Origin of the sequence: Microbacterium sp. NPDC080220 (assembly GCF_040686395.1) — a bacterium.
Taxonomy (GTDB): Bacteria; Actinomycetota; Actinomycetes; order Actinomycetales; family Microbacteriaceae; genus Microbacterium; species Microbacterium gawkjiense.
The window spans coordinates 57,672-113,437 of sequence record NZ_JBFBOP010000001.1; the positions used below are offsets into that span (position 1 = coordinate 57,672).

Consider the following 55,766-nt stretch of genomic DNA (forward strand, 5'->3'; position numbering starts at 1 on the left):
TCCATGCGCGCACGCTCGGACCGGTTCGACTCACCCCGCCCACGCTACTCTCCGGCGGGCGTACGCTGGCTCCACCCCACCCGGGCGAACGGAGGACGACATGAAGGCCACCATCGGCGACACCGTCATCGCGGAGGCGGACGACGACCAGATCATCCGCATCGAGGGGAACGCCTACTTCCCGCCCTCTTCGGTGAAGGACGGCGTGCTCGTCGAGAGTCCGACGCCGTACACGTGTCCGTGGAAGGGCGAGTGCCAGTACTTCCACATCGAAGCGGGTTCCGAGCGCCTCGCGGACGGCGCCTGGTCGTACCCGAACCCGTACCCGTCGGCGTTCGACCGCGTCGGTGCGGACTTCTCGGGTTACGTCGCCTTCTCGCCGGGGGTCACGGTCGGCGCCTGACGCCGCATCCGCTCACTCGTGCAGCGGGCCGAGCTCGGCGGCGCGGACGAACCGGGCGGTGACGGGGAGCGGCTGCTCGAGCTCGATCACCGTCCGCAGCGCACTCGGTCGAGGAGAGCGGGGCCGAGCGCTCGCATCATTGAGTTGACATAATGTGCATTATCGGCTGTTTTCGATCGCTCATGAGTGCTGGTGCCATCTCTATCCCCGCGAAACTGCAGGCGCGCGCCCAGACGGCGGGGTGAGGCCACGGTCTCGGAGCGCACGTGTAGTCTCGCGGACGTGCCGGCGAGCGCAGACGTTCAGGACTCGTCCTGGATCGATGCCTCCGGTTTCCAGCGCAGGAGGTCGCCGGGCTGGCACTCCAGCACCTCGCACAGCGCATCCAGGGTGGTGAAGCGCACCGCCTTCGCGCGACCGTTCTTCAGGACGGCGAGGTTGGCCGGCGTGATGCCGATGCGTGCGGCGAGGTCCCCGACGGCCATCTTCCGCCGTGCGAGCATGACGTCGATGTCGACGATGATCGGCATCAGACCACCTCGTCCAGCTCGGTGCGCATCTCGATCGCCTTGCGCAGCAGTGAGCGCATGACGACCACGACGAGCGCGACTCCCCCGGTCGCCACGGCGGCTCCGTAGATGAGGCCGACGACACCCGGGGCGACGTCTCCGGGCACGAGCAGCGTGGCGAGGCCGGCGGTCAGGACGGCGGCGACCGTGATCGCACCGATGATGATGTCGACGAAGCGGAAAGCACCGACCGAGAACACGGCCTCCACGGCGGCCATCGAGACGAGCCGCCAGATGCACACCGCGACGACCTGCAGGCACACGACCCAGAGTGCGAGGATCGAGACGGCGGCCACCCGCCACGCGAGCGGCACGGTCTCGAGGTCCCGCCAGATCGCGGGAAGGATGCCGACCTGCACGAGGAGCGAGCCCACGAGGGACGCCACCAGCGCCGTTCGGAGCGTCAGGATCGTTGCTGTGCTCATCATCGCCTTTCGATCTCAATCTATCGAAAAACGATAGCCTCTCCCCCGGTCCTCCGCAACGGGAGACCCGCCCTAGGCTCGAAGGGTGCTCGCAGTCCTCACGGGATTCCTCGTCATCGGCGTCGCGATCGCCGTGGGATGGCTGATCGGGCGCATCGATCTGCTCGGCCCGACTGGTGAGCAGGTGCTCAGCAGGCTGACCTTCTTCGTCCTGAGCCCGTTCCTGCTGTTCGTGGTCCTGTCCCAAGCCGACGTCCGCACGCTCTTCTCGTCGCTGCTGCCGGTCTCGGCGATCGCGGCGGTCGCCATGTTCGCCGTCTACGTTCTCGTCGCGCGCGTCATCTGGCGGCGCCCGGCCGGCGAGGTGCTCATCGGCGCGCTGTCGGCGGGGCAGGTGAACTCGAACAACATCGGCATCCCCCTGTCGCTCTACGTCCTCGGAAGCGCGGCCTACCCCGCTCCCGTCATCCTGTTCCAGCTCCTGGTGCTCACCCCGATCACGATGGCGATCTTCGAGGCGCTCAGCTCCCCCACCGGGCGGCGGCCCTGGCCGATCCTGCGGCGGACGATCACCAACCCGATCGTCGTCGGCTCGCTCCTCGGCACGATCGTGTCGGCCACCGGCATCCCGCTCCCACCGATCGTCCTCGACCCGCTGCAGCTGGTCGCGAACGCCGCGGTCCCGATCCTGCTCATCAGCTACGGCATCTCGCTCAACGGTCAACACGTGCTGGGGACGACGGGACGACGCCGCGACATCCTCCTGGCGAGCGGGCTCAAGCTGCTCGCCATGCCGGCGGTGGCATGGGTCGTGGCGGCGCTACTGTTCCGCCTCTCCTCTGCCGAGGTCCTCGTCGTCACCGTGCTGGCGGCCCTCCCGACCGCGCAGAACGTCTTCAACTACGCGCAACGGTACGCGACGGGGAGGACCATCGCGCGCGACACCGTCTTCCTGACGACGATCGGATGCGTCCCCGTGCTGTTCCTCGTGGTGCTGCTGCTGGGGCCTTCGGCCTGACCGACCGGCGGTGTCAGGCGCCGAAGGAGCTGGTGTCGCCGATGAGACGCGTGTGGTCGGCCGGGATCGGCTCGACGGCGGCCCGGGCGACTTCGGCGGCGAACTCCGCGACGTTGTAGAGCTTGCCGGCGCTCTCGCGGCGCTCCGCGATCGCTCCGGGGTTCGCACGCTCGAGCAGGGTCGCCGTGATCGTGCCCTCGATCATGTCGCCCGAGACGACGACGAACTCGACGCCCTTCTCGGTCAGGGCCGGGATCCGCTCGCGGAGGGCGTCCTCGCCGGCGCGCTTGGAGCGAGCGACCGGCTCGTACTCGGGCATGGTCGGCGTGGTCTCGATGAAGTGGGCCTGGTGGCTCGTCACGAACACGACCCGGCTGCCTTCGGACATCAGCGGGAGCGCCGCCTCGAGGGCTCCCACCTGGGCGTCGCGGTTGAGCGTCAGTGCGTAGTCCTCGGCCATGCCGCCTTCCATGCCGCCGGAGGCATTGAGCACGAGGATGTCGAGGGAACCGAAGCGTTCCTTCACCGCGGCGAACATCTCCGAGACGGATGCCGGATCCGTGAGGTCCGCACCGACCGTGAGCACATCGACTCCGAGGCCGCGCAGCTCCGTCGCGAGCTTCTCGGCGCGCGGTGCCTTGTTGCGGAAGTTGATGACGACGTTCGCGCCCGCCTGCGCGAGGTAGCGGGCGGTGTCGGCGCCGATCCCGCGGGACGATCCGGTGACGAGGGCGGTCTGGCCGGTCAGGGATGCGGCGGGAACGGGCTGCGACATGGGGACTCCTGCGGGGTGCTCGGCGGGTGCACGAGACGGACGGGACGGGGACGAGCCTATCAATCGGGGGCGGTTCGGCCTGGCCGTCGACCCCGGTTGGTAGGGTGCGAGGACACGCTCACCGAAGGAGCCGACGATGTTCCCCGATCTCATCCAGTACCTGTGGATCGGTTGGCTGGTGCTCGCGGTCCTCTTCGTCATCATCGAGCTGCTCACCCTCGAGTTCACGTTCCTGATGCTCGCCGCCGGCACCCTCATCGGCGGCCTCGGCGCGAACCTCGCCGGAGGGGTGTGGTGGCTCCAGGTGCTCGCCGCCGCCGCGGTGTCGGCGCTCCTCCTCTTCACGATCCGCCCGCTCCTGCTGCGCGCCCTGCATCGCTCCAGCCAGCACGTCCCGACCAACGTCGACGCGCTCACCGGGATGTCGGCGCGGGCGGTCTCGGCGTTCGTGGACGGCGACGGCTCGGTCAAGCTCGACAACGGCGAGACCTGGACCGCCCGTCTGCTCGACGCCACGGCATCCGTCATACCGGGTCAACGTGTGACCGTCACCGCCGTCCGCGGCGCCACCGTCGTGGTGGCACCCGAAGAAGGGAACCCCGCATGACCTTCCCCGCCCGCGTCGACGTCGGCGCGTTCGTCGGCCAGATCTTCGTCGTCGTCCTCCTGGTCGTCGTCGCGATCTTCGTCGTCGTCGTCCTGTTCCGCTCCATCCGGATCATCCCGCAGGCGTACGCGGGTGTCGTGGAGCGGTTGGGTCGCTATCAGCGCACCCTCTCCCCCGGCCTGAACCTCCTCGTTCCCTTCATCGACCGGCTCCTCCCGCTGGTGGACATGCGCGAACAGGTGGTGTCCTTCCCGCCGCAGCCCGTCATCACCGAGGACAACCTGGTCGTCTCCATCGACACGGTCGTCTACTTCCAGGTGACCGACGCACGCGCGGCGACGTACGAGATCAACAACTACCTCGGTGCCGTCGAACAGCTCACGACGACGACGCTCCGCAACGTGGTGGGTGGTCTGAACCTCGAAGAGGCCCTCACCAGCCGCGACAACATCAACACGCAGCTGCGTGTCGTCCTCGACGAGGCGACCGGCAAGTGGGGCATCCGCGTCTCGCGCGTCGAGCTGAAGGCGATCGATCCGCCCGTGTCCATCCAGGACTCCATGGAGAAGCAGATGCGCGCCGAACGCGACCGGCGTGCCGCGATCCTCACCGCCGAGGGGTCCAAACAGTCCCAGATCCTCGAAGCGGAGGGCCGCCGGCAGGCCGAGATCCTCCGGGCCGAGGGTGACAAGCAGGCAGCCGTCCTCCGCGCCGAGGGCGAGGCCCAGGCGATCCAGTACGTCTTCGACGCGATCCACAAGGGCGACCCCGACGAGAAGCTGCTCGCGTACCAGTACCTGCAGACTCTGCCGAAGATCAGCGAAGGGGCGTCGAACAAGCTCTGGGTCATCCCCAGCGAGTTCACCGATGCCCTCAAGTCGTTCAGCACCGCGTTCGGCGGACCCGCCCGGCCGACGGACGGGACGACACCGGCACCATGACGCATCCGTGGTTCCTCGGTGAGGAGGCACCGCGGGTGCTCGCCCATCGCGGGTTCGTGCCGCCGGACTCCGAGCAGGTCGTCGAGAATTCCGTCGCCGCCCTCGCCGCCGCGCGCGCGACCGGCACCGTCTACCTCGAGTCCGACTGCCACGTCACCGCCGACGGCGACGTGATCCTCTTCCACGACGACGATCTGCGACGCGTCACCGGAGACCCCCGCCCCGTCGCGACCGTCCGCACCCGCGAACTCGTCGAGATCATGTCGACGCGCGGCGGCCTCGCCGTGCTGCCCGATGTCCTCGATGCGTTCCCGGACGCGCGGTTCAATCTGGACGTGAAGGCGGATGCCGCGGCCGAACCCGTCGGCAGGCTCACCGCGCGCGAGTCGCACCGCGTGCTCCTCACGAGCTTCTCGGACGCCCGCCGCGCCGCGGCCCTGACCTCGGCCCGCGGGCGGGGTGGTGAGCCGGCGACGTCCGCGGGGTCGCGCACGCTCGCGCGGGTGCTGGCGGCTGTCACGGCCCGGCTCCCCCGCCTCGCGGCGCGGCACCTCGAGGGGCTCGACGCGCTCCAGATCCCGGAGCGTCATCGCGGCATCCGGATCCTGTCCCCGCGCCTCATCGACGCCGCGCACGCGGCGGGCGTCGAGGTGCACGTGTGGACCGTCGACGACCCCGCTCGCATGCGCCATCTGTGGGACATGGGCGTCGACGGCGTCGTGACCGATCGGACCGATGTCGGCGTCTCGACGAGGGCATCTCGCGTATAACCGGCGGTCCTGGAGATCGGCTGTGAATAGCACACTCGTTGAGGTCTTCTCGGATGATCCGCACAGGTGAGTTCGTTATACCTGAGGACGACGACGAGAGGACCACACAATGGCAGATCGCAGCCTGCGCGGCATGCGTCTCGGCGCTTCGAGCCTACAGAGCGAAGAGGGCGTCGTGTTCGTGGAGCGCACCAACCACACCTACGTCTGCACCCAGTGCGAGCGCGAGACTGTTCTCACGTTCGCGGCAGACGCCGAGGTTCCCGAGGCCTGGGAGTGCCGCACCTGCGGTTCCGAGGCCGTTCGACGCATCGGCGACACGGTCGCCGTGGTCGACCACTCCGGTGACAAGGCCGCACGCACCCACTGGGACATGCTGATGGAGCGTCGCACCATCCCCGAGCTCGAGGAGCTCCTGGAGGAGCGGCTCGCTCTGCTGCGCGCCCGTCGCGGCGGCAGCTCGGACAAGCTGAGCGCCTGACCCTCACACTCCAGCGGCGTCGTCCTCTTCGGACGGCGCCGCTTTTGTGCGCCTGCGGGCGAGGATCCCGAGCAGGACGAGCATCGGAAGCGCCGACCACCCCAGCAGCCACTGGAGGGCCGGACCGAGGACGACCGCGGGGGTGAGTCCGGATCGTAGCGGCACGTCGACCAGGAGCGCCCCGGCCGTGTCGGCGGCGAGGCCGTCGATGACGGAGCCATCCGGGGCGATCACCTGGCTGGTCCCGACGGTGGAGATGTTGACGACCGAGCGGCCCGTCTCGATGGCGCGCATGCGGGCGAAACCGAGCTGCTGAACGTTCTCGTCGGTCCCGCGGAAGTCGGCATTGTTCGTTTGGAACATGTAGACCTCGGCGCCGTCGCGGGCACCGTCCCAGATGACGTCGTCGTAGATCACGTCGAAGCAGATGGCCAGCCCGACGCCGACGCCGTCCACGTCGAAGAAGGGCGGGTTCGTGCCCGGGGTGTACTCACGCTGGATCAACCCGACGAGGTCGGGCGCGAGCGCTTCGAAGAACCATCGGTCGGGGACGTACTCCCCCATCGGGACGGGACGCGTCTTGTCGTGGAGTGCGAGCGGGTTCTCCGCGCCGGCCTGCCACAGCATCGAGGTGTTGTAGATCTTGTCGCCGCGCTCGGTCGCGGCGTTCACCAGGAGCGGCGCGTCGACCTGGGTGGAGAGGTCGTCGAGCGCATCGGCGATGGAGGAGTTGTTGATCGGGTCGGCGTCGACGCCTCCCTCCGGCCACAGCAGGAGGTCGAGGTCCTGGCCGATCAGGGGCTGCGTGGCGGCGAGCTGGGCGCGGAAGACGGCGTAGGGCTCGCGCTGGTCGAAGTACCCCGACGGGCCGTTCCCCTGCACCGCGCCGACACGCATCGTCCCGGCATCCGTCGTCGGGAACTGCGGTACCAGCAGGAGAAGGGCGGCGGCGACGGCCGCGGGCACGGCGAGCCGTACGCGACGCCACACCCGCAGGCGGACGGCCTCGATGACGGCGGCCGTCAGGAAGACCATGACGAAGGTCAGGCCGCTGACGCCGAGCCACGAGGCGAGCTCGGCGAGCGGACCGTCGGACTGACTCATCCCGAGCCGCGCCCACGGGAACCCCGTGTACGGCCACGATCCGACGAACTGCTCGCGCGCCGTCCAGGCGGCGGCCACGAGGGCAGGCAGTGCGGCGACGCGCGCCCACGGGCCGGGCAGCACCTTCGGCAACCATCTGTAGGCCAGCGTGATGGCGATCGCGCCCACGGCATTCAGCACCGTCTCGACCCCGGCGAGGGCGAACCACGGGATCGGGCCGAGGTAGCGGGTGATCCACGCGATGTGCAGCAGGTAGAAGGATGCCGCGAACGCCGCACCGACAGCGACCGCACCCCATGCGGACCGGCCGATGAGCGTCACCAGGGTCATCGCCGCGCCGACGAAGGCGAGCGGCCAGACCCCGATGTCGGGGAAGGCGAGGTGCAGGACGGCGCCGCCGGCGACCGCCACGGGCAGGGCCAGCCAGAGCGGGAGGAGGGGGCGGTCGCGCATGGAGGAAGCCTAGATGAGGCCCGCTATGGCGACGCTGAAAAGCCGCCTCACGCCGCGTCGCCGTGACGGGCGGAGTGGTCGAGGTAGATCGCGGCGTTGCGGAGGATCCCCGCCCGCTCCTCCGGGGTGAGGGGGCGACGCACCGTCGCGGGGACTCCCGCGACCAGCGAGCCGTCGGGGATGACGGCGCCCTCGAGCACGACCGCTCCCCCGGCGATGAGGCATCCCGCACCGATGACCGCGCCGGAGAGGATCACCGAGCCCATCCCGACGAGGGTGCCGTCGCCGATGCGGCAGCCGTGGACGACGGCGTTGTGGCCGATCGAGACGTCCTCCCCCACCTCGACACCGTGTTCGGCGTCGACGTGGACGGCGACGCCGTCCTGCACGTTGCTGCGGGCACCGATCGAGATCGGCGCACTGTCGCCACGGAGGACCGCGTTGTACCAGACACTCGCGCGGTCGCCGAGGGTGACCGCGCCGACCACGCGCGCGCCGGCGGCGACGAAGGCGGAGTCGGCGACCTCGGGGGTCGCCTCCGGGAGGGCGAGCAGGGTGGCCTGGTCGGACACGGTCATCGGGGTCTCCTCAGGGGGCGATGTGGGTGAGCCGGCCTGCGACCGTCGTCGCGCCCACGCGTGTCGCGCGGAGACCGGGGTCGTCGGCGGCGAGAGGATCGCGGTCGATCAGGGCGAGGTCCGCGGTCAGGCCGGGCTCGAGCGCACTCCCGGTGGCGGAGCCGCCCGCCGTCGACGCCGCGAGCGCGGTCGCCGCGTCGAGATTCTGCTCGGGGCGCCACGGATCGCGTCCCCCGCGGGTGCGGTGGACGGCGGCCGCCATCGCGGCCCACGGGTCGAGCGGCGACACCGGGGCATCCGATCCGAAGAGCAGATTCGCCCCCGATTCGGCGAGGGCGCGCAGCGGGTACGGCAGCGCGGTCTGCGCCGCCCACACCGAATCGGTCAGGTCCCGGTCGTCGACGGCGTGCTCGGGCTGCACGCTGGCACCGACGCCGAGTCGAGCGAAGCGTGGGATGTCGGCGTGCGCGACGAGCTGAGCGTGCTCGATCGTGCCCGTGGCGCCGGTGAGGGCGAAGGCGTCCAACGCGTGCGAGTTCGCGACGTCGCCGATCGCGTGGATCGCGCAGGAGAGCCCGGCGCCGGTGGCCCGGATCATCAGCTCCACCAACTCGTCGGGAGCCACCGTCAGGACACCCGTGTTGTGCGGATCGTCGGGGTACGGATGCGAGCACGCGGCGGTCCTCGTGCCGAGGGAGCCGTCGGTGATGACCTTCAGGGAGCCCATGCGCACCAGCCCGAGCGGGTCGACGGCGTCGCCGGTGGCCAGTCCGACGGCGATCGCGCGGTCGAGGAGGTCGGGGTACACGCCGAACGAGACGCGCAGGCTGTCGAAGCCGGCGTCCAGGCGCCGGGCCCAGGCATCCGCGTTCCACGCCATGTCGAGGTCGACGATGCCCGTCACGCCGCGGGCGGCGGCACCGTCGAGGGCGTCGCGGACGAAGCGGTCCGAGACGGCGGGATCCACGTCGTTGAGCCGGCGCGAGATCTCGAACGCCGGTCCTTCGCGGAGGATGCCGTCCGCGGTCGGGGCGATCGACTCGCGGCGGAACGCGGCGCTGTTCAGCCAGACGCTGTGGACGTCCGCGTTGATGAGATACGTCGGGACCTCGCCGGTGTGCTCGTCCAGCAGACGGAGCGAGGGGGTGTCGGGCCACAGCGCGTCACGGAAGCCGGTGCCGACGCGTCGTCCGTCGTCGAGGGCGGGAGAGTGCCCCATGACGGATGCCGCCTGCACCGCATTCGTCACGCCGCCGAGCGGCGTCCGCTGCGCGACGAGGGCCCACTGCACGGTGTGGACGTGGTGGTCCCACAGCCCCGGGACGAGCCATCCGCCGTCGCCCTCGACGACGACACCACGGCGGGGCAGCGCACCGGCCGGGGCGATGTCCGTGATGACGCCGCCGCGCAGGTGCACGTCGACCGGCGCGTCGCCGAACGGGTCGACCCGCCCGGCGCCGGTCAACCGGACGCCGGCGATGACGTCGACCTGCTCGCCGCGCGACGCCGTCACGAGCGTGCCGCCCGGATCGCGTCGTGGGCGCGTCGCATCTCGTCGGCCAGACGCGGATCGGCATACGGGCTGTCACCGGCGTCGAGGCGGTCGATGATCGTGTCGACGACCTCGTCGGGACGGTTCTGGCTGAGCTTGCGCTTAGCCGTCACGTGCGTCGGAGTCAGTCGGAAGCCGACCGTGCCCTTCTCCAGCCGACGCACGAACTCGTCGTCGTTCGGCGCCTCCCACATGCGGCGCGGCTGCGGCATCGACCCCTCGAACCGGTCGACGAGACGGTCGAGGACAGCGAGGTTCTCCTCCGCCGAGAGGATCTCGGGTACACCGCGCAGGTGCACCGAGACGAAGTTCCAGGTGGGGACGGCGGGGCCGTCGCCGTACCAGCCGGGCGAGATGTATCCGTGCGGACCCTGGACGACGACGAGGATCTCGGCCTCGCCGAGGCCGTGGATGAGATCGTCCGGGCGTCCGACGTGCCCGACGATCGTCAGGTCCTCGCGTGTCGGGTCCAGCAGGACCGCGTAGTGGGACGCCACCAGTCCCGCCTCGGTGTCGCTCACGATCGTGACCCAGGGGTTCTCGTCGATCACGCGGCGGAGCTCGGCGGCATCCGTCATCGTGAAACTCGGGTTCTGCCTCACCGTGCGCCCTCCCCGTCCCGGATCATGCCTGGCACCGCGGGCACCAGTACAGCTTCCGCGCGGCCATCTCCTCGAGGACGATCGCCGTGCCGCACACACGGCATGGGAGCCCTGCGCGGTGATAGACCCAGTGTCGGTCGTCGCGGTGCGCCATGGCACGGCGGTACGCCTCCGGGTCGAGGTCGTCCATCGTCATCATCTGGCCGGTCTCGACACCGATCGCGAGCAGGCGCACCCAGTCCTGCCACAGACCCCGCACCGTCTCCTCGGGCACGTCGCGCGCCGGCGTGTGCGGGTTGAGGTTCGCGCGGAAGAGCAGCTCGGCCCGATAGACGTTCCCGATCCCGCTCACGACCTTCTGATCCATCAGCACCTGGCCGATGGGCGTCGGCTTGCGCCGGACGGCGGCGACGAAACGCTCCTCGCCCTCCGCCACGTCGTCCACCAACGGGTCGGGTCCGAGTGCGGCGACGGTGGCGAGCATCTCGTCCACGGTCTGCAGCTCGCACGCCGTGGGGCCGCGCAGGTCCGCGGAGGTCGACGCGGTCAGCAGTCGCAGGCGCACCTGCCCGACGACGGGCGGCGGCCACTCGGCATCCGTCGTCTCGTCGAGTCCGCGGGTCTGCTCGCTCATCCGCACCGCGCCGCGCGTGCGACGGGGCGCTCCGATCGACGACAGCGAGTTCTCGCCCGCGTCGTCGTAGACCGGATCGACCCCGCGCTGGTTCGTCTGCCCCATCCGTCCGTTCGCCGACGCGATCGTGGGGTCGAGGAGGATCTCACCCGCGAAGTCCCACGCGCCGTAGATCCCGAGGTGCACCCGCAGCCACACGTCCGCATCGAACTCGAGGAACATCTGCTTGCCGACCGCGCGCACCTGCGTGGGGGTCCGGCCGTCGAGGACGGCGGCGCCCTCCGCGAAACGTCCCTGCGGGCTCGAGGCGGCGACCGGGCGGCCGACGAAGTTGCGGTCGAACTGACGGGCGATGCGATGGACGGAATGACCCTCGGGCATCAGCCCGCTTCCGGGTCGAAGGTCTCCGAGGCGTCGAGCACGTCGGGCTTCGCGGCGCGCGGATCGGCCTCGAGGGTGCCGTCCGTCTCGTACGCCGCGAGCTGCGCGATGCGACGCGCGTGACGCTCCTCCCCCGGGAACGGGGTCGCGATGAAGCGGTCGATGAACCCGACGGCCTCGTCGAACGTGTGCTGGCGCGCGCCGATCGCGATGACGTTGGCGTCGTTGTGCTCGCGCGCGAGTTCGGCCGTCGCGATGTTCCACACGAGGGCCGCGCGGATGCCGCGCACCTTGTTCGAGGCGATCTGCTCGCCGTTGCCGGAACCGCCGAACACGACACCGAGCGTCGGGATGCCGCGCGCCTGGTCCTCGGCGACCGCCTGGGCCGCGCGGATGCAGAAGGCCGGGTAGTCGTCGAGGGGGTCGTAGGCGACGGGACCGTGGTCGACGACGTCGTGACCGGCTTCGGCCAGGTGGTGCTGCAGGCGGGTCGAGAACTCCATGCCCGCGTGATCGGTCGCGATGTGGATGCGCATGTGACGATTCTAGGGAGGCGGATCCCCCGTTCCGGCGAGTCGTCGGCGTAGGCTGGGACGGTTGCCGTCGGCGCCAGCAGCGCCTGTCCACGGCACCCCACCCTCACCCCTGGGAGACACGAACGTGCCTGGAGAGAACCTCACCCGCATCGAAGCGCAGGAGCGCCGCGCGACCGTCGAGACGCACGCGTACGACGTCGCCCTCGATCTGACCACCGGTGACGAGGTCTTCGCGTCGCGCAGCGTCATCCGCTTCGCCGCCACCGCCGGCGCGTCGACCTTCGTCGACCTGAGCGCCCGCACCGTCCGCGAGATCACGCTCAACGGTCGCTCGCTCGACCCCGCCGCGGTGTACGACGATTCGCGCATCGCGCTCGAGGGACTCACCGACGAGAACGAGCTCGTCGTCGTCGCCGACTGCGAGTACACGAACACCGGGGAGGGCCTGCACCGCTTCGTCGACCCCGTCGACGGCGAGGTCTACCTCTACACGCAGTTCGAGGTGCCGGACTCGCGTCGCGTCTTCGCGGTCTTCGAGCAGCCCGACCTGAAGGCCACGTTCCGCTTCACCGTGACGGCTCCCGACGCGTGGAAGGTGGTCTCCAACTCCCCTACCCCCGAGCCGCAGCCCGCGGGTGAGGGCCTCGCGACCTGGTCGTTCGAGCCGACGCCGCGCATCTCGTCGTACATCACGGCCCTCGTCGCCGGTCCGTACGAGCAGGTGTTCTCGGAGCTCACGAGCTCGGACGGGCGCACGATCCCGCTCGGCGTCTACGCGCGCAAGAGCCTGTGGCAGTACCTCGACGCCGACTACGTCTTCGAGAAGACGCGCCAGGGCTTCGCCTACTTCGAGGACAAGTTCGGCGTCCCCTACCCGTTCGCGAAGTACGACCAGCTGTTCGTGCCCGAGTTCAACGCGGGCGCCATGGAGAACGCCGGCGCCGTCACCTTCACCGAGACCTACGTGTTCCGCTCGAAGGTGACGGATGCCGTCAAGGAGCGCCGCGTCGTCACGATCCTCCACGAGCTCGCGCACATGTGGTTCGGCGACCTCGTCACCATGAAGTGGTGGAACGACCTCTGGCTGAACGAATCGTTCGCCGAGTGGGCGTCGACCATCGCCACGGCGGAGGCGACGGAGTGGACCGAGGCGTGGACGACGTTCAACGCCATGGAGAAGACCTGGGCATACCGTCAGGACCAGCTCCCCTCGACGCACCCCGTTTTCGCCGAGATCAACGATCTCGAGGACGTGCAGGTCAACTTCGACGGCATCACGTACGCCAAGGGCGGATCCGTCCTCAAGCAGCTCGCCGCCTGGGTGGGCATCGAGGCGTTCTTCGCGGGGGTGTCGGCGTACTTCCAGAAGCACGCGTGGGGCAACACCGAGCTCAGCGACCTCCTGGTGGAGCTCGAGAGCACGAGCGGGCGCGAGCTCACCACCTGGTCCAAGAAGTGGCTCGAGACGGCCGGCGTCAACACGCTCGCTCCCGAGATCCGCGTCGACGGTGACGGTGTGATCACGCGCTTCGCGATCGTCCAGACAGCCCCGGCCGACTACCCGACGATCCGCCCGCACCGCCTGGGAGTGGGCTTCTACACGCTGCAGGGCGAGGAGCTCGTCCGGACGCACCACCTCGAGCTCGACGTCGACGGCGACCTCACCGAGGTCCCCGACCTCGTGGGGCACCGGCAGCCGGACCTCGTGCTGCTGAACGACAACGACCTCGCGTACGCCAAGATCCGCCTCGACGAGAAGTCGCTGCGCACCGCCACGGCGCACCTCAGCAAGATCAGCGACCCGCTCGCCCGCTCGCTCGTCTGGGGTGCGGCGTGGGACCAGACGCGCGACGGAGAGGCGTCGGCGACCGAGTACCTCGACCTGGTGCTGCAGAACATCGGCACCGAGACCGAGTCGACCACCGTGCGCACCACTCTCGCCCAGCTGCAGCTCGCCGCGAACTCGTACGTGGACCCGGCGACCCGGGACGCCGCTCGTGAGCGCGTCGCCGAGGGCCTCTGGGCCCTCGCGCAGGATGCCGAGGCCGGCAGCGACAGCCAGCTGCAGTTCGTCACGGCGTACGCGTCGGCGGCATCCACCCCCGCTCAGTGGGAGCGCGTCGCGCAGTTGCGCTCCGGCGCGCAGGAGCTGCCCGGGCTCGAGATCGACGCCGACCTCTCGTGGGCGCTCCTCGTGTCGCTCGCCGCCGGCGGAGTCGTCTCCGCAGCGGAGATCGACGAGGCCCTGGCGGCCGACAACACCGCGAAGGGCGGCGAGTTCGCCGCCCAGGCGCGCGCGGCGCTCCCGTCAGTGGAGGCCAAGCGCGCCGCCTGGCAGTCCCTCGTCGACAGCGCCGACCTGCCCAACACCGTGGTGCGTTCGGCCGCGGCCGGATTCGTACACCCCGCGGGCGTGCCTGCGCTCCGCGAGTTCGTCGACGCGTACTTCGACATGCTGCTGCCGGTGTGGGAGTCGCGCACCTACCAGATCGCGCAGTACCTGATCGTGGGGCTGTACCCGGCTCCCCTCGCCGATGCCGCCCTGCGTGACGCCACGCGCGGCTGGCTCGCCGAGCACCGGGACGCGCCCGCTGCACTCCGACGCCTGGTGAACGAGAACCTCGCCGGCGTCGAGCGTGCCCTCTCCGTGCAGGAGCGCGACCGCCAGGACTGAGCCGCCGGACACACGAGGGGGCGTCGTACCGTGGTACGACGCCCCATCGTCGATATCGCCCTCACGGGGGACGCGGCGGACGCATCCGGTCCGTAACGTCGAGGTCATGATCGTTGCAGAAGGCCTCACGAAGAGGTACGGAGACAAGACCGCCGTCGACGGGATCGACTTCGCCGTCCAACCCGGGAAGGTGACGGGATTCCTCGGCCCGAACGGCGCCGGGAAGTCGACGACGATGCGCATGATCGTCGGGCTCGACCGGCCCACGGCCGGCCGGGTCACCCTGGACGGACGCGAGTACCGGTCGATGCGCTCGCCCTTGACGGAGGTCGGCATCCTCCTCGACGCGAAGGCGGTCCACACCGGCCGCAGCGCGCGCAGTCACCTGCGGGCCATGGCCGCGACCCACGGCATCCCGCGTTCGCGCGTCGACGAGGTGATCGAGATCACGGGTCTCCAGAGCGTCGCCGGCAAACGCGCCGGCGGGTTCTCGCTCGGCATGGGCCAGCGCCTCGGGATCGCCGCCGCCCTGCTCGGTGACCCGCGCACCCTCATCCTCGACGAGCCCGTCAACGGACTCGACCCCGAGGGTGTCCGCTGGGTCCGGCAGTTCGTGCGAGCACAGGCCGCCGAGGGGCGGACCGTCCTGCTGTCGAGCCACCTGATGAGCGAGATGGCGCAGACGGCGGACCACGTCATCGTCCTGGGTCGCGGGCGCGTGCTCGCGGATGCGGGCATCGATGAGATCGTGCGCGCCTGGACCCGGACCACCGTGCTGGTGCGCTCTCCGCGCGCCGCCGAGCTCGCGAACGCCTTGGCCGCCGCGGACGTGACCGTCTCGTCCGGTGCCGACGGCGTGCTCGAGGTCACCGGCCTCACCGCCGCGGCGATCGGCGACACCGCCGCCCATGCCGGTATCCCGCTCCACGAGCTGACTCCGCGCAGCGGGTCGCTCGAAGACGCCTACCTCGCCCTCACCGAAGGTGCTGTCGAGTACCAGAACAAGGAGGTCGCGCGATGACCGCCATCGCCCCGTCCGCTCCCCTGACCCGTCAGACGTCCGCCCCGGGTCACCCGTCGGCCCGGCTGTCGTTCGGTCGCCTCGTGCGCAGCGAGTTCCTCAAACTGTTCACGCTGCGCTCGACATGGTGGTCCCTGGGCATCGCCGCCCTCCTCACTGTCGGACTGGCGGCGATGATCGCCGGTGCGTCGTCGAGCTTCGGTCCCGGGTTGAGCCCCGTCGCCGCCATCACCCTGCCCGTTCAGTTCACGATGCTCGTGGCCGGCATCCTGGGCGCCATGGCGATCACCGGCGAGTACTCGACCGGGATGATCCGCTCGACCCTCACGGCCGAGCCCCGCCGTGGTCGTGTGCTCGTGGCCAAGTCCGTCGTGATCGCGACGACCCTCGCCCTGCTCGCGGCCGTGACGTCGGCGATCGCCGGGCTCGTGATCATGCCGATCCTCGGCGCCGACTCCTACGCCTGGGGCGACGCGAAGGAGCTGTGGCTGCCGCTGCTGCTCAGCATGCTGGCCATGGCCACATTCGGCCTACTCGGCCTCGGGTGGGGGTTCATCGTCCGCAACGGTGCCGGGGCGATCGCGACGACCGTCGGCATCCTGTTCGTCCTGCCCCTCGTGCTGCAGCTGTTCATGCTGTTCGGCGAGTCGTGGCAGTGGATCGTCGATCTCGGCCGTTGGCTGCCGGGCAACGCGGCGACGGCGCTCACGGATCTGGACGGAGAGGTCTTCTGGCCCTCTCTCGCCGCGACCGTCGCCTGGCCCGCGGGCGCCCTGCTCCTCGGCTGGGCCGTGCTGCGCACCCGCGACGCGTAAGGTCATCGGGTGATCACCGGAAGCCGTGGCGACGCCTCTCCCGAGGCCGAGCCGCGGCTTCCGCGTCCCCCCGGCGTCCTCCGGCGGTTCTGGGCGCGTCACCCGGTCCTCACCGACATCGCGATCGCGGGCTTCTGTCTGCTCCTCTCGGTCGCTCCGGTCGTCGCCCTGCCGGACCGGGCCGTCGCAGACGATCGGATCGACCCGCAGACCTGGGACCGCATCTGGCCGGTCCTCGCGTCGGTCGTCGTCCTCGGGAGCTTCGCCCTCCTCGTCCGTCGTCGCAACCCCGTCGGCGTCTTCGCGATCACCGTCCTCGTCGCGGCGGCCTACCTCTTCTCCCCGGTGTCGCTGGGCGGGCCGCTCGTCGGGATCGCGACCTACACCGTCGCGGTCTACCGCGGCAATCGGGTCTGCCTGATCGCCGTGGGAGCGGGGCTCTCGCTGTTGGTCGTCGTGGCGGGTGCGCTCGGGTTCAGCGGCATCATCGCCCCCGACATCGCCTGGAACGTCCTCATCGGCGAAGCGCTTCTGATGCTGATCGGAGGGCTCGTCGGCGCGAACGTCGGCGGCCGCAAACGCTACGTCGAAGCCCTCATCGCGCACTCCCGCCGCCTCCTCGTCGAGCGGGATCAGCAGGCGCAGCTCGCCGCCGCAGCCGAGCGCGAGCGGATCGCCCGCGAGCTGCACGACATCGTCGCCCACTCGCTGACGGTGATGGTCGCGTTGGCCGAGGGGGTGGCCGCGTCGAAGGATGCCGCGCAGGCCCGTCCCGGTGCGGAGGCGATCTCGGCGACGGGTCGCGAGGCGCTCCGCGACATGCGGACGACCCTCGGCGTCCTGCGGGACACGGATGCCGCTCCCCTCGCGCCCCTCGTCCGTGACACGACGGCGGAGACGGTCGCCTCCGCCCGCGCTGCGGGCTTCGAGACGCACCTCACGGTGGTGGGCGAGCCCGACGTGCCGACGGCGACGCGGTTGGCGGTGTCGCGGATCGTCCAGGAGGGCGTGACCAACGTGCTGCGCCATGCCCGTGCGGCCACCCGCATCGACGTGGACATCCGGTACACCGACGAAGGAGTGTCGGTCTCGGTCGTCGACGACGGCCTGTCCGCCCCGATTCCCTCGGCGGCGTGAGGCTTCGGCCTCCAGGGTGTGCGCGAGCGCGTCGAACTCGCGGGCGGCACCGTGACGGCCGGCCCCGGCGAGCAGCGAGGATGGACGGTGCGGGCGTGGCTGCCGCGGGAGGAGCAGGGATGAGCGAGCGACCGATCCGCGTGGTCATCACCGACGATCAGTCCCTCATCCGCCTGGGGTTCCGGATGGTGCTCGAAGCCGCCGACGACATCGAGGTGGTCGGCGAGGCCGCGGACGGAGCCGCGGCCGTCGACGCCGTCGCCGCGCTCGCGCCCGACGTCGTTCTGATGGACGTGCGGATGCCGGGGCTGGACGGCATCGAGGCGACCCGCCGCATCCGTCGCGACCATCCCGGCACCCGCGTGCTCGTCCTGACGACGTTCGACCTCGACGAGTACGCCTTCGGCGCGCTCCGCGCCGGTGCCGGCGGCTTCCTTCTGAAGGATGCCGAGCGGGAAGAGCTCGTCGCGGCCGTCCGGGCGGTCGCTGCCGGCGAGGCCACGCTCTCGCCCCGCGTCACCCGCCGGATGATCGAGCTGGTCACCGCGGGAGGGCGACCGCACCCCGAGCCGCACCGGAGCGCCGCATTGACGGCCCGCGAGCAGGAGGTGCTCGACGCGATGGCGCGCGGGCTCACGAACGCGGAGATCTCCGCGGCGCTGTTCCTCGGCGAATCCACCGTCAAGACGCACGTCGGGCGGATCCTCGCCAAGCTCCCGGCGCGCGACCGGGTGCACGCTGTGCTCATCGCCCACGGGCTGGCGGACCCGGCCGACTCCTGACGCGTCTCAGGTCGGTCCGGGACGGGCTCGATAGGATCGGTGGGATGAACGGAACGGGTGCTGTCGACTGGGAGACCGTCCGCGACGGCTTCCTCCGCTTCCTCGTCGATGCGGGCTGGAACATCCTGTGGGTGGCGGTCACCGTCGTGGTGGCCCTCGCCGCGTCGTGGTTGATGCGACGGCTCATCGCCCGCGTCGTGGACCGGATCGTGACGGGCGCCAAGTCCCGCGCGGCCGCCGAGGACACGCGCGCGATCGACATGTCGCCGCTGGCGCGGGTCCGGATCGTCCAGCGCACCCGCACGCTGGGATCGATCCTCACCAACATCGTCAACGTGGCGATCGTCATCGTCGCGGTGCTCACGATCGTGTCGATCATCAACCAGGGGGTGCTCGGCTCCTTCGCCCTGCTGTCCGCGGCCATCGGTGCGGGCTTGGGCTTCGGCGCGCAGAACATCGTCAAGGACGTCCTCAACGGCATCTTCATCGTGGCCGAGGACCAGATCGGCATCGGCGACGTCGTCGATGTGGGGCTCGCGACCGGCATCGTCGAGTACGTGAGCGTCCGCGTCACGCACGTGCGCGACGTCAACGGCACGCTCTGGTTCGTCCGCAACGGTGAGATCACCCGGATCGGCAACATGTCGCAGGGCTGGGCGCGCGTCGTGATCGATGTCGGGGTCCCGGCCGATGCCGACATCGACGCCGTCGAGGACGCCATGCTCACCGCGGCGAAGGATCTCGTCCGCGAACCGAAATGGCGTACGCGCATCATCGACAAGCCCGAGATCTGGGGGCTCGAGTCGATCGACGGCGACACCCTCGTGACGCGTCTCGTGCTCAAGACCCGGCCGAACGCGAAGGACGACGTCTCGCGTGCGCTGCGCAAGCGCCTGAAGTCGGCGCTCGACACGCTCGGTGTGCCGCTCCCCCAGCTCCAGTCCACCCTGCTCGAGGGTGCGGACGCCGTGCAGAGCATCCGCGGAGCGAACCCACCGAAGACCAAGCCCCAGCAGGTCGCTCCGGCTACTCCGCCGCGGCTGGCGTGGCGGCCGAAGAAACGCGGGCGCACCGACGGAGACGCACCCGAGGGGAGCTCGGCCCCGTGAGCGAGACCGTGAGCTTCTACGACGAGGTCGGCGGGCACGAGGTGTTCCGGCGCATCGTCGACGTGTTCTACCGCGAAGTCGCCGCCGACGACGTGCTCCGACCCATGTACCCGGAGGAGGACCTCGGTCCCGCCGCCGAACGGCTGCTGCTCTTCCTCGAGCAGTACTGGGGCGGTCCGACCACCTACGGCGAGACGCGCGGTCACCCGCGCCTGCGGATGCGCCACGCGCCGTTCCACGTCAACCCGGACGCCCGGGACCGCTGGCTGCGAGCCATGCGCATCGCGGTCGACGAGGCGCACCTGTCGCCGCTGCACGAGGCGACGCTGTGGGATTACCTCCAGCGTGCCGCCCACGCCATGGTGAACACCTTCGAACCGACGGGCATCGGACCGACCGCGAAGCCGCACGGCGGATCGACGCTGCCGGTGCGTCCCGAGTCCTGAGCCCGTCGTCCGCTCAGCGGATGCCGGTCGCGCGCACGGCGGTCAGCCCCGTCGGGTTGCCCGCCCGGACGAGGACGTGACCGCGGGGCAGCGTGACACGTGTCCACGTGCCGGTCCGGAGGACGGATGCCTCCCCTCCCGCATCCGGCCCGAGGAACCCGAGCGCGTCGGCCGCGAAGGCGACCCCGGCGATGAGCCCGTTCAACTCGGTGTCCTCGGCGCCCCAGACGGCGGCGCGGACGGTGCGCACGAGGTCCTCCCCGGGGGACGCGGGCAGCGCACGGGCCACCTCGTCGACGCCGCGACGCACGGCGCGCGCGAGGTTCTCGACCGGCACCGGATCGCCCGGCACCCATCCTCCGCGCGGCGGGGAGATGCCCGCCCACGCCGCTGAGACGCCGCTGTCGGGCAGGGCGACACGGGAGGCGTCGTCTCCCGCGCGGAGGGCACCGGCATCCACCACCAGGTCGCAGGCGAGCTCGGGGTCGATGCGCAGGAACCGCATGCCGAGCACCGTCGGGGTGTCCTCCCCGAACCCGCGCGGCGAGAGCGGGGCCGCGGAGACGGCGAGCGTTCCGGCGGCGGCGCGGAGGCGGACGGCGGGATCGCCCAGGCGGGCGGCGCGTCCGGCGAACGTGAGGAGGTCTGCCGCCGAGCGCGGGTCGGGGAAAACGAGCTGCGGGGCCATCCGACCTAAACTACCAACCGGGCGCCGCCTCGGGTCGCCCGGGAGGGGACGCTGTGCGCGAATCGGATCACGTCGACGGTTTGCTGGCGGTGTTGGATCTCGCGTCGAGCGATGCCCGCACGACCGAGGACATCTTCACCGGGGTGTCGCAGTCGATGCCGCTCGGCCGGGTGTTCGGCGGGCAGGTCCTCGCACAGGCGGTCATCGCCGCGGCGCGCACCGTCGAGGACGATCGCGCCGCCCACTCGATGCACGGCTACTTCCTGCGGCCAGGTGACTCGACGCGCGGGATGACCTTCTCCGTGGACCGCATCCACGACGGCCGGTCGTTCTCGACCCGCCGCACTCAGGCGTTCCAGGAGGGCGTCCCGATCTTCTCGATGATCGCGTCGTTCGAGACGGACGCCACGGGGCTCGAGCACCAGGACGAGATGCCAGCGGGCGTCCCCGGACCCGAGGACCTGTCGGACGACGCGGTGCTCGCCGGACTCCACCCGATGAGCAAGCGGCACTTCGACCAGAGTCCCATCGAGGTGCGTCACGTCGAACAGCCCCTCTACGCGACGCCGGGCGAGGAGAAGGTGGCGCAGCAGTCCGTCTGGGTCCGCACCCGCGGCGACCTGCCCGACGACCCGCGCCTGCACAGGGCCGCCCTCGCCTACATGAGCGATCTCACGATCCAGGAGTCGGTGCTGCGGGCGCACGGCACGTCGTGGTCCACCCCCGGCCTCAAGGTCGCGAGCCTCGACCACGCGATGTGGTGGCACCGCCCGGCGCGGGTCGACGAGTGGCTGCTGTACGTGCAGCAGTCGCCGAGCGCGCAGGGCGGTCGCGGGCTCGCGACGGGCCGGATCTTCTCGCGCGACGGTCAGCTGGTGGCCTCGGTCGCGCAGGAGATCATGATCCGGGTGCCGGCACCCGAGTGAGCCGCCTCAGCGGCGTCCGAGCGGCGGCAGCGGTTCGCCGAGGTAGGGCTCCCAGGCGGCACGCGTCTCGGGCGACAGCCGCACAGGGCGCCCGGTGACCGCATCCACCTGGACGATGACGGTGGATGCCCGTGCGTACAGCGTCCGCGGTTCGTGGCCCTCGGGCGTGAAGACCTCGTAGTGCACCTCGGCGCTCGATCCGCCGATCTTGCCGAACCACATCTGCACGTCGATCGGGTCCCGCTGGTACGGCACCGGCGCGAGGTACTCGATCTCCTGCCGCGCGATGAGCGTCAGCTGCGCCGCACCGTGGCTCGCGTCGATGACCGCGGTGGGCACGGCGCGCTCGGTGGCGCCCGGCATCCAGAAGGCGCGGACGCGCGCCTCCTCGAGGAGTTTCAGCATGGACGCGTTGTTGACGTGGTTGTACGCGTCCAGGTCCCCCCACCGGAGGTGGATGGGGACCCGGATGCGGGCCTCAGTCACGCGTCAGCTTGCGGTAGGTCGACTTGGCCGGGTTGGCGGCATCCGCCCCCAGTCGCTCGACCTTGTTCGCCTCGTACGCCTCGAAGTTGCCCTCGAACCAGTACCACTGGTCGGGCTTCTCAGCCGTGCCTTCGTAGGCGAGGATGTGCGTCGCGATGCGGTCGAGGAACCACCGGTCGTGGGTGATGACCACGGCGCAGCCGGGGAACTCGAGCAGGGCGTTCTCGAGCGAGCTCAGGGTCTCGACGTCCAGGTCGTTCGTCGGCTCGTCGAGGAGGAGCAGGTTGCCGCCCTCCTTGAGGGTGAGAGCCAGGTTCAGGCGGTTCCGCTCACCGCCGGAGAGCACCCCGGCCTTCTTCTGCTGGTCCGGTCCCTTGAAACCGAACTTCGACACGTAGGCGCGCGAGGGGATCTCGGTCTTGCCGACCGTGATGATGTCGAGCCCGTCCGAGACGACCTCCCACAGCGTCTTGTTGGGGTCGATGTTGGCGCGCGACTGGTCGACGTAGCTGATCTTGACGGTCTCGCCGATCTTCAGGTCGCCGCCGTCGAGGGGTTCGAGACCGACGATCGTCTTGAAGAGGGTCGTCTTGCCGACGCCGTTGGGGCCGATGACGCCGACGATACCGTTTGGCGGCAGGCTGAAGCTGAGCCCGTCGATGAGCGAACGGTCGCCGAAGCCCTTCTGCAGCTTCTTCGCCTCAATGACGACGTTGCCCAGACGCGGCCCGGGCGGGATCGTGATCTCCTCGAAGTCGAGCTTGCGCGTGCGCTCGGCCTCGGCGGCCATCTCCTCGTAGCGGGCCAGGCGCGCCTTCGACTTGGTCTGGCGGCCCTTGGCGCTCGAGCGCACCCAGTCGAGTTCTTCCTTCAGGCGCTTGGCGAGCTTGGCGTCCTTCTTGCCCTGGATGTCGAGGCGCTCGGCCTTCTTCTCCAGGTAGGTCGAGTAGTTGCCCTCGTAGCCGATGAGGCGCCCGCGGTCGACCTCGGCGATCCATTCCGCGACGTTGTCGAGGAAGTACCGGTCGTGGGTGATGGCGATGACGGCGCCCTTGTAGGCCTGCAGGTGCTGCTCGAGCCACAGGACGCTCTCGGCGTCGAGGTGGTTGGTGGGCTCGTCGAGGAGCAGGAGGTCCGGCTTCTGGAGCAGGAGCTTGGCGAGGGCGACGCGGCGCTTCTCACCACCGGACAGCGGCGCGATGGCGGCGTCGGCCGGCGGGGTGCGCAGCGCGTCCATGGCCTGCGCCAGCTGGGAGTCGAGGTCCCAGCCGTCGGCGGCGTCGATCTCCTCCTGCAGGGTGCCCATCTCGGCCAGGAGCGCGTCGAAGTCGGCGTCGGGGTCCGCCATGAGGGCGGAGATCTCGTTGAAGCGGTCGAGCTTGGGCTTGATCGCCACGCCGTCCTGGATGTTCTCGAGGACCGTCTTGGACTCGTCGAGCTCGGGCTCCTGCATGAGGATGCCGACCGAGAAGCCCGGGGAGAGCTTCGCCTCGCCGTTGGACGGGGTGTCGAGGCCCGCCATGATCTTCAGGATCGTCGACTTACCGGCGCCGTTGGGGCCGACCATGCCGATCTTGGCACCGGGCAGGAACGCCATCGTGACGTCGTCGAGGATGAGCTTTTCGCCGACGGCCTTGCGGGCGCGGACCATGGAGTAGATGTATTCGGCCATAACGACCCAAGTCTACGGGCGACGCTTCGTCCTGCGGCACCGCGGAGCGGTCACCAGTCGATCGGGCGGGTCTCCCCCACCAGGCACTCCCCCGCGGGAAGCCCCGGCATCACGAGCGCGGTCGGGCCCGGCACCGACGGACCGACCTGCCCGACGAGGCACTCGTCATCGATGCGCACCGAGAATTGGATGCTGTCGGCCGGGAGGCCGACGGACGTCTCGTCGAAGGTGACCTGCATGGCGTCCTTCGCGAATCCGGCGGCGACGAGCGCGTCGACGTAGTCGCGGCCTTTCACGGACTTCGATCCGCGCCACACCTCGTCCATGACGGAGGTGAAGGTCGGCAGGAGCGCCTCCGCCGAGCCGTCCGCAGGACCCGGGGTCCCCGTGGGCGTGGGACCGGGCGACGACACCGACGGCGAAGGAGAGGCCGGCTCGGAGGCACGCGGCGCCGCATCCGGCGCGCACGCGACCAGGGACACGGCCACGGCGGGGGCGAACGCGATGAGAAGCAGGCGGGTTCCCCGCGGGGACTGGTGTCGGCGCACGGGCCAGAGTCTAGGGCGTGCGCCCTCCGAGCCGGCTGGGTCCCCTCAGAACGGCGTCGCGACCGGTTCGGGGCGGTCGACGCGGTCGTCCGCGGAGTCCTCGACCGGCCCGGCCGGTGCCCACTCGGCATCCGCCTCGACCGGTCGGGCCTCTTCCCGCGGCCGACTCGTTCCGGTGAAGACGGTCGTCCCGAACGCGAGGTCGTGCCCGACGGCGAGAGCGTCGATCTCGGCATCCGTCCCCGACTTCTCCCCGGCCTCCCACCGCTTGATCGCGAGGGTGCCGAGCACGACGACGCGCTGTCCCCGTCGGACGGAGGCGGCCACGTGCTCGCCGAGGGCGCGGAACACCGACACCCGGTACCAGCTCGTGTGTCCGTCGACCCACGCGCCGGCCTTCGCGTCGTACCGGCGTTCGGTGCTCGCCACCCGCAGGGAGACCACCGGTGTGCCGTCGGGCAGCCGCCGGAACTCGGGGTCCGCGCCGACGTTGCCGACGATCGTGATGTGATCCTTCATTGCGACTCCTTGAGAGGTCGGGGGCACGGCGTGCCCGGATGATGCTCCGACGCCCGCGTGCCCGGCGGGCGTCGGAGCCCCCTCAGAATCGCGCCGGAGCCGCACGCACGAACGCCTCGGCCCCCGACCGGTGGATCCGATCGGGGGCCGAGGCGTTGTGGAGGAGGCTCAGCTGCGGGCGTACTCGCCGAACCGCGCCCGGACCTTGTTCACCTTCGGGACGGCGACGGCGAGGCAGTAGCCCTGACCGGGGTTCTTCGCGAAGAAGTCCTGGTGGTAGTCCTCGGCCGGGTACCACTCCGTCAGCGGCTCCATGGTGGTGACGAGTCCGCCGCCCCACCACTCGGCCGCGCGCTCGGCGGCACGCTCGAACGTCTCGCGCTGCGCGTCGTCGGCGGGGAACATCGCCGACCGGTACTGGGTGCCGACGTCGTTGCCCTGGCGGTTCAGCTGCCGCGGGTCGTGCATCGTGAAGAACGCATCGAGGATGACGTCGGACGGGATGACCTCCTCGTCGAAGGTCACCTTGACCGCCTCGGCGTGCCCGGTGGTCCCGGTGCACACCTGCTCGTACGTCGGCGACGGCACCGATCCGCCGACGTATCCCGACTCCACCGAGACGACTCCGTTGAGAGCGCGGTAGGCGGCGTCGAGACACCAGAAGCAGCCTCCGGCAAGCACATAGGTCTGCATGCGAGACCTTCCTTTCACTGTTGGATCGTCACCGGTGACAACGCGCGCGACGGCTGCGCTGTTCCCCGGGGGATGTCGGAGGCCGAGCGTACAGTGTGGACCCGTCGGAGGAGGGACCATGAGCACCATCGCAGCGAGCACCGCCCACCGGCTCCGTGCGTACCGGTTGGTCGCGGTGTCCGACCGCGTGGCGCGTGTCGTCGACGGGTCGGGCCGCGTGATCGGCCACGTCGCACGGACCGGTGACGGCGACGGATGCCGCTACCTCGCCCGACGCTACCGCGCCTCGGCGGGCGGTTTCGTCGACGTCGGGGAGTTCTGGCGTATGGACGACGCCGTCGCGGCCCTCCACGATTCCCGCTGAGCGACGAATCAGACGATCGCGGCCATCGCTTCGCGCTCCTCGACGGGGTGAAGCGCGGTGCGACCGGTCACCTCCGGCCACACGCGTGCCAGGACGGCGACCGCCTGACGGATCTGCTCCGGCGGTGCGGTGAAGGGCAGGCGCAGGTGTCCGTCGTAGCCGCCGTCCACCGAGAAGCGCGGACCCGCCGAGAGGAGCACCCCCTCGCGACGAGCCGCCAGGACCAGGCCGCCGCTGCGCGGCGCGTCCAGCCCGACCCAGAGCGAGACACCGCCACGGGGCACCGGCACCGACCAGGTCGGCACCGTCTCGCGCAGCGCGGCGACGGCGGCATCCCTCCCCCGCCCGAGGAGCTCCGCCCGCTGGGGCAGGATCTCGTGCATCGAACGGACCAGGCGCGTCGCGACGGCCTGCTCGAACTCCGCCGTCCCGAGGTCCCGCCGCGGCCGCGACGCGACGAGGCGGCGGACGAACGCCCGCTCGGCGCGGACCCACCCCACACGCAGTCCGCCCCAGACCGTCTTGCCGAGGGATCCGATCCGGACGGCGCGCGGGCCGAAGTCGAGCGCGGCGGGGGTGTCGCCGTCGATGGAGAGCTCCGCCGTCGTCTCGTCGATCACGAGCACGGTGCCCGCGCCGGCGGCCGCGGAGCGGAACGTCGCCGCATCCGCCGTCGTCATGCTCCGTCCCGTCGGATTCTGGAACCACGGCATGAGGTACGCGAGGGTGGGCCGGGCGCGGCGGAAGGCCTGGACCGCTCGGTCGAGGTCCCAGCCGTCCTCCACCGTGACCGGTGTCCCCGTCACCCTCGCGCCCGTCGCCTTGATCGCCTCGGTCGCGTGCGGGTAGGTGGGCGTCTCGAGCAGCGCCGTCGTGCCCGGACGCAGGAGGGCGGAGGTGACGAGATGGATGGCGTGCTGGCCGCCGTTCGTCACCAGGATCTCGTCGGGAGCAGTCGGGAGGCCGCGCATCGTGTACCGGTCCGCAATCGCCGTGCGCAGCTCGCTGCTGCCGACGATGTCGTAGCCCGGCCGGCCGACGAGGGATGCCGCATCGGCACCGACGTCGGCGATGATCCCCGCGAGGCCGGGCCACGCGGCCGGACTCGCCTGCTGCAGGTCGATGCCGTCCCCGTCGTCGAAGACCCGGCCCGTCCCGCGACGCACCTGCGGGAGCGTCACGCTCCCCGATCCGCGGGTGCTCTCGATGTGACCGCTGTCGCGCAGCGAGCGGTACGCGGCGGCGACGGTCGCGCGGCTGAGTCCGAGGGTCACGGCGAGTTCCCGCTCGGCGGGAAGGGCGGTGTTGGCCGGGATGCGGTTGTCGAGGCAGAGGAGCCGGATGCCGTCGGCGAGGGCTTCGTAGGTGGGCGTGCGCGTCCGCCAGCCGCCGAGGGCGCCGGCGAGGGTCCGGGCGCCGATTCGAGAGTCCATGGTCCACCGATCCAAGATTGGACTGTGTGCAGGAGGCCAATCGTACGCTGGAATGGACTCATGACCCTCCGCCTCATCCGTCTCGTCGTCGGCCTCGCTCTCTTCGGCGTCGGATGCGCCGTGCTCGTCCAGGCCGGCATCGGCCTCGACCCCTGGACGGTGCTCGCAGAGGGACTCGCGCTGCAGACCGGCATCGGCATCGGCTGGATCGTCGTCCTCACCGGCGCCCTCGTCCTCGTGGCGTGGATCCCGCTCCGCCAGAAGCCCGGGATCGGAACGATCGCGAACATCCTCGTCGTCGGGGCGGTCATGCAGGGCGCGCTGGCCGTGATCCCCCCGGTCGGGAACTACCTCTGGGGCGTCGTCGTCTTCCTCCTGGGCATCGCGCTCATCGCCGCCGCATCCGGGATCTACCTCGGGGCCGACCTCGGGCCGGGCCCTCGGGACGGACTCATGACGGGGCTGCACGCGCGGTTCGGCTGGCCGATCTGGGTGTGCCGGTTCGCGGTCGAGGGCAGCGTGCTCGTCACCGGATGGCTCCTCGGCGGCACGGTCGGGCTCGGGACCGTCCTGTTCGCCGTGCTCATCGGCCCCGGCGTCCACCTCGCCCTCGCCCTGTCGGCACGCTGGCGGGCGCTGCGTGTGCGCCGAGCGACCATCGCGGTCTGAGCGGTAGCCTGGGGAACGAGCATCCTTCCCTCCATAGCTCAGTGGACAGAGCGAGCGGTTTCTACCCGCCAGGTCGGGGGTTCGAATCCTCCTGGAGGGGCTCCGAGTCGCCGTGACCACGCCGACTCCTGTGGGAGGAGACCACGTGTCAGCTGCGGAGAACGACCGCCTCGTCTGGATCGACTGCGAGATGACGGGCCTCGACCTGTCGGTGGACGAGCTCGTCGAGGTCGCCGTCGTGATCACCGACTTCGACCTCCGCGTGCTCGACCCGGGGTTCCAGATCGTCATCAAGCCGGACGACTCGGCCCTCGCCCACATGAACGACTTCGTCACGAAGATGCACGAGAGCTCGGGTCTGCTGACCGAGATCCCGAACGGCGTCAGCCTCGCCGACGCCGAGTTCCAGGTGCTCGAGTACATCCAGCGCTTCGTGCCCGAGGGCAAGGCGCCGCTGGCGGGCAACACGATCGGCACGGACCGGATGTTCCTCGCCCGCTACATGCCGCGTGTCGACCGGTGGCTGCACTACCGCAATGTGGACGTGTCGAGCGTGAAGGAACTGGCCCGGCGGTGGTACCCCCGCGCGTACTTCAACGCCCCCGCGAAGGACGGCGGACACCGCGCCCTCGCCGACATCCGCGAGAGCATCCGCGAACTCGCGTACTACCGCGAGACGGTCTTCGTCGCCGCCCCCGGACCGACGAGCGACGACGCGCGGAGCGCCGCGGCCGCGACGGTGTCATCGTTCGCCTCGGGTCTGTAATACACTTGTGTGGTTGCCCGGAGACGGGCACATGGTGGGTATAGCTCAGTTGGTAGAGCACCTGGTTGTGGTCCAGGGGGTCGCGGGTTCGAGTCCCGTTACTCACCCCATGCTTTCCCCTCATGAGGCGCGATCGTGATCGAGATGGATGCCGAGGCCTTCGAGGACCTCGTGGCGTCCGAACTCGACGCCCTGCCCGATGAGATGGTCGCCGGTCTCGACAACGTCGTCTTCGTCGTCGAGGACCGCCCCGAGGACGGATCCCTCGATCTGCTCGGACTGTACGACGGCCTCGCCCTGACCGAGCGCGACCGGTACGGAATGGGAGATCTCCCCGACCGCATCATCGTCTACCGCGAGCCGCACCTGGATGCGTGCGACGACCTCGATCAGCTGCGCGACGAGGTGCACACGACACTCGTGCACGAGATCGCCCACTTCTACGGGATCGACGACACGCGCCTGCACGAACTGGGATGGGCGTGACATGAGCATCGCGAGCCCCGACCTCGACGAACAGGTCGACCTGAAGGCATCCACGTCGGGTCCCTGGCAGACGGTCGTCTGGAACGACCCGGTGAACCTCATGAGCTACGTCGTCCACGTCTTCCGCGAGTACTTCGGGTACTCCCGCGAGAAGGCGCACCGGTTGATGCTGGCGGTCCACCACGACGGGCACGCCGTCGTGGCCGAGGGGTCGCGGGAGCAGATGGAACTCCACGCGCAGGCGATGCACGACTACGGTCTCTGGGCGACGGTGCGCGAGGCCGGCTCGTGACCGGTCGACGGATCACCCTCGAGCTCACGCTGCTCGAGGCGGCGTAACTGTCGGACCTCCTCGCGCAGTTCGAGGAGGTCGTGGCCGAGCGGGACGCACGCGATCCCGCCGTCCGCCGGCTCGTCCCCGACGCCTACCGCGACGACGCCGACGCGGCCGCGGAGTTCCGCCGGCTCACGCAGGACGACATCCTGGAGCGACGGCTGACGGATGCCGGGGTGGTGCGCGCGTCGCTGCGCCGGGACGGACGCGACCTGGACCCCGCGGAGCTCGACCGCACCCAGGCCGAGGACGCGCTGGTCGTCGAGCTGACGCCGGAGGTCGCCGGCGCGTGGCTGCGGACCCTCGCCGCGCTGCGGCTCGTGCTCGCGGAGCGGCTCGGCGCCACCGGCGAGGACCACGACGGCGACGGGGATCCGCGCTTCGGGGTGTACGAGTGGGTCGGGTACCGACTCGACGTGCTCGTCCGCGCCCTCGACGGTTGAGGCCCGGTCAGGGCAGCGGCACGACGATCCGCGCGAGCTCCGCCGGTCGGTTCTTGCGCAGGTGCGCATCCTCCTGCGTCGCCCACCGCTCCCAGTGCGGGCGATAGGCATCGCCGTCGCGGGCGAGGGCGCGCGTCTTGCGCGCGGCATCCGGTGCCTCCAGCCAGACCGTGATGTCCGCGAGAGCGGCGGATGCCGCGGTGAGGACCCCGGCTCCTTCGACGATGATCACCGGGGCGGGGTCCACCGTCGCGTGACGTCCCGACGGTCTGTCGCGGGACCAGTCCCACAGCGGCCATCTTGCGGCCTCCCCGCGCCGGAGCGGCGTCAGGACCCGCTCGTGCACGATGTCGGTCGCCGCCCGCAGTCCGTCCCACCCCGGGTAGACGTCGTCGAGCCGCACGACGGCCGCATCCGGGAACCGCGCGGCCAGCGTGTCGGCGAAGGTCGATTTGCCGGCACCCGAGCGTCCGTCGATCAGGACGACGACCGGGACGCCGGGCGCCGCGTTCACCGCGTCGGCGACCCGCTCGATCCCCGCCGCTGCCGCAGTGGTGAGGGAGGGATCAGCGGGTGAGGGCACGGATGACGCGGCTGAGCGCCCGTCCGGCGACCCACACGAAGGGGATCCCGACCGCGAGGAGCGAGACGAGGTTCGGCTCGAACCGCAGGTCGTCGCCCTTGCGGATGTAGGCGCCGACCGGGATCGCGGCACCTCCGCCACCGCCGCCGCCGCCGTTGGGGTCCTCCCCCGCGCCGAAGCCCGACCAGGTGAGGGCGACGGGGATGAGCCGGATGCCGTCGACGTCCTGCTGCTCGCCGTAGACGCTCGTGACACCGAGGGACGCGAACTGCTTGCCGAGTTCGAGAGGGAGGTTGGCCATGACGACCACGCTAGCCGGTCGCACGGTCACGCACAGGGGCTTGCGCGTGACGCGTCCTCACTCCTGCACCGGTCGCGGGTTGGTCGGCAGCGCATTGACGTCGCGTCTGGGGCCGAGTGTGCTCGCCCTCGTCACGGCGCCGCGCCCGAAGCGCGAGCGCGCGTCGTCGAGTGCGGCGTCGACGCGGCGCCACTCGGCATCGTCGTCCCACAGTGCGAGGCCGCCCACGCCGTCGGCGGTCAGCTTCTCGCCGCGCACGCCGATGAGGCGCACGGGTTGCACGAGATCGATCTTCGAGAAGAGGTCGAGGGCGACGTCGCCGATGCGTTGGCCGACGTTGGTGGGCTCGGGGACGCTCACCGACCGCGACAGCGTCGTGAAGTCGGAGAACCGCACCTTCACCGCGATCGTGCGGGCCTCCCAGCCGCCCGCGCGGAGGCGGCTCGCGACCCGGTCCGACAACCGCCGGAACTCGCTCCGCAGCGTCGCGACGTCGGACACGTCCTCGAGGAAGGTCTCTTCGTGTCCGACGCTCTTCTCGGTGTGCTCGGTCTGCACGGACCGCGGATCGATCCCGCGGGCCAGCTGCGACACCCGTGCCCCCATCGCCGGTCCCAGCGCCCGGTCGAGGACGCCCCGGGGCGTGTTCAGGATGTCCGACACCATCCGGATGCCGCGGGCCTCGAGGGCTTCGGCCGCCTTGGGGCCCACGCCCCACAGCGCACCGACGGGCCGCGCCGCGAGGAACGCCTGGGTGTCCGGCTCGCTGACGATGAGGAGGCCGTCGGGCTTCGAGACGGTCGAGGCGATCTTGGCGACGTGCTTCGTGGCCGCGACGCCGATGCTGCACGTCAGTCCGGTCTCGTCGAGCACGCGACGCCGGACCATGCGGGCGATCTCGCCGGGACTCCCCCACAGCCGGCGCGCGCCGCTCACATCAAGGAACGCCTCGTCAATCGAGAGCGGCTCCACGAGCGGGGTGACGTCGCGGAAGATGGCCATGACCTTCTTCGACAGCTCCGAGTAGCGCTCGAACCGCGGCACGACGACGATCGCCTGCGGGCACAGCTGCAGGGCGCGCCCGACCGACATGGCGGAGCGCACGCCGAAGCGCCGGGCCTCGTACGAGGCGCTGGAGACGACGCCGCGCCCCTCCATGCCGCCGACGATGAGCGGCTTGCCCGCCAGGGAAGGGTCGTAGAGGACCTCGACGGACGCGTAGAACGCGTCCATGTCGACGTGGAGGATGCGGGTGCCGGTGTCGTCGGCGCCGTCGGGCGAGACGATCCGCCCCGTCCCGTCACCGCGTCCCATACGTCCATTGTCGACGATGCCGCCGACACCGGTACGGATCCGGGGCCGACGGCATCGTCAGGGCGTCACTGGCCGGCGCGCTCCAGGATGAGCTCGCGGACACGGGCGGCGTCCGCCTGGCCCTTCATCGCCTTCATGACCGCACCGATGACGGCGCCGGCGGCCTGAACTTTGCCGTCCTGGATCTTCGCGAGCACGTCGGGCTGGGCGGCGAGGGCCTCGTCGATCGCGGCGATGAGCGCCCCGTCGTCCGAGACCACGGCGAGACCGCGGGCGTCGACGACCTCCTGGGGCGTGCCCTCCCCCGCGATGACGCCTTCCAGGACCTGGCGGGCCAGCTTGTCGGTGAGGGTGCCGGCATCCACCAGCTTCTGCAGCTGCGCCACCGACTCGGGCGACACGAGGGCGGCGGGCTCGGTGCCCTGCGCGTTCGCGATGCGGGTGATCTCGCCGGTCCACCACTTGCGGGCGGATGCCGGTGACGCGCCGGCGGCGATCGTCGCCTCGACTTCGGCGAGCAGCCCGCCGTTCGCGACGTCCTGGAACTCGAGGTCGGTGAACCCCCACTCCGCCTTCAGCCGGCGCCGGTACACCGCCGGAGCCTCCGGGAGCGCCGCGCGGAGCTCTTCGATCAGCTCTGCGGACGGCTCGACGGGGAGCAGGTCGGGCTCGGGGAAGTAGCGGTAGTCGTCGGCATCCGACTTGGGACGACCCGGCGAGGTGCGTCCGGTGTCCTCATGCCAGTGCCGCGTCTCCTGCGTGACGGTGCCGCCGGCGGCGAGGATCGCGGCCTGCCGCTGGATCTCGTAGCGCACCGCGCGCTCGACCGAGCGCATCGAGTTGACGTTCTTCGTCTCGGTGCGGGTGCCGAGCTTCTCCTGTCCGCGCGGGCGCAGCGAGACGTTCGCGTCGCAGCGGAGGTTGCCGCGCTCCATGCGAGCCTCGGAGATGCCGAGCGAGCGCACGATGTCGCGGATCGCGGCGACGTAGGCCTTGGCGACCTCGGGGGCGCGGTGCTCCGTGCCGAAGATCGGCTTGGTGACGATCTCGACGAGGGGCACGCCGGCGCGGTTGTAGTCGACGAGCGAGTACTCGGCGCCCTGGATGCGACCCGTCGCGCCGCCCATGTGCGTGAGCTTGCCGGCATCCTCCTCCATGTGCGCACGCTCGATCGGCACGACGACGACGTCGCCGCCCTCGAGCTCGATCTCGACGCTGCCCTCGAAGGCGATGGGCTCGTCGTACTGCGAGATCTGGTAGTTCTTGCCGAGGTCCGGGTAGAAGTAGTTCTTCCGCGCGAACCGCGACGACGGCGCGATCGAGCAGCCGAGGGCGAGGCCCAGGCTGATCGAATAGCGGACGGCGGTCTCGTTCACGACGGGCAGCGACCCCGGCAGCCCCATGTCGACGGGCGCGACGAGCGTGTTGGGTGCCGCATCGTGGTTCGCCTCGTTCGCCGGGTTGCCGGCGGGCGAGAACATCTTGGTCTCGGTGTTGAGCTCGACGTGGACCTCGAATCCGAGGACGGGCTCGAACAGCTCGAGCGCCTTGTCGAAGTCCATCAGCGCGTCCTTGGCCATCAGCGGGCTCCTCCGAGGATCGGGGCGCGGTCCAGGATCGGACCGCCCCAGCTGTCGACGAGCAGCGCCTCGAGCGCCGCCCCCACGCGGTACAGTCGCGCGTCCTCGCGGGCGGGAGCGACGAACTGGATGCCGACGGGCAACCCGTCCTCTTCCGCGAGGCCCGAGGGGATCGAGATGCCGGGGACGCCGGCGAGGTTGACCGGGATGGTCGTCACGTCGTTGAGGTACATCTGCAGCGGGTCGTCGAGCTGCTCGCCCAGGCGGAACGCGGTCGTCGGCGCGGACGGCGTCGCGATGACGTCGACCTGCGCGAACGCCTCGTCGAAGTCGCGCTGGATGAGGGTGCGGACCTTCTGCGCGCTGCCGTAGTAGGCGTCGTAGTAGCCCGCCGAGAGCGCGTAGGTGCCGAGGATGACGCGGCGCTTGACCTCGTCGCCGAAGCCGGCGTCGCGCGTGGCGGCCATGACGTCCTCGACGGTGCCGCCGGGCACGTTCACCCGCATCCCGAAACGGACCGAGTCGAACTTCGCCAGGTTGCTGGACGCCTCCGCCGGGAGGATCAGGTAGTACGCGGCGACGCCGTACTCGAAGTGCGGTGCGCTGACCTCGACGATCTCGGCGCCCGCTGCCTCCATCGCGGCGAGGGACGCTCGGAAGGATGCCGACACGCCGGACTGGAAGCCGGAGTCGTCGAGCTCGCGGATGACGCCGACCTTCAGACCCTTGAGGACCTCGCCGGTCGCGCCCTCGCGGGCGGCGGCGGCGAACGACGGCCAGGCGTCGATCAGCGACGTCGCGTCGTGCGGGTCGTGCCCGCCGATGACGTCGTGCAGGAGCGCCGAGTCGAGGACGGTGCGCGAGACGGGACCGACCTGGTCGAGGCTCGAGGCGAGGGCGATCGCGCCGTAGCGGCTCACACCGCCGTACGTGGGCTTCATCCCGACGGTGCCGGTGACGTGCGCGGGCTGGCGGATCGAGCCGCCCGTGTCGGAACCGAGCGCGAGCGGCGCTTCGAACGCGGCCACCGCAGCGGCCGAACCGCCGCCGGAGCCGCCGGGGATCCGATCGAGGTCCCACGGGTTCCGAGTCGGGCCGTACGCCGAGTGCTCGGTCGACGAGCCCATCGCGAACTCGTCCATGTTGGTCTTGCCGAGCGGGACGAGGCCCGCCGCCCGGGACCGTGCGACGACGGTCGCGTCGTAGGGCGACATGTAGCCCTCGAGGATCTTCGAACCGCTCGTGGAGGGCATGTCGGTCGTCACGAGGACGTCCTTGATCGCCAGGGGCACGCCGGCCAGTTCGCCGAGCTCCTCGCCGGCGGCGCGGCGGCGGTCGATGTCGGCCGCGACCTCGACCGCGTGGTCGGAGACGTGGAGGAAGGCGTGCACGTCGCCGTCGACGGCGGCGATGCGGTCGAGGTGGGCCTGCGTGGCCTCGACGCTCGAGAGCTCGCCGGAGCGCAGCTTCGCGGAGAGGTCGGCGGCGGTCAGCTTCAGGATGTCGCTCACTGCTCCTCCCCCAGGATCGCGGTCACGCGGAACCGGCCGTCGGCGGCATCCGGTGCGTTCTGGAGCACCTCGTCGACGGTCAGCATGTCGCCGGGGACATCGGGGCGGAAGACGTTGCGCAGCGGGATCGGGTGGCTCGTCGCGGCGACCTCGGGGGTGGCGACTTCGGACACCTTGGCGATGTTGTCGACGATCGCGTCGAGCTGGCCGGTGAGCCGCTCCACCTCCTCGTCGCTCAGCTGGATCCGGGCGAGCACGCCGAGATGGCGCACGAGATCGGGGGTGATTTCAGACACCCCGACAGTCTAGTTCGGGCCGGTCGCCCTCCCGAGCCCGCGCCGACCCGCGCCCGCGCCGACCCGCGCCCTAGGCTGGGGGCGTGACCGATTCGCCCTCCGCCGATCGCCCGTGGCTCTCCTCGTACGGTGAGGGCGTCCCCCTCGACCTGCCCCCCATCGACGGGTCGTTGATGGACCTGCTCGACGAGTCCGCCCGCGACTATCCCGAGGCGCCCGCTCTGCAGTTCTTCGGACGCGAGACGACGTACGCGGCCCTGCACGACGCCGTGAACCGGGCGGCCGCGGGGCTGCGCGATCTCGGGGTGAACAAGGGCGACCGGGTCGCGATCGTCCTCCCCAACTGCCCGCAGCACATCGTCGCGTTCTACGCCGTCCTGCGACTGGGCGCGGTCGTCGTCGAGCACAACCCCCTCTACACCCCGCGCGAGCTGCGGACGCAGTTCCAGGACCACGGCGCGCGGCACGCCATCGTGTGGGACAAGGTCGCGCCGACCGTGCAGGGGTTCCCCGCGGACCTCCGCGTCGAGGCGCTCATCGCCGTCGACGTCACGCGGGCGCTGCCCCTGCACACGCGCCTCGCGCTGCGGCTGCCCGTGAAGAAGGCGCGGGAATCGCGAGCCGCGTTGACCTCGCCGGCGCGCGGTGCGCTGTCGTGGGACGACCTGGTGAGGACGCCCGCCCTGGCGGCATCCCACCCCGGTCCGCGGACCGAGGACCTCGCGGTCCTGCAGTACACCTCGGGGACGACGGGGACGCCGAAGGGGGCGATGCTGACGCACCGCAACCTTCTCGCCAACGCCCGACAGAGCCAAGCGTTCATCCCGGCCGTGCAGCGCGGGGACGGATGCGTCTTCTACGCCGTCCTGCCGATGTTCCACGCCTACGGGCTCACCCTCTGCCTCACCTTCGCGATGTCGATGGGAGCGCGTCTCGTGCTCTTCCCCAAGTTCGACGCCGACATGGTGATCGATGCGGTCAAGAAGCACCCGCCCACGGTCCTGCCGCTCGTCCCCCCGATAGCCGAGCGCCTGCTGGCACGCGCCCGCGAACGCGGGGCCTCGATCCGCGGCATCCGCATCGGCGTGTCGGGCGCCATGGCCCTCTCCCCTGCGCTGGTCGAACCGTTCGAGGAGGCGACCGGCGGGTACCTCATCGAAGGCTACGGGCTCAGTGAGTGCTCCCCCGTCCTGATGGTCAACCCCCCGGCCGACAACCGGAAGGCCGGAACCATCGGCATCCCGATCCCGGGGACGGACGCGCGGATCGTCGACCCCGAGAACCCGTCCCGTGTCCTCGGCGACGGCGAGCCGGGCGAACTCGTGGTGCGGGGACCGCAGGTGTTCTCGGGGTACTACGGCAAGCCGGAGGAAACCGAGAAGGTGCTCGTCGACGGCTGGTTCCGCACCGGCGACATCGTCGAGCGCGACGCCGACGGGTTCTTCCGGGTGGTCGACCGCCTGAAGGAACTCATCGTCACGGGCGGGTTCAACGTGTCGCCCTCCGAGGTGGAGGCCACGCTCCGGCAGCACCCGCAGGTCGCGGATGCCGCCGTCGTCGGTCTCCCCGACGCGCACAGCGGCGAGCAGGTCGTCGCCGTCGTGATCCCCTCGCCGGGGGTGAGCGAGGTCGACGTCGAGGACGTGCGCGCGTTCGCCCGCACCCGGCTGACGCCCTACAAGGTGCCGAAGCGGATCGAGACGGTCGAGGAGCTGCCGCGGTCGCTCATCGGCAAGGTCCTGCGCCGACAGGTGCGCGACGCGCTCCTCGCGAAGGACGCCTGAGCGTCACTCCGCGGCGGGCGCGTCGCCGAGCGCGGCCGGACCCTCGGTGACGAGGACGTGGAACTGCGCGGCGTCGATGATCCGGATGCCGAGGGCCTCGGCCTTCGCGAGCTTCGATCCCGCACCGGGCCCGGCGGCGACGAAGTCCGTCTTCTTCGAGACGCTCGACGCCGCTTTGCCGCCCGCCTGCATGATGGCCTCCTGCGCGCCCTCGCGGGTGTACCCCTCGAGCGACCCCGTCGCGACGACGGTGATGCCCTCGAGCACTCCTCCGGCCGCGGCCGCGGCGCCGGGACCCGGGTGCCCGGGCGTCGCCAGCCGCGCGCCCGCGGCGGTCCAGCGGTCGACGATCTCGACGTGCCAGTCGACGGCGAACCAGTCGATGAGCGCGTCGGCGATGATCCCGCCGACACCGTCGACCGCGGCGAGCTCGTCGCGCGAGGCGGCCCGGATGGCGTCGAGCGAGCCGAAGTACCGCGCCAGGGCGCGGGCGGCGACGGGTCCGACGTGGCGGATGTTCAACGCGACGAGGAAGCGCCACAGATCCTTCGTCTTGGCCTTCTCGAGCTCGTCGACGAGGGTGAGGGCCTGCGCCGACGGCTGCGGTCCCGTGAGGCCCTCCTTCTTCTCCGCCGCGGTGGGGTTGCGGCGGAACGGCGCGCGGCGGACGACCTCGCCGGTGCTCTCGTCGACCCGGGGTTCGCCGGTCTCGGCGTCGCGGACGATGACCTCGATGGGCACGAGCCGCTCCAGAGTCAGCTCGAACAGTCCCGCCTCGGTCTCGAGCGCCGGCTGCTGGGGATCGATCGGCTGGGTCAGCGCGGCCGCAGTGACCTCGCCGAGCGCCTCGATGTCGAGCGCGCCGCGCGAGCCGATGTGCTCGACGCGCCCGCGGACCTGCGCCGGGCAGCCGCGCGTGTTGGGGCAGCGCAGGTCGATGTCGCCCTCTTTGGCCGGCGCGAGGGTCGATCCGCACTCCGGGCACGCCGTCGGCATGACGAAGGCGCGCTCCGTGCCGTCGCGGAGTTCGGCGACCGGGCCCAGCACCTCGGGGATGACGTCCCCGGCCTTGCGGAGCACGACCATGTCGCCGATCAGGACGCCCTTCGCCTTGACGACGTCCTGATTGTGCAGGGTCGCCTGGCGCACGACGCTGCCCGCGACGAGCGCCGGTGCCATCTGCGCGTATGGGGTGGCGCGGCCGGTGCGCCCGACCGACACGATGATGTCGAGGAGCCGCGTCTGCACCTCTTCGGGCGGGTACTTGTACGCGATCGCCCAGCGCGGGGCGCGGCTGGTCGCGCCGAGCTCGTCGTGCAGGGAGAGCTCGTCGACCTTCACGACGATGCCGTCGAGTTCGTGCGCGACCGAGTGGCGCTTCTCGCCGTACTCGGCGACGAAGGCGAGGACGCCGTCGACGTCGTCGAATGTCTGCGGATACGGGCTGACCGGCAGGCCCCATTCGGCGAGCAGGCCGTACACCTCGCTCTGAGCGGACACGGGCGGGTCGGGCCACGCGCCGATGCCGTGGACGTACATGCGGAGGGACGAGAGACGGGCCTCGCCGGCCTCGAGTTCGAGCCCCGACTTCTTGTCGAGCTGCTGGCGCAGACCTCCGCTCGCGGCGTTGCGCGGATTGGCGAACGCCGGGAAGCGCCGCGCCGCGCTCTTCTGCGCCTTCTCCTCGTCGTAGCGGGGGCGGGAGGCGGCGTCGGCGACGACGCGGTCGCGCAGACGCGCCTGCAGCGCGTTGAGTTCTTCGAAGGCCGCCACCGGGATGAAGACCTCCCCCCGCACCTCGACGAGAGGGGGGTGCCCCTGCCCCGACAGCCGCTCCGGGATGCCGGCCACGCGCACCGCGTTCACCGTGACGTCCTCCCCGATGCGGCCGTCGCCGCGGGTCGCCGCCGAGGTCAGCACACCGTTCTCGTAGCGCAGCGAGATGGCGAGCCCGTCGATCTTGAGCTCCGTCAGCCATCGCACCTTGCGCCCCGCTGCGGCCTCGGCCTTCGTGCACCACTCCCGCAGTTCGTCCGGCGAGAAGACGTTGTCGAGGCTCAGCATCCGCTCGGCGTGCTCGACGGGAGCGAACATCGACGACTCCGCCGCGCCGACGGTCTGCGTCGGCGAATCCTGCCCCTGCAGCTCGGGGTGCGCGCGCTCGATGGCTTCGAGGCGATGCATCCACCCGTCGTAGGTGGCGTCGTCGACCAGACCGACGTCGCCGCCGTAGTAGGCCTCGCGCGCGCCGAGGATCTTCTCCGTGAGCCGCGCGGCCTCTGCGCGGGCCCCATCGAGGGTCAGTTCGGGGAGTTCTGCGTCAGCCACATCGACAGTGTAGGGAGGCCCGGCGACACCGCCGGGACCGTTCCGCGCTCCGGCAGGATGCGGTAGACGAAGGTCCCGGAGTAGCGGAAGACCTCGCCGAGCAACCGGCGACGTGACCGGGTAGCGTCGAGGCATGTCCCGTCCTCGTGCCGTCGTCGCCGGTGCCGGCGGATTCATCGGCCAGGCTCTCATCGCAGCCCTCACGGACGACGGGTACGACGTCGTCACCGTCGGACGCACCGCCGCCGTCCGCTGGGACGACCCCGCCGCGCTCGCGGCCGCCGTCGACGGCTCCGACCTGCTCGTGAACCTCGCCGGGAAGTCCGTCGACTGTCGCTACACCGATCGCAACCGCGACGAGATCCTGCGGTCGCGGGTGGAGACGACGCGCGCCCTGCACGCTGCGGTGGCCGCGGCATCCGCCCCGCCCCGGCTCTGGCTCAATGCGTCCACCGCGACGATCTACCGCCACGCGATGGACCGCCCGAACACCGAATCGGGCGGCGAACTCGGGCAGGGCTTCTCGGTCGACGTCGCGCGGTCGTGGGAGCGTGCGTTCTTCGCGGGGGATCTCTCTCGTACGCGCCGCGTCGCCCTGCGTCTGGCGATCGTCGTGGGCGACGGCCCCGCCTCCCGGATGCTGCTCACCCTCGCACGTACCGGACTCGGTGGGCCGCAGCACGACGGCTGGCTCCCGCCGCACCGTCGCTACCGGGGCATCGGCGACGAGCCGACGGGCGACCGGCCGCCCTGGTACCGCACCCGGGGGCGCCAGTGCTTCAGCTGGGTGCACATCGAGGACGTGCTCCGCGCCGTCCGCTTCCTCGTCGAGCGGGACGACATCTCCGGCCCCGTCAACATCGCGATGCCCGAGGCATCCGACAACCGCACCCTCATGCGCACCCTCCGCGGCGTCGTCGGGATGCCGGTGGGCCTGCCATCGCTGCGCTGCATGCTCGAGATCGCCATGTGGGTGCTGCGGACCGAGCCCGAGCTGATCCTCAAGAGCAGATGGGTCTTCCCCGAGCGGCTCGTCGACGCCGGATTCCGGTTCGCGCACACCGACCTCCGCGCGGCGTTCGCCGAGGTCGAACGGGGCCGCCGGGTCAGGCGCTCTGGGGAACGGCGGAGACGGTCCGCGCGATCGTGAACTGCCCGATCACCCGGGTCCCGTCGTACAGCACCGCCGTCTGACCGGGCGCGACGCCGTCGAAAGGGGTCTCGGGGACGACCGTGATCGACCCGTCTCGCACGCTCGCCCGAGCGGGGACCGGATCGGCGTGCGCGCGGATCTGCACGTCGCAGGCGAACACGCCGTCGGCAGGGGCACGTCCGGCCCAGCTGTGCCGCTCCCCGGAGATCTCCGCCGTCGCGAGAGCCTCCTTCGGCCCGACGACGACCGTGTTCGAGACGGGACGCACCTCGAGGACGAACCGCGGCTTGCCGTCCGCGGCGGGGACGCCCAGCTGCAGCCCCCGGCGCTGACCGACCGTGAACGCGTGCGCTCCCTCGTGCCGCCCGACGACCGATCCCTCGCGGTCCACGACGTCACCCTGCTCGGCGCCCACCTTCTCGGCGAGCCACCCGCGGGTGTCGCCGTCGGGGATGAAGCAGATGTCGTGGCTGTCCGGCTTCTGCGCGACCGTCAGGCCGCGCTCGGCGGCCTCGGCGCGGACGACGGCCTTCGACGGCGTCGTCCCGAGCGGGAAGTAGGTGTGGGCGAGCTGGTCCGCGGTGAGCACCCCGAGGACGTAGGACTGGTCCTTCGCCTCATCCGACGCGCGATGCAGTTCGCGCCCCTCCGGACCGTCGACGAGGGTCGCGTAGTGGCCGGTGCAGACGGCGTCGAAACCGAGTTGGAGGGCCCGTTCCAGCAGAGCCGCGAACTTGATCTTCTCGTTGCACCGCATGCACGGGTTCGGCGTGCGCCCCGCCCGGTACTCGCTGATGAAGTCGTCGATGACGTCGTCGCGAAAGCGCTCGGAGAAGTCCCACACGTAGAACGGGATGCCGAGCAGGTCGGCCGCGCGCCGGGCGTCGAGTGCGTCCTCGATCGTGCAGCAGCCCCGGCTGCCGGTGCGGAGGGTGCCTCCGGCGCGCGAGAGCGCGAGGTGGACGCCGACGACGTCGTGACCCGCGTCGACCGCGCGCGCCGCGGCGACGGCCGAATCGACCCCACCGCTCATGGCTGCCAGTACGCGCATCGCCCCAGTCTACGAGCGCGACCCCGCACGGGCGCTGGACGCCGCCGCGCGGCGGTGCGCCTCGGGGAGGGCGGCGAGGAACGCGTCGACGTCGGCCGCCGTGGTCGTGCGCCCGAGCGTGACCCGAAGGACCGAACGGGCCTCGCGATCGGTGCGACCGAGGGCGAGGACGACGTGGCTCGGTTCGGCGACACCCGCTTGGCATGCCGATCCGGTCGACACGCGCACGCCCGCGGAGTCGAGGAGGAACAGGAGGGTCTCCCCCAGCGCGTCGGGGAAGAGCAGGTGCAGGTGGCCGGGTAGTCGCTGGTCCGGTGCGCCGAGCAGTACGACCTCCGGGGCGATGTCGTGCACACCGATCAGGAGCCGGTCGGACAGCGGACGCAGGCGTTCCGCCTCGGCGGCGCGCTCCGCCGCCGTGAGCTCGAGGGCCACGGCCAGGGCGGCGGCACCGGCGACATCCGGTGTGCCCGAGCGGAGGCCACGCTGCTGCCCGCCGCCGTGAAGGACCGCGCTCATGCGGGCGTGACGCGACACGACGAGCGCCCCCGTCCCGACCGGCGCCCCCACCTTGTGGCCTGCGACGCTCAGCGCGACGAGTCCGCCGCGACCGGCTCCCGGTCCCCGCAGCGCGGCGAAGTCGAGCGACAGATGGGCGGTGGCCCCGACGGCGTCGAGGTGGAGGGGCACGTCCGCCGCCGCCGCCGATGCGGCCAGCGCGGCGACATCCGACACGCTCCCGACCTCGTTGTTCGCCACGAGCGCCGTCGCCAGGGCGGCGCCTGGGAGGGCCGCATCGAAGGCCGCGACATCGATCGCCGCGCTCTCGTCGAGCGGCACGGGTCGTACCTCCGCCCCCTGGGCGGAAGCGAGCCACGACACCGTGTCGAGGGTCGCGTGGTGCTCGCCGTCGGGCAGGACGACCGCCGACCGGTCCGGGTCGCGCGCCCACCACGTCCCCTGGAGTGCGAGGTTCACCGACTCCGTGCCCCCCGAGGTCAGCACCACTTCGATGGGGTCGCACCCCAGCACCGCCGCGATCCGCTCACGGGCGTCCTCGAGCAGCCTCCGCGCCGCCTGGCCGGCGCCGTGCACGGACGACGCGTTGCCGGTGACCTCCGACGCGGCGAGCCACGCATCACGCGCCTCCGGCCGCAGCGGAGTGGATGCCGCGTGGTCGAGATAGACCGCCATGACCCTCCGCCTGCCGCTGACCTTCATCGCCTGCTCACTACTGTAGGACGCATGACCTTCGCTCCGGCCGGCCCGACGACCGCGGCGTCCCACACCCCCGTCCCGGGGATGCTGTCGGACGTCTTCGACCGGCTCGGGGTACGCCTGCACGACGGGGGCGGGACGCTGCGGGTGTGGTCGGAGCACGCCACCGACATCGAGCTCGTGGTCTTCGACGACGACGACCCGGACTGGATCGTCGACACCGTCCCGCTGACGCCCGTGGGCGGCGGCGTGTGGGAGGCGACGACGCCCGCGCTGCGAGTCGGCGTCACCTACAGCGTGCGGGTCGACGGACCGCACGGGCCCGGGATGACCTTCAACCCGGCGACGCTGCTGATCGATCCCTACGCGCGGGGGTTGTCGGCCCCCGGCATCCACTCCTGGCGCTCCGTCGTCGTCGACGACTGCTTCGACTGGGGCGGCATCGCGAAGCCGGCGACGCCGCTCGACCGCACCATCGTCTACGAAGCGCACGTCAAAGGCCTCACCAAGCGGCATCCCGGTGTGCCGGCGGCGTTGCACGGCACCTACGCCGGGATGGCGCATCCGGCCATGATCGAGCACTACCGGAGCCTCGGGGTGACCGCGATCGAGCTGCTCCCGGTCCACGCCTTCGCGAGCGAGCCCCGCCTCCTGCAGCTGGGGTTGACCAACTACTGGGGCTACAACTCGGTCGGCTTCTTCGCGCCGCACGCCCCGTATGCGACGGCCGCCGCCCAGGCCGAAGGCGCCACCGCGGTGCTTCGCGAGGTGAAGGGGATGGTGAAGCTGCTGCACGCGGCCGGCATCGAGGTGATCCTCGACGTCGTCTTCAACCACACCTCCGAGCAGGGACTCGGCGAGCCCCGCTCGAGCTTCCGCGGGATCGACAACCGGTCGTACTACCGGCAGGCCGACGACGGCACCTACATCGACGTGACCGGATGCGGGAACTCCCTGAACACGTCGACGGATGCCGCGTCCCGCCTCGTCCTCGATTCGCTGCGTTACTGGGCGAACGAGGTGCAGATCGACGGGTTCCGCTTCGACCTCGCCCCCGTCCTGGGGCGCGATGCCTCCCACGCCTTCACCCCGGAGCACCCGCTCCTGCAGGCGATCGTCCAGGACCCCGCGCTGGCGGGCGTCAAGATGATCGCCGAACCCTGGGACGTCGGCATCGGCGGCTGGCAGACGGGGGCGTTCGGGGACGGCTGGAGCGAATGGAACGACCGCTACCGCGATCGGGTCCGCAACTTCTGGCTGAGCGACATCGACTACTCCCGCCGCGCCGCTGTCACGCCGGTGGGGATCGGCGGGTTCGCGACCCGGCTCGCCGGATCGGCCAACACGTTCAGCGCCGAGCGCGGTCCGCTCGCGAGCGTCAACTTCGTCACCGCGCACGACGGGTTCACCCTCCACGACCTCGTCTCCTACGACTCCAAGCGCAACGAGGCCAACGGCGAGCACGGGCGGGACGGGGCGGACACGAACCGTTCCTTCAACCACGGCTTCGAGGGGCCGACCGACGATCCGACCGTCCTCGCGGCCCGCCGGCGCGCGATGCGCAACCTGCTGGGCACGCTCCTGCTCTCGGCGGGCGTTCCGATGATCACCGCGGGCGACGAGATCGGGCGCACGCAGCACGGCAACAACAACGCGTACTGCCACGACTCCGCGCTGACCTGGTACGACTGGAGCCGCGAACCCTGGCAGGACGACCTGCGCGCCCACGTCGAGCTGCTCACCCGTATCCGCCGGGAGAACCCGGCCCTGCGACCCGTCCGGTTCGCCCATGCCGAGATGACCGTTCCGGGCGCGTCCGTCATCGACTGGTATGACGAGCAGGGGAACACGATGTCGGTCGAGCAGTGGACGGATCCCTCGCACCGCACGCTGCAGTACGACGCCAGCTCCACACCCGAGAGCGAAGCGCCCAACCGCACGCTCCTGGTGGTCCACGGCCGCGAGAGCGACGTCGAGATCATCCTCCCGGCGCTGGAGGGTGTGACGCGCTTCGCCCCCCTGTGGTCGAGCGTCGACGAGCGTCCGCGCTCGGATGCCGCCCCGCTCTCCCCCGGCGATGCGTTCACCGCGACCGGCCCGTCAATGTACCTGTTCCGGGCCGAGTGATCCAGGCCGTTTCGAGCCTTCCTCGGCACCGGTAGGTTCGGAACGTGGCCACACAGATCTCCCCCGCTTCCGTCCGCAGTTCCGCTGAGATCCCGGTCCGGCCGGTGAAGGCGACCAGGAAGGATGCCGGCATCCGCAACGGCCGCATCCCGATCGCCTCCCATCGTCCCAGCGTCCCGGGCGGCCGGTTCGCGCCGACCGCGTTCGTCGGCGAGGCGGTGCCGTTCACGGTCGCCGCCTTCCGCGAAGGACACGACCGCATCGGCGTGCACCTGCGGCTGACGGCGCCCTCGGGCGCGGTCACGCTCCACCGGCTCCAGCCCCTCGACGACGGCTTCGACAATTGGCGCGTCGTCGTGGCACCCCTCGAGCAGGGCACCTGGAAGTTCCGTTTCGAGACGTTCGCCGACGACTACGCGACCTGGCGTCATGCCGCGGAGCTGAAGATCGCCGCGGGTGTGGACCCGATCCTCATGCGGGAGATCGGCGCGCGGCTGTTCGAGCGCGCCGCTGCGGAGAAGACCCGTCCCGTCGAGGAGCGCACCGCCCTCACCTCCGCGGCGCGCGCCCTCCGCGATGACGCCGTGGACGACGAGGCGGCCCTCATCGTGGTGCGCGACCCGGGGCTCGCCCGGGCGTTCGCCGACCGCCCGGCCCTCTCGCTCCACACCCTCCACGAGGAGAACACGCTCCTCGTCGAGCGCGAGCGAGCCGGCGTGGGCGCCTGGTACGAGTTCTTCCCGCGCTCCGAGGGGGCGGTCCGCCTGCCGGACGGCACCGTCCGCAGCGGCACCTTCCGCACGGCGGCCGAACGCCTCCCCGCCGTGGCCGCGATGGGCTTCGACGTGGTCTACCTCCCGCCCATCCACCCGATCGGCGAGGTGAACCGCAAGGGCCCCAACAACACCCTGAACGCCGGTCCCGGGGACCCGGGATCGCCGTGGGCCATCGGCTCGGCGGACGGCGGACACGATGCGGTCCACCCCGACCTCGGGACGCTCGAGGACTTCCGCGCGTTCGTGGACACCGCGAACGCCCACGGCCTGGAGATCGCCCTCGACCTCGCACTCCAGGCCGCTCCCGACCACCCTTGGGTGACAGAGCACCCGGAGTGGTTCACGACGCTGCCGGACGGTTCGATCGCCTTCGCCGAGAACCCGCCGAAGAAGTACCAGGACATCTACCCGGTGAACTTCGACAACGACCCGGTCGGCATCCGCGCCGAGGTGCTGCGCATCGTCCAGCACTGGATCCGGCAAGGGGTGAAGATCTTCCGCGTCGACAACCCCCACACCAAGCCGCTGCAGTTCTGGGAGTGGCTGATCCGCACCGTCAACGCCGAACACCCCGACGTCGTCTTCCTGGCCGAGGCGTTCACCCGTCCCACGCCGATGCGGGCCCTCGCACAGAGCGGTTTCCAGCAGAGCTACTCGTACTTCACGTGGCGCAACACCAAGACCGAGCTCGAGGAGTTCTTCGCCTCGATCTCGGACGAGACGGCCGACTTCATGCGCCCGAACCTCTTCGTCAACACCCCCGACATCCTCACCGAGTACCTGCAGTTCGGCGGTCGCCCCGCCTACCGGATCCGCGCCGCTCTCGCGGCCACCGCGGGGGCCAGCTACGGCGTCTACGCGGGATACGAGCTCTACGAGAACGTCGCCCGCCCGGGGTCCGAGGAGAACATCGACAACGAGAAGTACGAGTACAAGTTCCGCGACTGGGCGGGCGCCGAGGCCGCGGGCGACTCCCTCGCCCCGTACCTGCGGCGGCTGAACGAGATCCGCCGGGCGCATCCCGCGCTTCGGCAGCTGCGCGGTCTGCACCTGCAGGGGACGGACGACGACGCGATCCTCGCCTACGTGAAGCACCTGCCCGCGGCGGTGGCCGAGCGCGGCGAATCCGACACGATCATCGTCGTCGTGAACGTCGACCCGCACTCGGCGCGCGAGACGACGGTGCACGTCGATTCGCAGATCTGGGGACTCCCCCGCGGCCACGACTACGAGGTCGAGGACCTCCTCACCGGCGCGCGCTGGACGTGGAACGAGCACAACTACGTCCGACTCGACGCTTTCGCCGAACCCGTCCACATCCTCCACGTGAAGGCACACTCATGACCCGTCCCGATGATTCGATCCTGGATGCCGTCGGTGCCGGCGCCTACCACGCCCCCCACGACGTGCTGGGCCCGCACCCCGAGGGCGACGAATGGGTGATCCGGGCGCGGCGTCCCTTCGCGCAGACCGTGACCGCCGTGCTGGCCGACGGCTCCCGCGTCGAACTCGAGCACATCCGTCAAGGGGTCTGGGAGGGCGTCACGGAGACGCAGCCGACCGCCTACGATCTCGTCGCGACGTACGAGGGCGCTCCCGACTACCGCGTGGACGACCCGTACCGGCATCTGCCGTCGCTCGGCGAGATGGACCTGCACCTCATCCGCGAGGGGCGCCACGAGCAGCTGTGGACCGTCCTCGGGGCCCACGTCCGCCACTACGGCCCCGTCAGCGGCGTCTCCTTCGCGGTGTGGGCGCCCAACGCCCGGGCCGTCCGCGTCGTCGGCCATCTGAACGGGTGGGACGGCACCCAGCACGCCATGCGCTCGCTCGGATCGAGTGGCGTCTGGGAACTGTTCGTCCCGGGTATCGGCGCGGGCTCGGCCTACAAGTTCGAGATCCTCACCGCGGCGGGCCACTGGGTGATGAAGGCCGACCCGATGGCCCGGGCCGCCGAGATCCCGCCCGCGACGGCATCCGTCGTCACGGAGAGCGAGTACACCTGGTCGGACGACGAGTGGATCGCCGCACGGTCGTCCGGCTCCGTGCACGACAAGCCGATGTCCACCTACGAGCTCCATCTCGGCTCGTGGCGGCCCGGTCTCACCTACCGCGACGCCGCCGACGAGCTCGTGGACTACGTGGGGGCGCAGGGCTTCACCCACGTCGAGTTCCTCCCGCTCGCCGAGCACCCCTTCGGGGGCTCCTGGGGCTATCAGGTGACGGGCTACTACGCCCCGACGAGCCGCTTCGGCAGCCCCGACGACCTCCGCTATCTCATCGACCGGCTGCACCAGGCGGGCATCGGCGTCATCATGGACTGGGTGCCCGGGCACTTCCCGAAGGACGAGTTCGCGCTCGCGCGCTTCGACGGAGCCCCGCTTTACGAGCACCCGGATCCCCGGCGCGGCGAGCACCGCGACTGGGGCACGTACATCTTCGACTACGGGCGCAACGAGGTGCGCAACTTCCTCGTCGCGAACGCGCTCTACTGGCTCGAGGAGTTCCACGTCGACGGGCTGCGTGTCGACGCCGTCGCCTCGATGCTCTACCTGGACTACTCCCGCGAGGAAGGACAGTGGGAGCCGAACATCCACGGCGGCCGCGAGAACCTCGAGGCGATCCGCTTCCTGCAGGAGGTCAACGCCACGGCCTACAAGCGCCACCCGGGGATCGCCATGATCGCGGAGGAGTCGACGAGCTTCCCCGGCGTCACGGCTCCGACCAGCCAGGGCGGTCTCGGGTTCGGCTTCAAGTGGAACATGGGCTGGATGAACGACTCGCTCGTCTACATCGGCCGCGATCCGCTCTACCGCTCGCACCACGAGGGCGAACTCTCGTTCTCGTTCGTCTACGCGTTCAGCGAGAACTTCGTCCTCCCCATCAGCCACGACGAGGTCGTCCACGGCAAGGGGTCGCTGTTCACTCGGATGCCGGGCGACCACTGGCAGCAGCTCGCCAACATGCGAGCCTTCCTGGCGTACATGTGGGGGCACCCGGGCAAGCAGCTCCTGTTCATGGGGCAGGAGTTCGGGCAGATGTCCGAATGGTCCGAGGGGCGCGGCCTGGACTGGTGGATGCTGGATCAGCCGGCGCACCAGCAGTTGCAGCACTTCGTCGCCGCCCTCAACCGCACCTACCGGGACGAAGCGCCGCTGTGGTCGCGCGACACCGACGGGTCCGCTTTCTCCCGCGTCTGGCCGCACACCCCTGACGGCAACATCCTCGGGTTCGCCCGCCGCGACCACGACGGCGGCACGGTGGTCGTGCTGTGCAATTTCGCCGGCTCCCCCCGCCACGACGTGCGGATCACCCTGCCCGAGGCCGGGGCGTGGGCCGAGATCCTCAACAGCGACGCGCAGGAGTTCGGCGGGTCCGGGGTTGGCAACTTCGGCGGCGTGACGACGGATGCCGACGGCACCGCGACCGTCGTCCTGCCACCGCTCGGCGTTCTCTGGCTCCGTCACCAGGCGTGAGAGAAAGGGGGTCCGGGCTGATGCCCGGACCCCCTTTCCTCTGTCAGAAGAGCAGACTCGCGAGTCGTCCCCGCGCTCGGATGACCCGAGGGTCTGCGTCGCCCACGACGCCGAAGAGTTCGAGCAGACGTGCCCGCACGGGCGCGCGCTCGTCCGTCGGCAGAGCGGCGAACAGATCCAGCAGTCGCGCGAACGCGTCGTCGACGTGCCCGCCGGCGAGATCGAGATCGGCGACGGCGAACTGCGCCTCGACGTCGTGCGGAGCGGCAGCGGCAGCGGCGCGCGCGGCGGCGAGGTCCAGGTTCTGCACACGGCCGAGCAGATGCACCTGCGCGAGGCCGGCTTTCGCGTCCTCGTCGCGGGGGTTCTCGGCGAGAGCCTGCTCGTACGCTGCCGCGGCGGCCTGGTAGTCACCGGACTCGATGGCGTCGAACGCCTCCTGATGGAGCGGCGGCAAGGCGGCCGGGCGGTCCTCGGCATCCGTCTCAGCGCCTTCGACGGGCACCGTCCCGGTCACCCCGTGCTGCGCGGCGAGCTGCAGCAGTTGCGTGAAGACCTCGCGCACCTGCGCCTCGGGCACGGCCCCCGTGAAGAGCTGGACGGGCTGACCGGCGACGAGGGCGACCACGAGCGGGATCGACTGCGCACGGAAGCTCTGCGCGAGCTGCGGGTTCGCGTCGACGTCCACCTTCGCGAGCACGAGCCTGCCGCCGAGCTCGTTCACAAGCTTCTCGAGCACGGGGCTCAGCTGCTTGCAGGGGCCGCACCAGTCGGCCCAGAGGTCGACGACGACGGGGACGGTCCGCGACAGCTCGAGGACCTGACCGAAGTCGGCATCCGTCACGTCGAAGATGAGGCGGGATGCCGGGGCTCCGCCGCCGGCGGGCGCGGCGGCCTCGGGCTGTCCCGCGGGCTGGTTGCGAAGGGACGAGAGATCGACGGCGCCGCGGAGGACGGCGCCGGGTGCGGGGGTGCTCACTCTTTTTCAACCACCTTGGCGTCGAGGACGTTGGAACGGGAGGCAAGCAGCTGGATCTTGTCGTTCGAACCCTGCGCGGGCACGAAGAAGTACAGCTGATCGGTGTAACGGGTCTGGAAGCCGGTGCTCGACTGCGAGACGCCCGAGAGCGCCTTCACCACGACGTTCTCGCCGAGTTTGATCACGGCGTCGTCATCGGTCGGGACGGCGGTCTCGTTCTCCGTGACGGTCACGGCCACGATCGCACCGCTGTCGAGTGTGACGAGGGAGAGCGGCTCGGAATCGCCGGGCTCTGCCAGGAACGAGACCCGGCCGGTCTCCTCACCGGTCTCGTTGAACTTCTTGAGGACGGCAGCGCGGTTCTCGGCGACGAGTGAGCGGAACGTGTCGGTCTTCTCGTCGAACAGGGCGGTGAACTCGCTCTTGTCGCCCTTGTCGAGGACGTCCGCGTACGCGGCGGCCAGGTTCTCGGGCGGCATGAGGAGGAACGGTGAGTTGGGCTCGACGGCCACGGCGCCGACGTACTCCGCGGCGAGGTTCATCGTGGCATCGGCGCGGAGACTCGAGATGTAGGCGACCTTGTAGTCGGCCCACGGGTCGCTTTGCGTCGCCGTCATGACGGTGGCGACGCCGTCCGCGTCCTCGACGACCGCCATGAACATCCGTGGCCAGTCGTTCTTCGCCTGCGGCAGCAGGGCGGTCATCGTGCCGGCCGGGATGGCGGGCAGCGGGTCGGCATCGGGGAGCTCGGTGCGGAGTCGGTAGTTCGTCTCACGCTCGGTGAGGGCGGGCCCCGTGAGCCGCAGTGCCGCGGCCTTCGGGTCCTTCGCCTCGTCGGCGGCGGTGACCTGCTCGGAGATCCGGCCGAGGATGCGCTCGGCCTGCGTCTTCGTCACGGCGGGCGCTCCCTGACCCTCGGGCACGATGACGGATGCCGAGGGCGATGGCGTCGCCTCGGGCTGCAGGTCGGGCCAGGCGTCGGGCGAGCAGCCGGTGAGCGCGATCCCGCCGACGAGGAGGGCGGAGAGCGCGACGAACGGGCGCCGTCCGCGGCCGAGTCGCTTCCGCGCGGGAGCCGCCGTGATGACGCCCTTCTCCGCCTGCTCCACCGAGAGGTCGATGGGTTGCGTCGCAGTGGTCGGCAGACCTTTGCGACGCGGGCCCCGGGACCGCCGGACGTGACGCAGAGCGAGGATGTACAGGACGAGGCCCACGACGGCCATCAGGATGCCGCCGGCCAGCAGCGGTCCCGCCCACGGCGTGGTCGCGCCGGTCGGCCAGGTGACGCTCAGATCGGACGGAGCCGCCGCGGTGCCGTCCGAGGCGACCAGGACGCTCATGTCCGCCGGGAGTCGGAGTGTGGTGGCGAGAGACCCGTCCTGCTCGAACTCGTCCAGCCAGAGGTCCGACCCAGCGGGCGCCGCGGTCGGCGCATCGCCCTCGACGGGGGCCGACGCGGCGACGGTCTCGGAGACGGGCAGGTCCTCGGCGCCGAGGGTCACGTGGACATACTCGGTGGGAGCCAGCCACGCCGCGATGTCCTGCGTCCGACCATAGGCGGCGAAGACCGGGCCGTCGCCGGCGATGCGGAGGGTCTGCGCGCCCGGGTGGCTGGCGAGGACCGCACCGTCGATGAGGACGTAGGGGGCGTCGGCATCCGTCGTGAGGGTCGCCGTCTCGGTCGCCGGTGCCTCGAGGATCGTGCGCTGGGCCACTCCGGCGCCGATCATCAGCGTGGCAAGGACGAAGGCGATGATCGCCCACACGAATCTCACGAACTGCCGCCCTCCTCCAGCCGGCATCCGGGGTGCACGGCCGATCATTCGACATTCCAGCCTAGCGAACGGTGCTGGCAAACGCGTGGGAGGGCGTCGCTCCCGCGTCGGGGCGCATCGGCGAACTAGGGTGAGGGAAGACCTGGGAGAGGGCACCGTGAAGATCCAGCATCCGTTCCGCACCGCGCTGATCGCCACCCTCGGCGTGGGCGTCGGCGTCCTCATCCTCACCGGGGTGCAGACCCTGTCAACCGTCCTGCTCTACATCGGGACGGCCCTCTTCCTCGCCCTGGGACTCGACCCCGTCGTGTCGTTCTTCGAACGCCGCGGACTCCCCCGCTGGGGCGCGCTGCTGGCGACCTTCGCGGGCCTCCTCGCCATCGCGACGGCGCTCGTGCTCATCGTGGTCCCGGTCCTCGTCGACCAGATCGCCAAGCTCGTCCAGCAGATCCAGACACTGGTGGAGAGCGCGGTCGATCAGGAGTGGAACCCGGTCACGGTCGCGCGGGACTGGCTCGCGCACACGTTCCCCCTGCTGCAGGTCGACATGGTGTTGGGCTACGTCAACGATTGGTGGAACGGGCTCGACTTCGCCGACATCGGAGCGGCCCTCGGCACCGGCCTGCTCTCCTTCGGTGCGGGGATCGTCGCGACGACGACGGGGACCATCATCGTCCTCATCCTGACGATCTACTTCACCGCCTCGATGCGCTCCCTCAAGCGCTCCGTCTACCAACTGGCACCGGCGTCGAAGCGCGAGCGCTTCGTCGGCCTCTCCGAGCAGATCACGGCATCCGTCGGCTACTACGTCATGGGGCAGGTCGTCCTCGGCGCGATCAACGGCATCCTGAGCGCCATCTTCCTCACCATCATCAAGGCGCCGTTCCCCGCAGTCCTGGCCGTGATCGCCTTCTTCTTCTCGTTGATCCCGCTGGTGGGGACCCTGACCGGATCCGCCATCATCGTGCTCGCCTGCCTGGGGCTCGCGTCGCCGTTGACCGCGCTGGTCGCCCTCGTCTGGTATCTCGTCTACATGCAGGTCGAGGCGTACTTCCTCTCCCCCAGGATCATGAGTCGGGCCGTCTCGGTACCCGGTGCCGTCGTCGTGATCGCCGCCCTCGCGGGTGGATCGCTCCTCGGCCTGCTGGGTGCGCTCATCGCCATCCCCGTGGCAGCGAGCGTTCTGATCATCTACCGCCAGGTGCTGATCCCCCGCCAGAACGAACTCTGATCAGGCGATCCGCCAGCACGCCGTGTGCCAGTGCCGCCTCGCGGCCAGGTCCGCGGCATCCCCGAGCACACCGTCGGCACGCCAGACGACGACGTGCGCCGTCCCGGGCGCCACGGTCCGTCCGCATCCCGGGCACACGTAGTCCTTCTGCGCCTGGACGGCGGACACCGGCTGCACCGTCCACTCGACACCGCGGCGCTGCTCCGTGCGCTTCCAGCCCGCAAGGAGACGGTCGAACGACGCGTCCGGACCGCTGGGCTTGCGCCGATTCGACCGGGGCACGGCTCAGTACCAGCCCGAGCGCTGCGACTTCCCCCAGGCGCCGCACGGGGTGCCGTAGCGACCCTGGATGTATTTCAGGCCCCACGTGATCTGGGTCGCAGGGTTCGTCTCCCAGTCGGATCCGACCGAGGACATCTTGCGGCCCGGCAGGGCCTGCGGGATGCCGTAGGCACCGCTCGAGGCGTTGTAGGCGTTCACCCGCCAGCCGGATTCCTTCTTCCAGAGCGCGACGAGGCAGGCGAACTCCGAGTCCCCCCAGCCGCGAGCGGTCACCATGTCGTACGCGATGGCCTGCGCACTGCCGGGATTCGGCGAGACGAACGGCGGCTGCCAAGAGGAGGACGACCGCTTCGACGAGGACGACCCGGTCGGGAGCGGCGGAGGCGGCGTCGGGGTGGGCTTCACGTAGACGGTGTACTCACTCGCCCGCTCGAGCTCCACGACGGGGGCGTCGCCGGCCTGATACCGCTGCGCGTCCTCGACCGCCGACGCGTAGAGCGAGAGCGGGTCGAGTTGCGCCGCTTCGGCCGGATCGGGGAACGAGACCAGCGGGACGAGCGTCGCGGCCACGAATCCGGCGGTCGCGACCACCGAGAAGACAGCCAGCACGCCGCGCCGCCGTGACCAGCGCGACGGCGGAGCCGCGCGCCCGGAGCGCCGGACGGTCTGCGTCGCGACGCCGGCGCGCGATGGGAGGATCTCGTTGCCGGAAGTCACAGTCTCCCGATCATATCGGCGACGCACGGCACCCGCCACGCATCAACCGACGGACTGCATGACGTCGACGACGGCGTCGAGGACGGCGTCGACCTGCGCCTCGTCGTAACCGCGGAGCTGCATGCGGAAGGCGACCGAACGGACCTGTTCGATCGTCAGCCCCTCCCCGGATTCGAGGTAGCGCGCGATCCGACCCGCGACGAGATCCACCTCGTCGACCCGGTACCCGAAACGGAGCGGGGAAACCCGACGGAAGCGGTGTCGCGGCTTCCGAGAGAGGCGGTCGAGGATCTCCTGCGCCAGCGCACGGGACGCGCCCACCCAGGCGCGGGCGCCCCGCTGATTCATCGCCGTCACGCGCTCCCGCTGCGCGAAGGCATCCTCGATGCGGGCGAGGGCCGCGTCGACCGCGTCGATTGCATACCCCTCGCGCACCAGCGGGAACGCGGCGGCGCGGATGTCGGCGGAGGTGAGGTCGGTGTCGTCGGCCTCGAAAGCGGCGCGCGCGGAGGCGAGGAACTCGTCGACGGCGCGGGGGGCGTAGCCCTTGCGATGCCCCGCGGTCTTCGGGAAGGCGGCGGGAGAGGTGAGCTCGGTCATGACAGTCCGCTCAGGGGGCTCAGGAGGATGTACAGGGCGAGACCCGGGACGAGCGACGGCAGGATCGAGTCGAGGCGATCGAGCACTCCGCCGTGACCGGGCAGGAAGGAGCTCATGTCCTTGATGCCGAGGTCCCGCTTGATGAGTGATTCGCCGAGATCGCCGATCGTCGCCGACACGAGAATCGCGAGCCCGAGGACCGCACCCGCCCACAGCGGCAGCTGCAGCATCAGCACGGCGAGCAGTCCGCCGGCGACCAGACTCGCGACGACGGCACCCGCGAAGCCCTCCCACGTCTTGTTGGGGCTGATCCGCGGGGCCATGGGATGCCGCCCGAAAGCGACCCCGCTCGCATAGGCCCCCGTGTCGACCGAGACCGCGATGACGAGGACGGCCAGCAACCACAGCTCACCGTGCTCCTGGCGCAGGATCACGAGCGCCAGGCTGCCGTGGAAGACGACGTACAGCTGGACGAGGGCGCCCGCGAGGACGTCGGTGACGACGTCACCGTAGCGACGACCGTCGCCGGCGGCCATCTGCGCGATGAGGCGCCACACGATCACGAGGACGACGGCGGCGAACAGGACGAACCACTGCGTGAGGTAGCCGACGAAGGCGGCCCCCAGCACCAGCGCGCCGGCGGTCAGCTGCGCGGGGACGTCGATCCGCCGGCCCGATGCTTGCAAGGCCCGCGAGAACTCGAACGCCCCGAGGAGGCACAGCGGCACCGCGAACGCGATGAACGCCCACTTCCAGAAGAGGAGCGATCCCAGCACGATCGCGCCGATGCCGAGGCCGATGAGGGTCGCCATGATCAGGTTGCGACCCGATCGCGCGTTGATGC

The 55,766-nt window shown here is 70.8% G+C and carries 58 protein-coding genes and 2 tRNA genes (2 of these 60 cut by a window edge); 28 read left to right on the top strand and 32 right to left on the bottom strand.

Annotated features, from left to right (window positions below; genetic code table 11):
* Nucleotides 1–34: the start of an MFS transporter gene (locus tag AB0P29_RS00280; protein WP_363377618.1), read on the bottom strand. The gene continues 1,280 nt to the left of window position 1, outside the view; 34 of the gene's 1,314 nt are visible here — the first part of the coding sequence; its start codon is at nt 32–34; its stop codon lies beyond the left edge, outside the window.
* 66 nt (nt 35–100) lie between these two features.
* Here AB0P29_RS00280 and AB0P29_RS00285 point away from each other — a divergent pair, with 66 nt between their 5' ends.
* Nucleotides 101–403 carry a DUF427 domain-containing protein gene (locus AB0P29_RS00285; protein ID WP_064002032.1) on the top strand — a complete coding sequence of 101 codons (303 nt, stop codon included), beginning with the start codon at nt 101–103 and terminating at the stop codon, nt 401–403.
* A 302-nt stretch (nt 404–705) separates the two neighbouring features.
* Here AB0P29_RS00285 and AB0P29_RS00290 read toward each other — a convergent pair whose 3' ends face one another.
* Both AB0P29_RS00290 and AB0P29_RS00295 read right to left on the bottom strand, forming a co-directional pair.
* On the bottom strand, nt 706–933 hold the full coding sequence (locus AB0P29_RS00290) for a helix-turn-helix transcriptional regulator (RefSeq protein ID WP_363377620.1): 228 nt from the start codon (nt 931–933) through the stop codon (nt 706–708).
* Nucleotides 933–1,397 (bottom strand): DUF2975 domain-containing protein, encoded by a 465-nt coding sequence (locus tag AB0P29_RS00295; protein ID WP_253034457.1) that lies wholly within the window; start codon nt 1,395–1,397, stop codon nt 933–935. Before AB0P29_RS00295 ends, AB0P29_RS00290 begins: the two co-directional genes overlap by 1 nt.
* An 85-nt stretch (nt 1,398–1,482) precedes the next feature.
* Between AB0P29_RS00295 and AB0P29_RS00300 the strand changes: the two genes are divergently transcribed.
* The gene (locus AB0P29_RS00300) at nt 1,483–2,415 is read left to right on the top strand and encodes an AEC family transporter (protein ID WP_363377623.1); all 933 of its coding nucleotides are present in this window, start codon (nt 1,483–1,485) and stop codon (nt 2,413–2,415) included.
* Nucleotides 2,416–2,428: 13 nt separating this feature from the next.
* Here the strand turns inward: AB0P29_RS00300 and AB0P29_RS00305 are convergent, their stop codons facing one another.
* On the bottom strand, nt 2,429–3,190 hold the full coding sequence (locus tag AB0P29_RS00305) for an SDR family oxidoreductase (protein ID WP_217531861.1): 762 nt from the start codon (nt 3,188–3,190) through the stop codon (nt 2,429–2,431).
* Between the two features lie 136 nt (nt 3,191–3,326).
* On the opposite strand from AB0P29_RS00305, the gene AB0P29_RS00310 reads away from it, so the two are divergent.
* The 4 genes from AB0P29_RS00310 (at nt 3,327) to AB0P29_RS00325 (ending at nt 5,989) form a co-directional block, all read left to right on the top strand.
* The gene (locus AB0P29_RS00310) at nt 3,327–3,797 is read left to right on the top strand and encodes an NfeD family protein (RefSeq protein WP_217531859.1); all 471 of its coding nucleotides are present in this window, start codon (nt 3,327–3,329) and stop codon (nt 3,795–3,797) included.
* Nucleotides 3,794–4,738: an SPFH domain-containing protein gene (locus AB0P29_RS00315; RefSeq protein WP_217531858.1), complete on the top strand. Its 945-nt coding sequence runs from the start codon at nt 3,794–3,796 to the stop codon at nt 4,736–4,738. The genes AB0P29_RS00310 and AB0P29_RS00315 overlap by 4 nt, the downstream gene beginning before the upstream one ends.
* A complete protein-coding gene (locus tag AB0P29_RS00320) occupies nt 4,735–5,508 on the top strand; it encodes a glycerophosphodiester phosphodiesterase family protein (RefSeq protein WP_253034437.1) in 774 nt (257 codons plus the stop codon). Before AB0P29_RS00315 ends, AB0P29_RS00320 begins: the two co-directional genes overlap by 4 nt.
* 109 nt (nt 5,509–5,617) lie before the next feature.
* Nucleotides 5,618–5,989: an RNA polymerase-binding protein RbpA gene (locus tag AB0P29_RS00325; protein WP_064002015.1), complete on the top strand. Its 372-nt coding sequence runs from the start codon at nt 5,618–5,620 to the stop codon at nt 5,987–5,989.
* Between the two features lie 3 nt (nt 5,990–5,992).
* Here AB0P29_RS00325 and lnt read toward each other — a convergent pair whose 3' ends face one another.
* The 6 genes from lnt to AB0P29_RS00355 are packed head-to-tail and all read right to left on the bottom strand — an operon-like array spanning nt 5,993 to nt 11,829.
* Nucleotides 5,993–7,546: an apolipoprotein N-acyltransferase gene (lnt, locus tag AB0P29_RS00330; protein ID WP_363377626.1), complete on the bottom strand. Its 1,554-nt coding sequence runs from the start codon at nt 7,544–7,546 to the stop codon at nt 5,993–5,995.
* 47 nt (nt 7,547–7,593) lie between these two features.
* Nucleotides 7,594–8,124 (bottom strand): gamma carbonic anhydrase family protein, encoded by a 531-nt coding sequence (locus tag AB0P29_RS00335; RefSeq protein WP_253034435.1) that lies wholly within the window; start codon nt 8,122–8,124, stop codon nt 7,594–7,596.
* Nucleotides 8,125–8,134: 10 nt separating this feature from the next.
* Nucleotides 8,135–9,637: an amidohydrolase family protein gene (locus tag AB0P29_RS00340; protein WP_363377628.1), complete on the bottom strand. Its 1,503-nt coding sequence runs from the start codon at nt 9,635–9,637 to the stop codon at nt 8,135–8,137.
* Complete coding sequence (locus AB0P29_RS00345; protein ID WP_217531846.1) at nt 9,634–10,278, bottom strand: FMN-binding negative transcriptional regulator; 645 nt, start codon at nt 10,276–10,278, stop codon at nt 9,634–9,636. The genes AB0P29_RS00340 and AB0P29_RS00345 overlap by 4 nt, the downstream gene beginning before the upstream one ends.
* Before the next feature lie 22 nt (nt 10,279–10,300).
* Nucleotides 10,301–11,293: a zinc finger domain-containing protein gene (locus AB0P29_RS00350; protein ID WP_311283769.1), complete on the bottom strand. Its 993-nt coding sequence runs from the start codon at nt 11,291–11,293 to the stop codon at nt 10,301–10,303.
* On the bottom strand, nt 11,293–11,829 hold the full coding sequence (locus AB0P29_RS00355; protein WP_363377631.1) for a ribose-5-phosphate isomerase: 537 nt from the start codon (nt 11,827–11,829) through the stop codon (nt 11,293–11,295). Before AB0P29_RS00355 ends, AB0P29_RS00350 begins: the two co-directional genes overlap by 1 nt.
* Nucleotides 11,830–11,953: 124 nt before the next feature.
* Here AB0P29_RS00355 and pepN point away from each other — a divergent pair, with 124 nt between their 5' ends.
* From pepN to AB0P29_RS00390, 7 genes are all read left to right on the top strand, one after another.
* Entirely contained in the window at nt 11,954–14,503 is a 2,550-nt protein-coding gene (pepN, locus tag AB0P29_RS00360; RefSeq protein WP_363377632.1) for an aminopeptidase N, read from the top strand.
* A 106-nt stretch (nt 14,504–14,609) separates the two neighbouring features.
* Nucleotides 14,610–15,524: an ATP-binding cassette domain-containing protein gene (locus AB0P29_RS00365; protein WP_363377634.1), complete on the top strand. Its 915-nt coding sequence runs from the start codon at nt 14,610–14,612 to the stop codon at nt 15,522–15,524.
* Nucleotides 15,521–16,339 (top strand): ABC transporter permease, encoded by an 819-nt coding sequence (locus AB0P29_RS00370; RefSeq protein ID WP_363377636.1) that lies wholly within the window; start codon nt 15,521–15,523, stop codon nt 16,337–16,339. The genes AB0P29_RS00365 and AB0P29_RS00370 overlap by 4 nt, the downstream gene beginning before the upstream one ends.
* Before the next feature lie 9 nt (nt 16,340–16,348).
* Nucleotides 16,349–17,476: a histidine kinase gene (locus tag AB0P29_RS00375; RefSeq protein ID WP_363377638.1), complete on the top strand. Its 1,128-nt coding sequence runs from the start codon at nt 16,349–16,351 to the stop codon at nt 17,474–17,476.
* Nucleotides 17,477–17,595: 119 nt separating this feature from the next.
* The gene (locus AB0P29_RS00380; protein ID WP_363377640.1) at nt 17,596–18,258 is read left to right on the top strand and encodes a response regulator transcription factor; all 663 of its coding nucleotides are present in this window, start codon (nt 17,596–17,598) and stop codon (nt 18,256–18,258) included.
* A 44-nt stretch (nt 18,259–18,302) separates the two neighbouring features.
* Nucleotides 18,303–19,367 carry a mechanosensitive ion channel domain-containing protein gene (locus AB0P29_RS00385; RefSeq protein ID WP_064002004.1) on the top strand — a complete coding sequence of 355 codons (1,065 nt, stop codon included), beginning with the start codon at nt 18,303–18,305 and terminating at the stop codon, nt 19,365–19,367.
* On the top strand, nt 19,364–19,813 hold the full coding sequence (locus AB0P29_RS00390) for a globin (protein ID WP_311283777.1): 450 nt from the start codon (nt 19,364–19,366) through the stop codon (nt 19,811–19,813). The genes AB0P29_RS00385 and AB0P29_RS00390 overlap by 4 nt, the downstream gene beginning before the upstream one ends.
* A gap of 13 nt (nt 19,814–19,826) precedes the next feature.
* Here the strand turns inward: AB0P29_RS00390 and AB0P29_RS00395 are convergent, their stop codons facing one another.
* A complete protein-coding gene (locus tag AB0P29_RS00395; RefSeq protein ID WP_363377643.1) occupies nt 19,827–20,501 on the bottom strand; it encodes a hypothetical protein in 675 nt (224 codons plus the stop codon).
* Nucleotides 20,502–20,554: 53 nt separating this feature from the next.
* Here AB0P29_RS00395 and AB0P29_RS00400 point away from each other — a divergent pair, with 53 nt between their 5' ends.
* Nucleotides 20,555–21,427 (top strand): acyl-CoA thioesterase II, encoded by an 873-nt coding sequence (locus tag AB0P29_RS00400; RefSeq protein WP_363377644.1) that lies wholly within the window; start codon nt 20,555–20,557, stop codon nt 21,425–21,427.
* A gap of 6 nt (nt 21,428–21,433) precedes the next feature.
* Here the strand turns inward: AB0P29_RS00400 and AB0P29_RS00405 are convergent, their stop codons facing one another.
* The 5 genes from AB0P29_RS00405 to msrA all read right to left on the bottom strand — a co-directional run bounded on the left by AB0P29_RS00405 (nt 21,434) and on the right by msrA (nt 25,345).
* Nucleotides 21,434–21,913: a thioesterase family protein gene (locus AB0P29_RS00405; protein WP_253034426.1), complete on the bottom strand. Its 480-nt coding sequence runs from the start codon at nt 21,911–21,913 to the stop codon at nt 21,434–21,436.
* Nucleotides 21,906–23,585 carry an energy-dependent translational throttle protein EttA gene (ettA, locus tag AB0P29_RS00410; protein WP_217531822.1) on the bottom strand — a complete coding sequence of 560 codons (1,680 nt, stop codon included), beginning with the start codon at nt 23,583–23,585 and terminating at the stop codon, nt 21,906–21,908. Before ettA ends, AB0P29_RS00405 begins: the two co-directional genes overlap by 8 nt.
* A gap of 50 nt (nt 23,586–23,635) precedes the next feature.
* Nucleotides 23,636–24,133, bottom strand: a complete 498-nt coding sequence (locus AB0P29_RS00415; protein WP_311283781.1) for a hypothetical protein — start codon at nt 24,131–24,133, stop codon at nt 23,636–23,638.
* 45 nt (nt 24,134–24,178) lie between these two features.
* On the bottom strand, nt 24,179–24,652 hold the full coding sequence (gene ssb, locus AB0P29_RS00420) for a single-stranded DNA-binding protein (protein ID WP_217531820.1): 474 nt from the start codon (nt 24,650–24,652) through the stop codon (nt 24,179–24,181).
* A 168-nt stretch (nt 24,653–24,820) separates the two neighbouring features.
* Nucleotides 24,821–25,345: a peptide-methionine (S)-S-oxide reductase MsrA gene (msrA, locus tag AB0P29_RS00425; RefSeq protein ID WP_253034424.1), complete on the bottom strand. Its 525-nt coding sequence runs from the start codon at nt 25,343–25,345 to the stop codon at nt 24,821–24,823.
* Between the two features lie 118 nt (nt 25,346–25,463).
* On the opposite strand from msrA, the gene AB0P29_RS00430 reads away from it, so the two are divergent.
* Entirely contained in the window at nt 25,464–25,709 is a 246-nt protein-coding gene (locus AB0P29_RS00430; RefSeq protein ID WP_359918648.1) for a hypothetical protein, read from the top strand.
* Nucleotides 25,710–25,717: 8 nt separating this feature from the next.
* On the opposite strand, the gene AB0P29_RS00435 is transcribed toward AB0P29_RS00430, so the two are convergent.
* Nucleotides 25,718–27,142 carry a PLP-dependent aminotransferase family protein gene (locus tag AB0P29_RS00435; protein ID WP_217531814.1) on the bottom strand — a complete coding sequence of 475 codons (1,425 nt, stop codon included), beginning with the start codon at nt 27,140–27,142 and terminating at the stop codon, nt 25,718–25,720.
* A 60-nt stretch (nt 27,143–27,202) separates the two neighbouring features.
* Between AB0P29_RS00435 and AB0P29_RS00440 the strand changes: the two genes are divergently transcribed.
* The 7 genes from AB0P29_RS00440 (at nt 27,203) to AB0P29_RS00470 (ending at nt 29,840) form a co-directional block, all read left to right on the top strand.
* Nucleotides 27,203–27,811, top strand: coding sequence for a hypothetical protein (locus AB0P29_RS00440; RefSeq protein ID WP_363377648.1), 609 nt, complete (start codon nt 27,203–27,205; stop codon nt 27,809–27,811).
* Nucleotides 27,812–27,838: 27 nt separating this feature from the next.
* Nucleotides 27,839–27,911: transfer RNA gene (locus AB0P29_RS00445), tRNA-Arg, on the top strand.
* Between the two features lie 45 nt (nt 27,912–27,956).
* A complete protein-coding gene (gene orn, locus AB0P29_RS00450) occupies nt 27,957–28,577 on the top strand; it encodes an oligoribonuclease (RefSeq protein ID WP_082886092.1) in 621 nt (206 codons plus the stop codon).
* A gap of 34 nt (nt 28,578–28,611) precedes the next feature.
* Nucleotides 28,612–28,687 (top strand) — tRNA-His (locus AB0P29_RS00455).
* A 34-nt stretch (nt 28,688–28,721) separates the two neighbouring features.
* Nucleotides 28,722–29,063, top strand: coding sequence for a metallopeptidase family protein (locus tag AB0P29_RS00460; RefSeq protein ID WP_064002475.1), 342 nt, complete (start codon nt 28,722–28,724; stop codon nt 29,061–29,063).
* Nucleotide 29,064: 1 nt separating this feature from the next.
* Nucleotides 29,065–29,355, top strand: a complete 291-nt coding sequence (gene clpS, locus AB0P29_RS00465) for an ATP-dependent Clp protease adapter ClpS (protein WP_363377651.1) — start codon at nt 29,065–29,067, stop codon at nt 29,353–29,355.
* 80 nt (nt 29,356–29,435) lie between these two features.
* On the top strand, nt 29,436–29,840 hold the full coding sequence (locus AB0P29_RS00470; protein WP_363377653.1) for a DUF2017 family protein: 405 nt from the start codon (nt 29,436–29,438) through the stop codon (nt 29,838–29,840).
* 7 nt (nt 29,841–29,847) lie between these two features.
* Here AB0P29_RS00470 and AB0P29_RS00475 read toward each other — a convergent pair whose 3' ends face one another.
* The 6 genes from AB0P29_RS00475 to gatC form a co-directional block, all read right to left on the bottom strand.
* Nucleotides 29,848–30,423, bottom strand: a complete 576-nt coding sequence (locus AB0P29_RS00475; RefSeq protein ID WP_363377655.1) for a hypothetical protein — start codon at nt 30,421–30,423, stop codon at nt 29,848–29,850.
* A complete protein-coding gene (locus AB0P29_RS00480) occupies nt 30,407–30,724 on the bottom strand; it encodes a hypothetical protein (RefSeq protein ID WP_064002474.1) in 318 nt (105 codons plus the stop codon). The genes AB0P29_RS00475 and AB0P29_RS00480 overlap by 17 nt, the downstream gene beginning before the upstream one ends.
* Before the next feature lie 57 nt (nt 30,725–30,781).
* Nucleotides 30,782–32,038 carry a DNA polymerase IV gene (gene dinB, locus AB0P29_RS00485; protein WP_311283787.1) on the bottom strand — a complete coding sequence of 419 codons (1,257 nt, stop codon included), beginning with the start codon at nt 32,036–32,038 and terminating at the stop codon, nt 30,782–30,784.
* 65 nt (nt 32,039–32,103) lie between these two features.
* Entirely contained in the window at nt 32,104–33,618 is a 1,515-nt protein-coding gene (gatB, locus tag AB0P29_RS00490; RefSeq protein WP_363377657.1) for an Asp-tRNA(Asn)/Glu-tRNA(Gln) amidotransferase subunit GatB, read from the bottom strand.
* Complete coding sequence (gene gatA, locus AB0P29_RS00495) at nt 33,618–35,129, bottom strand: Asp-tRNA(Asn)/Glu-tRNA(Gln) amidotransferase subunit GatA (protein ID WP_363377659.1); 1,512 nt, start codon at nt 35,127–35,129, stop codon at nt 33,618–33,620. The genes gatB and gatA overlap by 1 nt, the downstream gene beginning before the upstream one ends.
* The gene (gene gatC / locus AB0P29_RS00500; protein WP_251580976.1) at nt 35,126–35,425 is read right to left on the bottom strand and encodes an Asp-tRNA(Asn)/Glu-tRNA(Gln) amidotransferase subunit GatC; all 300 of its coding nucleotides are present in this window, start codon (nt 35,423–35,425) and stop codon (nt 35,126–35,128) included. The genes gatA and gatC overlap by 4 nt, the downstream gene beginning before the upstream one ends.
* 83 nt (nt 35,426–35,508) lie before the next feature.
* Here gatC and AB0P29_RS00505 point away from each other — a divergent pair, with 83 nt between their 5' ends.
* Entirely contained in the window at nt 35,509–37,209 is a 1,701-nt protein-coding gene (locus AB0P29_RS00505) for a long-chain-fatty-acid--CoA ligase (protein WP_363377661.1), read from the top strand.
* A gap of 3 nt (nt 37,210–37,212) precedes the next feature.
* On the opposite strand, the gene ligA is transcribed toward AB0P29_RS00505, so the two are convergent.
* Complete coding sequence (gene ligA / locus AB0P29_RS00510; protein ID WP_363377663.1) at nt 37,213–39,537, bottom strand: NAD-dependent DNA ligase LigA; 2,325 nt, start codon at nt 39,535–39,537, stop codon at nt 37,213–37,215.
* A gap of 133 nt (nt 39,538–39,670) precedes the next feature.
* Here ligA and AB0P29_RS00515 point away from each other — a divergent pair, with 133 nt between their 5' ends.
* Nucleotides 39,671–40,687 (top strand): DUF1731 domain-containing protein, encoded by a 1,017-nt coding sequence (locus tag AB0P29_RS00515; RefSeq protein ID WP_363377665.1) that lies wholly within the window; start codon nt 39,671–39,673, stop codon nt 40,685–40,687.
* On the opposite strand, the gene mnmA is transcribed toward AB0P29_RS00515, so the two are convergent.
* A complete protein-coding gene (mnmA, locus tag AB0P29_RS00520) occupies nt 40,644–41,741 on the bottom strand; it encodes a tRNA 2-thiouridine(34) synthase MnmA (RefSeq protein ID WP_363377667.1) in 1,098 nt (365 codons plus the stop codon). The genes AB0P29_RS00515 and mnmA overlap by 44 nt on opposite strands.
* A 9-nt stretch (nt 41,742–41,750) precedes the next feature.
* Nucleotides 41,751–42,935, bottom strand: a complete 1,185-nt coding sequence (locus AB0P29_RS00525; RefSeq protein ID WP_363377669.1) for a cysteine desulfurase family protein — start codon at nt 42,933–42,935, stop codon at nt 41,751–41,753.
* A 51-nt stretch (nt 42,936–42,986) separates the two neighbouring features.
* Here AB0P29_RS00525 and glgX point away from each other — a divergent pair, with 51 nt between their 5' ends.
* Genes glgX through glgB form a run of 3 tightly spaced genes read left to right on the top strand, consistent with a single transcriptional unit; the run spans nt 42,987 to nt 49,338 of the window.
* Complete coding sequence (gene glgX / locus AB0P29_RS00530) at nt 42,987–45,086, top strand: glycogen debranching protein GlgX (RefSeq protein ID WP_363377671.1); 2,100 nt, start codon at nt 42,987–42,989, stop codon at nt 45,084–45,086.
* A 44-nt stretch (nt 45,087–45,130) separates the two neighbouring features.
* A complete protein-coding gene (locus AB0P29_RS00535) occupies nt 45,131–47,206 on the top strand; it encodes an alpha-1,4-glucan--maltose-1-phosphate maltosyltransferase (protein WP_363377673.1) in 2,076 nt (691 codons plus the stop codon).
* Nucleotides 47,203–49,338, top strand: a complete 2,136-nt coding sequence (gene glgB / locus AB0P29_RS00540) for a 1,4-alpha-glucan branching protein GlgB (protein WP_363377675.1) — start codon at nt 47,203–47,205, stop codon at nt 49,336–49,338. Before AB0P29_RS00535 ends, glgB begins: the two co-directional genes overlap by 4 nt.
* Before the next feature lie 43 nt (nt 49,339–49,381).
* Here glgB and AB0P29_RS00545 read toward each other — a convergent pair whose 3' ends face one another.
* The gene (locus tag AB0P29_RS00545; protein ID WP_363377677.1) at nt 49,382–50,317 is read right to left on the bottom strand and encodes a tetratricopeptide repeat protein; all 936 of its coding nucleotides are present in this window, start codon (nt 50,315–50,317) and stop codon (nt 49,382–49,384) included.
* Complete coding sequence (locus tag AB0P29_RS00550; RefSeq protein ID WP_363377679.1) at nt 50,314–52,092, bottom strand: glycosyl transferase; 1,779 nt, start codon at nt 52,090–52,092, stop codon at nt 50,314–50,316. Before AB0P29_RS00550 ends, AB0P29_RS00545 begins: the two co-directional genes overlap by 4 nt.
* A gap of 157 nt (nt 52,093–52,249) precedes the next feature.
* Here AB0P29_RS00550 and AB0P29_RS00555 point away from each other — a divergent pair, with 157 nt between their 5' ends.
* Entirely contained in the window at nt 52,250–53,323 is a 1,074-nt protein-coding gene (locus tag AB0P29_RS00555; protein ID WP_217532096.1) for an AI-2E family transporter, read from the top strand.
* Here the strand turns inward: AB0P29_RS00555 and AB0P29_RS00560 are convergent, their stop codons facing one another.
* The 4 genes in view from AB0P29_RS00560 to AB0P29_RS00575 are tightly spaced (at most 42 nt apart) and all read right to left on the bottom strand, a layout consistent with a single transcriptional unit that may run on beyond the window.
* Nucleotides 53,324–53,605 carry a hypothetical protein gene (locus AB0P29_RS00560; protein WP_363377681.1) on the bottom strand — a complete coding sequence of 94 codons (282 nt, stop codon included), beginning with the start codon at nt 53,603–53,605 and terminating at the stop codon, nt 53,324–53,326. It abuts the gene before it with no gap.
* A gap of 3 nt (nt 53,606–53,608) precedes the next feature.
* Nucleotides 53,609–54,322, bottom strand: coding sequence for a lytic transglycosylase domain-containing protein (locus AB0P29_RS00565; protein ID WP_363377683.1), 714 nt, complete (start codon nt 54,320–54,322; stop codon nt 53,609–53,611).
* A 42-nt stretch (nt 54,323–54,364) separates the two neighbouring features.
* On the bottom strand, nt 54,365–54,922 hold the full coding sequence (locus AB0P29_RS00570) for a DivIVA domain-containing protein (protein WP_363377684.1): 558 nt from the start codon (nt 54,920–54,922) through the stop codon (nt 54,365–54,367).
* A protein-coding gene (locus tag AB0P29_RS00575; RefSeq protein ID WP_363377686.1) for a phosphatidate cytidylyltransferase crosses the window boundary here: on the bottom strand, nt 54,919–55,766 show its 3' portion. Its footprint extends 184 nt past the window's final position; only the last 848 of its 1,032 coding nucleotides appear in the window; its start codon lies off the right edge, out of view — the gene reads right to left on this strand; it ends in the stop codon at nt 54,919–54,921. Before AB0P29_RS00575 ends, AB0P29_RS00570 begins: the two co-directional genes overlap by 4 nt.

Bases quoted from the DNA above. Each gene is read 5' to 3' on its own strand.
- glgX (WP_363377671.1), top strand. From the start codon at position 42,987: ATGACCTTCGCTCCGGCCGGCCCGACGACCGCGGCGTCCCACACCCCC.
- AB0P29_RS00395 (WP_363377643.1), bottom strand. From the start codon at position 20,501: ATGGCCCCGCAGCTCGTTTTCCCCGACCCGCGCTCGGCGGCAGACCTC.
- AB0P29_RS00335 (WP_253034435.1), bottom strand. From the start codon at position 8,124: ATGACCGTGTCCGACCAGGCCACCCTGCTCGCCCTCCCGGAGGCGACC.
- AB0P29_RS00515 (WP_363377665.1), top strand. From the start codon at position 39,671: ATGTCCCGTCCTCGTGCCGTCGTCGCCGGTGCCGGCGGATTCATCGGC.
- AB0P29_RS00290 (WP_363377620.1), bottom strand. From the start codon at position 933: ATGCCGATCATCGTCGACATCGACGTCATGCTCGCACGGCGGAAGATG.
- AB0P29_RS00350 (WP_311283769.1), bottom strand. From the start codon at position 11,293: ATGCCCGAGGGTCATTCCGTCCATCGCATCGCCCGTCAGTTCGACCGC.
- AB0P29_RS00305 (WP_217531861.1), bottom strand. From the start codon at position 3,190: ATGTCGCAGCCCGTTCCCGCCGCATCCCTGACCGGCCAGACCGCCCTC.
- dinB (WP_311283787.1), bottom strand. From the start codon at position 32,038: ATGGGACGCGGTGACGGGACGGGGCGGATCGTCTCGCCCGACGGCGCC.
- AB0P29_RS00525 (WP_363377669.1), bottom strand. From the start codon at position 42,935: ATGGCGGTCTATCTCGACCACGCGGCATCCACTCCGCTGCGGCCGGAG.
- glgB (WP_363377675.1), top strand. From the start codon at position 47,203: ATGACCCGTCCCGATGATTCGATCCTGGATGCCGTCGGTGCCGGCGCC.
- AB0P29_RS00355 (WP_363377631.1), bottom strand. From the start codon at position 11,829: ATGCGCATCCACATCGCGACCGATCACGCGGGCATGGAGTTCTCGACC.
- AB0P29_RS00295 (WP_253034457.1), bottom strand. From the start codon at position 1,397: ATGAGCACAGCAACGATCCTGACGCTCCGAACGGCGCTGGTGGCGTCC.
- AB0P29_RS00480 (WP_064002474.1), bottom strand. From the start codon at position 30,724: ATGGCCAACCTCCCTCTCGAACTCGGCAAGCAGTTCGCGTCCCTCGGT.
- AB0P29_RS00285 (WP_064002032.1), top strand. From the start codon at position 101: ATGAAGGCCACCATCGGCGACACCGTCATCGCGGAGGCGGACGACGAC.
- AB0P29_RS00315 (WP_217531858.1), top strand. From the start codon at position 3,794: ATGACCTTCCCCGCCCGCGTCGACGTCGGCGCGTTCGTCGGCCAGATC.
- AB0P29_RS00370 (WP_363377636.1), top strand. From the start codon at position 15,521: ATGACCGCCATCGCCCCGTCCGCTCCCCTGACCCGTCAGACGTCCGCC.
- mnmA (WP_363377667.1), bottom strand. From the start codon at position 41,741: ATGCGCGTACTGGCAGCCATGAGCGGTGGGGTCGATTCGGCCGTCGCC.
- clpS (WP_363377651.1), top strand. From the start codon at position 29,065: ATGAGCATCGCGAGCCCCGACCTCGACGAACAGGTCGACCTGAAGGCA.
- AB0P29_RS00570 (WP_363377684.1), bottom strand. From the start codon at position 54,922: ATGACCGAGCTCACCTCTCCCGCCGCCTTCCCGAAGACCGCGGGGCAT.
- AB0P29_RS00365 (WP_363377634.1), top strand. From the start codon at position 14,610: ATGATCGTTGCAGAAGGCCTCACGAAGAGGTACGGAGACAAGACCGCC.
- ssb (WP_217531820.1), bottom strand. From the start codon at position 24,652: ATGAAGGATCACATCACGATCGTCGGCAACGTCGGCGCGGACCCCGAG.
- AB0P29_RS00460 (WP_064002475.1), top strand. From the start codon at position 28,722: ATGGATGCCGAGGCCTTCGAGGACCTCGTGGCGTCCGAACTCGACGCC.
- lnt (WP_363377626.1), bottom strand. From the start codon at position 7,546: ATGCGCGACCGCCCCCTCCTCCCGCTCTGGCTGGCCCTGCCCGTGGCG.
- AB0P29_RS00440 (WP_363377648.1), top strand. From the start codon at position 27,203: ATGACCCTCCGCCTCATCCGTCTCGTCGTCGGCCTCGCTCTCTTCGGC.
- msrA (WP_253034424.1), bottom strand. From the start codon at position 25,345: ATGCAGACCTATGTGCTTGCCGGAGGCTGCTTCTGGTGTCTCGACGCC.
- AB0P29_RS00320 (WP_253034437.1), top strand. From the start codon at position 4,735: ATGACGCATCCGTGGTTCCTCGGTGAGGAGGCACCGCGGGTGCTCGCC.
- AB0P29_RS00385 (WP_064002004.1), top strand. From the start codon at position 18,303: ATGAACGGAACGGGTGCTGTCGACTGGGAGACCGTCCGCGACGGCTTC.
- AB0P29_RS00435 (WP_217531814.1), bottom strand. From the start codon at position 27,142: ATGGACTCTCGAATCGGCGCCCGGACCCTCGCCGGCGCCCTCGGCGGC.
- AB0P29_RS00380 (WP_363377640.1), top strand. From the start codon at position 17,596: ATGAGCGAGCGACCGATCCGCGTGGTCATCACCGACGATCAGTCCCTC.
- AB0P29_RS00325 (WP_064002015.1), top strand. From the start codon at position 5,618: ATGGCAGATCGCAGCCTGCGCGGCATGCGTCTCGGCGCTTCGAGCCTA.
- AB0P29_RS00310 (WP_217531859.1), top strand. From the start codon at position 3,327: ATGTTCCCCGATCTCATCCAGTACCTGTGGATCGGTTGGCTGGTGCTC.
- AB0P29_RS00430 (WP_359918648.1), top strand. From the start codon at position 25,464: ATGAGCACCATCGCAGCGAGCACCGCCCACCGGCTCCGTGCGTACCGG.
- ettA (WP_217531822.1), bottom strand. From the start codon at position 23,585: ATGGCCGAATACATCTACTCCATGGTCCGCGCCCGCAAGGCCGTCGGC.
- gatB (WP_363377657.1), bottom strand. From the start codon at position 33,618: ATGGCCAAGGACGCGCTGATGGACTTCGACAAGGCGCTCGAGCTGTTC.